At 74.6% G+C, this 55,882-nt stretch carries 51 protein-coding genes (2 of these 51 running past the window's edge); 34 read left to right on the top strand and 17 right to left on the bottom strand.

The window, feature by feature from the left end; translation table 11 throughout:
• Positions 1-656, bottom strand: partial view of a nucleotidyltransferase family protein gene (locus ACQY0Z_RS34655; RefSeq protein ID WP_189899804.1) — the 5' portion only. It extends 37 nt beyond the left edge of the window; the window shows 656 of its 693 coding nt (coding positions 1-656); it begins with the start codon at positions 654-656; its stop codon lies beyond the left edge, outside the window.
• Between the two features lie 364 nt (positions 657-1,020).
• Between ACQY0Z_RS34655 and ACQY0Z_RS34650 the strand changes: the two genes are divergently transcribed.
• From ACQY0Z_RS34650 to ACQY0Z_RS34620, 7 genes are all read left to right on the top strand, one after another.
• Positions 1,021-1,569: a hypothetical protein gene (locus ACQY0Z_RS34650; RefSeq protein WP_381726183.1), complete on the top strand. Its 549-nt coding sequence runs from the start codon at positions 1,021-1,023 to the stop codon at positions 1,567-1,569.
• 18 nt (positions 1,570-1,587) lie between these two features.
• Positions 1,588-5,922 carry an HAD-IC family P-type ATPase gene (locus tag ACQY0Z_RS34645; RefSeq protein ID WP_439813525.1) on the top strand — a complete coding sequence of 1,445 codons (4,335 nt, stop codon included), beginning with the start codon at positions 1,588-1,590 and terminating at the stop codon, positions 5,920-5,922.
• Between the two features lie 168 nt (positions 5,923-6,090).
• Positions 6,091-7,164, top strand: coding sequence for a zinc-dependent alcohol dehydrogenase family protein (locus ACQY0Z_RS34640; protein ID WP_347226504.1), 1,074 nt, complete (start codon positions 6,091-6,093; stop codon positions 7,162-7,164).
• A gap of 105 nt (positions 7,165-7,269) precedes the next feature.
• Complete coding sequence (locus ACQY0Z_RS34635) at positions 7,270-7,866, top strand: Rv1733c family protein (protein WP_439813524.1); 597 nt, start codon at positions 7,270-7,272, stop codon at positions 7,864-7,866.
• Between the two features lie 117 nt (positions 7,867-7,983).
• Positions 7,984-9,714, top strand: a complete 1,731-nt coding sequence (locus tag ACQY0Z_RS34630; protein WP_439813523.1) for a SulP family inorganic anion transporter — start codon at positions 7,984-7,986, stop codon at positions 9,712-9,714.
• A complete protein-coding gene (locus tag ACQY0Z_RS34625) occupies positions 9,711-10,139 on the top strand; it encodes an ATP-binding protein (protein WP_189899815.1) in 429 nt (142 codons plus the stop codon). The genes ACQY0Z_RS34630 and ACQY0Z_RS34625 overlap by 4 nt, the downstream gene beginning before the upstream one ends.
• A gap of 151 nt (positions 10,140-10,290) precedes the next feature.
• On the top strand, positions 10,291-10,641 hold the full coding sequence (locus ACQY0Z_RS34620) for an ArsR/SmtB family transcription factor (protein WP_189899816.1): 351 nt from the start codon (positions 10,291-10,293) through the stop codon (positions 10,639-10,641).
• A 19-nt stretch (positions 10,642-10,660) separates the two neighbouring features.
• Here the strand turns inward: ACQY0Z_RS34620 and ACQY0Z_RS34615 are convergent, their stop codons facing one another.
• Positions 10,661-11,299, bottom strand: a complete 639-nt coding sequence (locus ACQY0Z_RS34615) for a class I SAM-dependent methyltransferase (RefSeq protein WP_189899817.1) — start codon at positions 11,297-11,299, stop codon at positions 10,661-10,663.
• Between the two features lie 120 nt (positions 11,300-11,419).
• Between ACQY0Z_RS34615 and ACQY0Z_RS34610 the strand changes: the two genes are divergently transcribed.
• On the top strand, positions 11,420-11,872 hold the full coding sequence (locus ACQY0Z_RS34610; RefSeq protein WP_254586967.1) for a flavodoxin family protein: 453 nt from the start codon (positions 11,420-11,422) through the stop codon (positions 11,870-11,872).
• 40 nt (positions 11,873-11,912) lie between these two features.
• Here ACQY0Z_RS34610 and ACQY0Z_RS34605 read toward each other — a convergent pair whose 3' ends face one another.
• The gene (locus ACQY0Z_RS34605; RefSeq protein ID WP_189899818.1) at positions 11,913-12,995 is read right to left on the bottom strand and encodes a YhjD/YihY/BrkB family envelope integrity protein; all 1,083 of its coding nucleotides are present in this window, start codon (positions 12,993-12,995) and stop codon (positions 11,913-11,915) included.
• A 131-nt stretch (positions 12,996-13,126) separates the two neighbouring features.
• Between ACQY0Z_RS34605 and ACQY0Z_RS34600 the strand changes: the two genes are divergently transcribed.
• Entirely contained in the window at positions 13,127-13,762 is a 636-nt protein-coding gene (locus ACQY0Z_RS34600) for a GNAT family N-acetyltransferase (RefSeq protein ID WP_189899819.1), read from the top strand.
• 186 nt (positions 13,763-13,948) lie between these two features.
• The gene (locus ACQY0Z_RS34595; RefSeq protein WP_189899820.1) at positions 13,949-14,638 is read left to right on the top strand and encodes a lytic polysaccharide monooxygenase auxiliary activity family 9 protein; all 690 of its coding nucleotides are present in this window, start codon (positions 13,949-13,951) and stop codon (positions 14,636-14,638) included.
• 107 nt (positions 14,639-14,745) lie between these two features.
• On the opposite strand, the gene ACQY0Z_RS34590 is transcribed toward ACQY0Z_RS34595, so the two are convergent.
• On the bottom strand, positions 14,746-14,886 hold the full coding sequence (locus ACQY0Z_RS34590) for a hypothetical protein (protein WP_189899821.1): 141 nt from the start codon (positions 14,884-14,886) through the stop codon (positions 14,746-14,748).
• Positions 14,887-15,164: 278 nt separating this feature from the next.
• Between ACQY0Z_RS34590 and ACQY0Z_RS34585 the strand changes: the two genes are divergently transcribed.
• On the top strand, positions 15,165-17,198 hold the full coding sequence (locus ACQY0Z_RS34585) for a DUF1996 domain-containing protein (RefSeq protein ID WP_439813556.1): 2,034 nt from the start codon (positions 15,165-15,167) through the stop codon (positions 17,196-17,198).
• A 71-nt stretch (positions 17,199-17,269) separates the two neighbouring features.
• Here ACQY0Z_RS34585 and ACQY0Z_RS34580 read toward each other — a convergent pair whose 3' ends face one another.
• Positions 17,270-19,519 carry an MMPL family transporter gene (locus ACQY0Z_RS34580; RefSeq protein ID WP_439813522.1) on the bottom strand — a complete coding sequence of 750 codons (2,250 nt, stop codon included), beginning with the start codon at positions 19,517-19,519 and terminating at the stop codon, positions 17,270-17,272.
• 256 nt (positions 19,520-19,775) lie between these two features.
• On the opposite strand from ACQY0Z_RS34580, the gene ACQY0Z_RS34575 reads away from it, so the two are divergent.
• The gene (locus tag ACQY0Z_RS34575; protein ID WP_189899825.1) at positions 19,776-19,964 is read left to right on the top strand and encodes a hypothetical protein; all 189 of its coding nucleotides are present in this window, start codon (positions 19,776-19,778) and stop codon (positions 19,962-19,964) included.
• Positions 19,965-19,973: 9 nt separating this feature from the next.
• On the opposite strand, the gene ACQY0Z_RS34570 is transcribed toward ACQY0Z_RS34575, so the two are convergent.
• A complete protein-coding gene (locus ACQY0Z_RS34570; protein WP_439813521.1) occupies positions 19,974-22,550 on the bottom strand; it encodes a SpoIIE family protein phosphatase in 2,577 nt (858 codons plus the stop codon).
• A 160-nt stretch (positions 22,551-22,710) separates the two neighbouring features.
• Between ACQY0Z_RS34570 and ACQY0Z_RS34565 the strand changes: the two genes are divergently transcribed.
• On the top strand, positions 22,711-23,301 hold the full coding sequence (locus ACQY0Z_RS34565) for an AMIN-like domain-containing (lipo)protein (protein WP_439813520.1): 591 nt from the start codon (positions 22,711-22,713) through the stop codon (positions 23,299-23,301).
• Positions 23,302-23,328: 27 nt separating this feature from the next.
• Here the strand turns inward: ACQY0Z_RS34565 and ACQY0Z_RS34560 are convergent, their stop codons facing one another.
• Positions 23,329-24,021 carry a GAF and ANTAR domain-containing protein gene (locus ACQY0Z_RS34560; protein ID WP_189899828.1) on the bottom strand — a complete coding sequence of 231 codons (693 nt, stop codon included), beginning with the start codon at positions 24,019-24,021 and terminating at the stop codon, positions 23,329-23,331.
• Between the two features lie 189 nt (positions 24,022-24,210).
• Here ACQY0Z_RS34560 and ACQY0Z_RS34555 point away from each other — a divergent pair, with 189 nt between their 5' ends.
• The 7 genes from ACQY0Z_RS34555 (at position 24,211) to ACQY0Z_RS34525 (ending at position 29,964) form a co-directional block, all read left to right on the top strand.
• Entirely contained in the window at positions 24,211-24,990 is a 780-nt protein-coding gene (locus ACQY0Z_RS34555) for a restriction endonuclease (RefSeq protein ID WP_189899830.1), read from the top strand.
• Positions 24,991-25,068: 78 nt separating this feature from the next.
• Positions 25,069-25,335, top strand: a complete 267-nt coding sequence (locus ACQY0Z_RS34550) for a hypothetical protein (RefSeq protein ID WP_189899832.1) — start codon at positions 25,069-25,071, stop codon at positions 25,333-25,335.
• Positions 25,336-25,431: 96 nt separating this feature from the next.
• The gene (locus ACQY0Z_RS34545) at positions 25,432-26,301 is read left to right on the top strand and encodes an oxygenase MpaB family protein (RefSeq protein ID WP_189899833.1); all 870 of its coding nucleotides are present in this window, start codon (positions 25,432-25,434) and stop codon (positions 26,299-26,301) included.
• 86 nt (positions 26,302-26,387) lie between these two features.
• On the top strand, positions 26,388-26,891 hold the full coding sequence (locus ACQY0Z_RS34540) for an SRPBCC family protein (RefSeq protein ID WP_189899835.1): 504 nt from the start codon (positions 26,388-26,390) through the stop codon (positions 26,889-26,891).
• On the top strand, positions 26,884-28,545 hold the full coding sequence (locus tag ACQY0Z_RS34535) for a phytoene desaturase family protein (RefSeq protein ID WP_381730833.1): 1,662 nt from the start codon (positions 26,884-26,886) through the stop codon (positions 28,543-28,545). Before ACQY0Z_RS34540 ends, ACQY0Z_RS34535 begins: the two co-directional genes overlap by 8 nt.
• A gap of 58 nt (positions 28,546-28,603) precedes the next feature.
• Positions 28,604-29,089, top strand: a complete 486-nt coding sequence (locus ACQY0Z_RS34530) for a hypothetical protein (RefSeq protein ID WP_189899840.1) — start codon at positions 28,604-28,606, stop codon at positions 29,087-29,089.
• Entirely contained in the window at positions 29,086-29,964 is an 879-nt protein-coding gene (locus tag ACQY0Z_RS34525; protein WP_439813519.1) for an SDR family oxidoreductase, read from the top strand. The genes ACQY0Z_RS34530 and ACQY0Z_RS34525 overlap by 4 nt, the downstream gene beginning before the upstream one ends.
• A gap of 129 nt (positions 29,965-30,093) precedes the next feature.
• On the opposite strand, the gene ACQY0Z_RS34520 is transcribed toward ACQY0Z_RS34525, so the two are convergent.
• The 3 genes from ACQY0Z_RS34520 to ACQY0Z_RS34510 are packed head-to-tail and all read right to left on the bottom strand — an operon-like array spanning position 30,094 to position 33,642.
• The gene (locus tag ACQY0Z_RS34520) at positions 30,094-31,095 is read right to left on the bottom strand and encodes a DUF5914 domain-containing protein (RefSeq protein WP_189899847.1); all 1,002 of its coding nucleotides are present in this window, start codon (positions 31,093-31,095) and stop codon (positions 30,094-30,096) included.
• Positions 31,095-32,111 carry a phytoene/squalene synthase family protein gene (locus tag ACQY0Z_RS34515; RefSeq protein ID WP_439813518.1) on the bottom strand — a complete coding sequence of 339 codons (1,017 nt, stop codon included), beginning with the start codon at positions 32,109-32,111 and terminating at the stop codon, positions 31,095-31,097. Before ACQY0Z_RS34515 ends, ACQY0Z_RS34520 begins: the two co-directional genes overlap by 1 nt.
• Positions 32,098-33,642 (bottom strand): phytoene desaturase, encoded by a 1,545-nt coding sequence (locus ACQY0Z_RS34510; protein WP_439813517.1) that lies wholly within the window; start codon positions 33,640-33,642, stop codon positions 32,098-32,100. The genes ACQY0Z_RS34515 and ACQY0Z_RS34510 overlap by 14 nt, the downstream gene beginning before the upstream one ends.
• Before the next feature lie 319 nt (positions 33,643-33,961).
• On the opposite strand from ACQY0Z_RS34510, the gene ACQY0Z_RS34505 reads away from it, so the two are divergent.
• The 3 genes from ACQY0Z_RS34505 to ACQY0Z_RS34495 are packed head-to-tail and all read left to right on the top strand — an operon-like array spanning position 33,962 to position 37,488.
• Complete coding sequence (locus tag ACQY0Z_RS34505) at positions 33,962-35,155, top strand: lycopene cyclase family protein (protein WP_439813555.1); 1,194 nt, start codon at positions 33,962-33,964, stop codon at positions 35,153-35,155.
• Positions 35,156-35,197: 42 nt separating this feature from the next.
• Positions 35,198-35,926 carry a methyltransferase domain-containing protein gene (locus ACQY0Z_RS34500; RefSeq protein ID WP_189899853.1) on the top strand — a complete coding sequence of 243 codons (729 nt, stop codon included), beginning with the start codon at positions 35,198-35,200 and terminating at the stop codon, positions 35,924-35,926.
• Positions 35,923-37,488: an FAD-dependent oxidoreductase gene (locus tag ACQY0Z_RS34495; protein ID WP_439813516.1), complete on the top strand. Its 1,566-nt coding sequence runs from the start codon at positions 35,923-35,925 to the stop codon at positions 37,486-37,488. The genes ACQY0Z_RS34500 and ACQY0Z_RS34495 overlap by 4 nt, the downstream gene beginning before the upstream one ends.
• A 38-nt stretch (positions 37,489-37,526) precedes the next feature.
• On the opposite strand, the gene ACQY0Z_RS34490 is transcribed toward ACQY0Z_RS34495, so the two are convergent.
• The 5 genes from ACQY0Z_RS34490 to ACQY0Z_RS34470 form a co-directional block, all read right to left on the bottom strand.
• Positions 37,527-38,606 carry a cobalamin B12-binding domain-containing protein gene (locus ACQY0Z_RS34490; RefSeq protein WP_189899857.1) on the bottom strand — a complete coding sequence of 360 codons (1,080 nt, stop codon included), beginning with the start codon at positions 38,604-38,606 and terminating at the stop codon, positions 37,527-37,529.
• Positions 38,603-40,180, bottom strand: a complete 1,578-nt coding sequence (locus tag ACQY0Z_RS34485; protein ID WP_439813515.1) for a PP2C family protein-serine/threonine phosphatase — start codon at positions 40,178-40,180, stop codon at positions 38,603-38,605. Before ACQY0Z_RS34485 ends, ACQY0Z_RS34490 begins: the two co-directional genes overlap by 4 nt.
• A gap of 235 nt (positions 40,181-40,415) precedes the next feature.
• Complete coding sequence (locus tag ACQY0Z_RS34480) at positions 40,416-41,138, bottom strand: adenosylcobinamide amidohydrolase (RefSeq protein ID WP_439813514.1); 723 nt, start codon at positions 41,136-41,138, stop codon at positions 40,416-40,418.
• Between the two features lie 103 nt (positions 41,139-41,241).
• A complete protein-coding gene (locus tag ACQY0Z_RS34475) occupies positions 41,242-41,661 on the bottom strand; it encodes an ATP-binding protein (RefSeq protein ID WP_189899863.1) in 420 nt (139 codons plus the stop codon).
• Between the two features lie 66 nt (positions 41,662-41,727).
• A complete protein-coding gene (locus ACQY0Z_RS34470) occupies positions 41,728-41,877 on the bottom strand; it encodes a hypothetical protein (RefSeq protein ID WP_019525643.1) in 150 nt (49 codons plus the stop codon).
• A 203-nt stretch (positions 41,878-42,080) separates the two neighbouring features.
• Here ACQY0Z_RS34470 and ACQY0Z_RS34465 point away from each other — a divergent pair, with 203 nt between their 5' ends.
• Together ACQY0Z_RS34465 and pgm are read left to right on the top strand one after the other, a co-directional pair.
• On the top strand, positions 42,081-42,542 hold the full coding sequence (locus ACQY0Z_RS34465) for a hypothetical protein (protein WP_189899865.1): 462 nt from the start codon (positions 42,081-42,083) through the stop codon (positions 42,540-42,542).
• 107 nt (positions 42,543-42,649) lie between these two features.
• Complete coding sequence (gene pgm / locus ACQY0Z_RS34460; RefSeq protein ID WP_439813513.1) at positions 42,650-44,290, top strand: phosphoglucomutase (alpha-D-glucose-1,6-bisphosphate-dependent); 1,641 nt, start codon at positions 42,650-42,652, stop codon at positions 44,288-44,290.
• Positions 44,291-44,313: 23 nt separating this feature from the next.
• Here the strand turns inward: pgm and ACQY0Z_RS34455 are convergent, their stop codons facing one another.
• Positions 44,314-44,850, bottom strand: a complete 537-nt coding sequence (locus tag ACQY0Z_RS34455) for a hypothetical protein (RefSeq protein WP_189899868.1) — start codon at positions 44,848-44,850, stop codon at positions 44,314-44,316.
• Between the two features lie 345 nt (positions 44,851-45,195).
• Here ACQY0Z_RS34455 and ACQY0Z_RS34450 point away from each other — a divergent pair, with 345 nt between their 5' ends.
• The 8 genes from ACQY0Z_RS34450 (at position 45,196) to ACQY0Z_RS34415 (ending at position 54,191) form a co-directional block, all read left to right on the top strand.
• A complete protein-coding gene (locus tag ACQY0Z_RS34450) occupies positions 45,196-46,185 on the top strand; it encodes an alpha/beta fold hydrolase (protein WP_347226606.1) in 990 nt (329 codons plus the stop codon).
• 69 nt (positions 46,186-46,254) lie between these two features.
• Complete coding sequence (locus ACQY0Z_RS34445) at positions 46,255-46,665, top strand: AraC family ligand binding domain-containing protein (RefSeq protein ID WP_439813512.1); 411 nt, start codon at positions 46,255-46,257, stop codon at positions 46,663-46,665.
• A 102-nt stretch (positions 46,666-46,767) separates the two neighbouring features.
• Positions 46,768-47,853, top strand: coding sequence for a substrate-binding domain-containing protein (locus tag ACQY0Z_RS34440; RefSeq protein WP_254587105.1), 1,086 nt, complete (start codon positions 46,768-46,770; stop codon positions 47,851-47,853).
• Positions 47,854-48,029: 176 nt separating this feature from the next.
• Positions 48,030-49,379 carry an ABC transporter substrate-binding protein gene (locus ACQY0Z_RS34435; protein WP_439813511.1) on the top strand — a complete coding sequence of 450 codons (1,350 nt, stop codon included), beginning with the start codon at positions 48,030-48,032 and terminating at the stop codon, positions 49,377-49,379.
• Between the two features lie 28 nt (positions 49,380-49,407).
• A complete protein-coding gene (locus tag ACQY0Z_RS34430; RefSeq protein ID WP_381730841.1) occupies positions 49,408-50,382 on the top strand; it encodes a carbohydrate ABC transporter permease in 975 nt (324 codons plus the stop codon).
• Entirely contained in the window at positions 50,379-51,242 is an 864-nt protein-coding gene (locus tag ACQY0Z_RS34425) for a carbohydrate ABC transporter permease (RefSeq protein WP_189899880.1), read from the top strand. Before ACQY0Z_RS34430 ends, ACQY0Z_RS34425 begins: the two co-directional genes overlap by 4 nt.
• 28 nt (positions 51,243-51,270) lie before the next feature.
• On the top strand, positions 51,271-52,293 hold the full coding sequence (locus tag ACQY0Z_RS34420; protein ID WP_439813510.1) for a hydroxyacid dehydrogenase: 1,023 nt from the start codon (positions 51,271-51,273) through the stop codon (positions 52,291-52,293).
• Positions 52,290-54,191, top strand: a complete 1,902-nt coding sequence (locus tag ACQY0Z_RS34415) for a DUF2264 domain-containing protein (protein ID WP_439813509.1) — start codon at positions 52,290-52,292, stop codon at positions 54,189-54,191. The genes ACQY0Z_RS34420 and ACQY0Z_RS34415 overlap by 4 nt, the downstream gene beginning before the upstream one ends.
• Positions 54,192-54,207: 16 nt before the next feature.
• Here ACQY0Z_RS34415 and ACQY0Z_RS34410 read toward each other — a convergent pair whose 3' ends face one another.
• Positions 54,208-55,152: a hypothetical protein gene (locus tag ACQY0Z_RS34410; protein ID WP_439813508.1), complete on the bottom strand. Its 945-nt coding sequence runs from the start codon at positions 55,150-55,152 to the stop codon at positions 54,208-54,210.
• A 316-nt stretch (positions 55,153-55,468) separates the two neighbouring features.
• Here ACQY0Z_RS34410 and ACQY0Z_RS34405 point away from each other — a divergent pair, with 316 nt between their 5' ends.
• Positions 55,469-55,882: the start of a CARDB domain-containing protein gene (locus ACQY0Z_RS34405; RefSeq protein ID WP_439813507.1), read on the top strand. It continues 2,973 nt past the right edge of the window; 414 of the gene's 3,387 nt are visible here — the first part of the coding sequence; the start codon lies at positions 55,469-55,471; the stop codon falls past the right edge of the window.

Raw genomic sequence — 55,882 nt, 5'->3', positions numbered from 1 at the left:
GGGATGACGTTCAGCCGTTCCAGCAGGAAGAAGAAGGCGGCGGGCATGGGCGCGTCGCCGCAGTCGCGCCGTACCTGCTCCCAGTCGACCTTCTCGCGCAGGGCGCGGGCGATGGGCAGCACGGCGCCGAAGTCGCAGTGGTGCTCGGAGAAGGCGGCGATCAGACCGGTCAGCAGGTCGGTGGGCGCCAGGACCGGCATCCGCACCGACTCGACGGGGAGCTCCTCCGCGCGGCGCAGCATCTCCTCCGAGACGGGGCGGTGGGCCAGTTCGAAGATGACGTCGACGTCCTGCCCGAAGCAGGTCGCCTTGATCAGCCAGTCCTCGGGCGGGCTGTAGACGGTCAGCCCGGCGTCCCGCAGCGTGGCGGCGACGGGGCCCGCGTCCTCGGGCCGCACACAGAAGTCCACGTCGTGCTGGAGGTTCCCGCTGCCGCCGTGGGCGTGCACGGCGACGCTGCCCGCCAGCGCGAAGAGATGCCCGCCGCGCTTCAGCACGGCGCCCACCTGCTTGGCCGCCTCCAGGATGGCCTGGTTGCGGTCACGCGGCAGATCCGCCTCGTCGACGGCCCCGACGGGCGGCCCTTCCCCGGGCGCCTCGGAAGCCAGACGGAGCCCAGGCCGCGCCCGAGCGGCGTCTTCGCCGTTCTCCGCCATGCCGACTCCTTCCACCACACGGCGTCGTGCCCCTACCTGGTACCCCCCGCCCTCTTTCCGACACGGCCAAGGAGAACGCCCCCGAAGGGACGCGGGGAACTGCGCGCCCAGCCCCCACGGCGGGGCAGCCTGAAGGGGCGCGGGGAACTGCGCGCTCAGCCTCCACAGTCCGGCACGCGCCGACGAACCCCGACCCGGCACACGCCGACGCTGAAGGGGCGCGGGGAACTGCGCGACAACCCCCCACCCCGTACACGCCACCGCGTTCGGACGCACCCAAGCAGCGCTTCCCCCACTCACCCCCGACGATGAACCTGAACCCGTCCGTCCGAACGGACCCGCCCGCCCGGTGCTGGAGGTCGACATGGAGCAAAACACGACGCACGCGTCGGAACTCCCCCAACCCCTGCGAACCGTCGCCTCGCACCTCAGCCGCCTCCCGGGCGCCACCTACGTCGGCCGAGCCGCCGGCACGGCCCTGGACACCCTCGGCGCGCTCTCCCCCCGCGGCCGCCGCATCGCCGTCTACACCGGCGCGGGTGTCCTCGGCGTGGCCGGCCTCGTCGAGTGGCCGGTCGCCCTCACCGGCGCGGCGGTCGCCTGGCTGACCAAGCCGCGTCCCGAAGAGGAGACCGCCGAGGGACGACAGCGCACCGCCGAGGAGGAGGCCTGGGCCGCAGCGACCCGCGAGGGCGTGGTCCCGGCAAAGGGCGACTCCACCCCCGCCGACCGCCGCGATCCCCGCGACACCGGCCCCGGCGACCGCCTCACCCCTACCCGCCACCACCCCACCCCCCGCGTCCAGCCCGCCAAGGTGGGTGACGAGGACACCGCGTCCGCGCTGAAGAAGGTCGCCGCGGCGACCGGGCACGACGACCACGGCCGGCCGGGCGACGCCCGCCGCTCCCACTGAGCCGGGCACGGAACCCACATGCTCGCCCTGCTCGACGTAGCCCCCCTCGCCGGCGCCGTGGCGGGCGCCGCCGCCGGGATGGCCCGCGGCACCGTCCACGGCGTGACGTCCGTCCACGACACCACGCGCCGGCTGACGCATGTCGCCCGCAACGCCCTCGGCGCCGACCGCCACTGGCGGGCGGGCCACCGCGTGCACCTCGCGCTGCGCCACCCCGACGCGACCGCCGGCGCGCTCGCGCCCCTCGCCCGCAAGGCCGCCGCCGAGCTGCTGGAACACCCCGACGTGGTGGCCGCGTACTGGGACGAGGGCCTGGCCCGGCTCGTGGTGACGGCGGTGACCGACGCGGCCGGCGACCGCGTGGCCGAACGGGCGGTCACCGTCGCCGAGCGCCTGGGCCTCACCGAGGACGCCGGCCCCGAGCCGGAGGCCGAGACCACGCACCCCGGCGACCCGCGCGAGGTGCGCGTCGCCGCCGCCGCGCTCCTGCTGGACGCCGCCGGCGTGGCCGGCGCCCTCGCGGCCCGCTCGCTGCGTCTGCCGCGCAGCCCCAAGGCCGTCACGGCCCTCGTCACCCTGCTCCGGGAGAACCCCCGTTTCCGCGCCCGCCTGCGCGACCGGTTCGGCGGCAGCACCATGGAGCTGCTGCTCGCCGCCGCCAACGCCGCCGCGCACGGCGCCGCCCAGTCCCCGGTGTCGCTGCTGCTCGACGGGCTGCTGCGCGCCGGGCAGCTCACCGAGGCGACGGCCCGCGCGGCCGCCTTCGAGTCGCTCCACGACGACGTGTGCCGCGCGCGGCGCACCAGCGTCCCGCCCTCGCCGGGCGTCCGCCCGCCGCTGCGGGTGACCCCGGCGCAGGCGTACGCGGCGAACGCGGGCACCGGCAGCGTCGCCGGGGCCGTCGCCACCCTCCTCGTCACCCATGACACCGGCGAGGCCGCCGAGGCTGTACTGGCGGGTTCGCCGAAGGCCGCGCGCTACGGCCCCGCCGCCTTCAACTCGGTCCTGGGCGCCGAACTGGCCCGTACCGGCGTGCTGGTGCGCGGCGGTGACCGGCTGCGCCAGCTGGAGATCGCCGACTCGCTCGTCCTGCACGCCGACGCGCTGCGCAACCTGCCCCCGGCCGAGGACGAGGAGCCCGAGCCGTACCACGACCCCGTGCATCCGTGGGCGGAGGCGGTGCTCGACGCGGCCCGCCGGGCCGGGCTGCACGTCGTCGTCACGGCCGGCTCCGAGCTGAAGGACATCACCCGCCTCGCCGACGAGGTCGCCCCCGCCGACCTGCCGTTCGGTGACGCCGTCCGTGCCCTGCAACAGGACGGGCACATCGTCGTCAGCGTGGCCCGGGTGCCACCCGGCGGGGACCCGGACGTCGCGGACGGGCTGCCCGCGGGGGACGTGGCGATCGCCCTGACCGACGGCCGCTCGGCGGTCCCGTGGGGCGCCGACGCCCTCGCCCCCGCCGGCCTCGCGGACGTGTGGCGGCTCCTCACCGCCATCCCGGCGGCCCGCCGCGTCGGCCGCCGCTCGCAGACCCTGGCCCGCGCGGGCGCCGCCCTGTCCGGGCTGCTGGTGGCCCGTGGCGGCACCCCCGGCGGCCGTGTGTGGCAGCGGCTCACCCGCCACGCCCCGGTGAACGTCGCCGCGGCCGGCGCCCTCCTCGGCGGCTGGACCGAGGCCGTCCGCGTGGCCCGCGCCGCCCCGCCCGAACCCCGGCTGCACGTGCCCTGGCACGCCCTCGAACCGCACGAGGCGCACACCCTGCTGCGGCACGCCCGCACCGAGGCCGAACCGGCCGGGCTCGCCCTGCTCGGCGCCCGCGTGCGGCAGCGGGCCGCGCGGCTGGCCGGGACACGTCCCGCCGCGCCCGCCCGCTGGACCTGGGAGGCGGCCGGCGCGGTCCGCCGCGAACTGGACGACCCGCTCACCCCGGTCCTGGCCACCGGCGCGGTCGCCTCGGCGCTGCTCGGCTCGCTGGTGGACGCGCTGCTCGTGGTCGGCGCGATGGACCTCAACGCGGTCGCGGGCGGCCTCCAGCGGCTGCGCGCCGAACGGGCCCTCGCCCGGCTCGCCGCCCGTCAGCAGCCCCGAGCGCGCCGGCATCTCACCGACCGCCGCTCGGTCACCGTCGACGCCACGCGGCTGCGGCCGGGCGACCGTATCGACCTCGTCGCCGGCGACGTCGTACCGGCGGACGCGCGGCTGGTGAGTGCCGAAGGTCTCGAGGTCGACGAGTCGTCGCTCACCGGGGAGTCGCTGCCCGTGGCCAAGGACGTCGCCGCGACGCCGGGCGCGCCGGTGGCGCGGCGGACCTGCATGGTCTTCGAGGGCACCACCGTGGTGGCCGGGCGGGCGGAGGCGCTGGTGGTGGACACCGGCGACCACACCGAGGCGGGCCGCGCCGTCGCCCTCGCCTCCCGCACCCCGCCGCCCGCCGGAGTGCAGGCCCGGCTGCAGGAGCTGACCCGCAAGGCGCTGCCCGTCACCCTCACCGGCGGCGCGCTGGTGACCGGCCTGTCCCTGCTGCGCGGCAGCCCGCTGCGGCGCGCCGTCAGCGGCGGGGTCGCCGTGGCCGTCGCCGCCGTGCCCGAGGGGCTGCCGCTGGTCGCGACCGTCGCGCAGATGGCCGCCGCCCGCCGCCTGTCCCGCCGGGGCGTGCTGGTGCGCACCCCGCGCACCCTGGAGGCGCTCGGCCGGGTCGACACGGTGTGCTTCGACAAGACCGGCACCCTCACCGAGAACCGCCTCCGCCTGGTGCGGGCCGCCACCGCCGACGGCGCCGTCCTCGCCCCGGACGACGAACGGGCCGTCCCGGTCGTACGGATGGCCGCGCGCGCCTGCCCGCAGGAGGAGACCGCCGAGGGCCGCAAGGTCGCGCACGCCACCGACGAGGCCGTGCTGGACGCCGCGCCGCCCGACGAGGACTGGACCCCGGCCGGCGAACTGGCCTTCGAGGCGAGCCGCGGTTACGCGGCGGCCGTCGGCCGGGACGGCGACGACGGCGCGTACCTCGTCGTCAAGGGCGCCCCCGAGACGGTGCTGCCCGCCTGCGCGGACCTGCCCGAGGACGCGGCCGGCGCCGCCCACACCCTCGCCGGTCAGGGACTGCGCGTCCTCGCCGTCGCCCGGCGCCGGTACGAGGGATCCGACCCGGAGACCGAGGTGCAGACCGGCCTCTCCGGACTGGAGCTCGTCGGGTTCGTCGCCCTCGCCGACGTGCCCCGCGAAACCTCGCAGGAACTCCTCACCGCGCTGCGGGCGTCCGGCATCCTGCCCGTCATGCTCACCGGCGACCACCCGGAGACCGCCCGCGCCATCGCCCTGCAATTGGGCTGGCCCGAGGAGACCCAGGTGGTCACCGGCGACGACCTGGTCGCCATGGGCCGCGCCGAACGCGTCCGCGCCCTGCACGGCGCCGGCGTCGTCGCCCGTGTCGCGCCCGAGCAGAAGCTGCACGTCGTGGAGGCCCTCCAGCAGGCCGGGCGGGTGGTCGCGATGGCCGGCGACGGCGCCAACGACGCCGCCGCCATCCGCGCCGCCGACGTGGGCGTCGGCATCGAGGCCCGCGGCTCCGCCGCCGCCCGCAACGCCGCCGACATCGTCCTCACCGGCGGCGACCTCTCCGTCCTGGTCGACGCCTTCGCCGAGGGCCGGGCGCTGTGGCGCAGCGTGGCCGACGCGGTGAGCATCCTTATCGGCGGCAACGCCGGCGAGGTCGGCTTCAGCGTGCTCGGCACCCTCCTCGCCGGCTCCTCGCCGCTCTCCACCCGCCAGCTGCTGCTGGTCAACCTGCTCACCGACATGTTCCCGGCCATGGCCGTGGCGGTGACGCCGAGCAGCGACCCGTCCACCGCGGCGCACGCCGCGACCGGCCCGATGGGCCTCGACGTCCTCGGCACGCCGCTGCTGCGCTCCATCCGGCGGCGCGGCGTCACCACCTGCCTGGGCGCGGTCACCGCGTACCTGATCGGCCGGTTCACCCCCGGCACCGAGCGCCGCTCCACCACCATGGCGCTGTGCGGGGTGGTCGGCGCGCAGCTGGTGCAGACCCTCTCCGGCCGCCGCCACAGCACCCTGGTGTGGGTGACCGCGCTGGGCTCCGCCGCGGTCCTCGCCGCGCTGGTGCAGACGCCCGGCGTCAGCCACTTCTTCGGCTGCGTCCCCCTGGGCCCGGTCGCCTGGGCGGGCGTCGCCCTCGCCATCACCCTGTCCGCCCTGGCCCCCCGCCTGGAACGCCTGGCCGTGGTACGCCGGCTCTACGCCCTGGCCACCCGCCTCACCCGGCGCCTGCTGGACTCGGCCCGCCACACCCGCCACATCCTGCACACGGGCATCGCGCGCCCCGTCGCCTGACCCGGCCCCGGGCGTCCCGCCGGGATGGCGCCCGTGTCGGCAGAACGGGCGAATCACGCACACACTGGAAGGGCAGGGCGGTTCCGGACACCCCGGCTCCGCCGACGCAGGCGGGTGCGTGCGCCAGGCGCCGAGGCCCGTCGCTCAGCGAGAAGGGTGAGGATCGGCATGAAGGGTTACGTCTTCCACGGCCCCGGGCAGTCCGCCTGGGAGGAGGTTCCCGATCCGGAGATCCGGGAGCCCGGCGACGTCATCGTCCGCGTCGACGCCGTCACCATCTGCGGGACTGACCTGCACATCCTCAAGGGCGACGTGCCCGAGGTGCGTCCCGGTACCGTCCTCGGACACGAGGCGGTCGGCGAGGTCGTCGAGACCGGCGCCGACGTCCGCACCGTACGGCCCGGCGACCGGGTCCTGGTCTCCTGCATCACCGCGTGCGGCCGCTGCCGCTTCTGCCGCGAGGGCATGTACGGGCAGTGCCGGGGCGGCGGTGGCTGGATCCTCGGGCACCTCGTCGACGGCACCCAGGCCGAGTACGTCCGCGTGCCGTTCGCCGACCTGTCGGTGTACCCGCTGCCCGGCGCCCTCGCCAACGAGGACGCGGTGCTGCTGGCGGACATCTTCCCCACCGCCTACGAGGTCGGCGTGCTCAACGGGCGCGTGCGGCCCGGGGACACGGTCGTCGTGGTCGGCGCCGGACCGGTCGGTCTGGCCGCGATCGCCACGGCCCGGCTGTTCGGCCCCGAGCGTGTGGTCGCGGTGGACCTGGCGGCGTCCCGGCTCCAGGCCGCGAAGGAGTTCGGCGCCGACGCGGTGGCCGACGCGAGCGAGGGTCCCGAGCAGCTGGTCGAGGACCTCACCGGGGAGCTCGGCGCGGACGTGGTGATCGAGGCGGTCGGCGTCCCGGAGACCTTCGAACTGTGCACCCGCGTGGTGCGCCCCGGCGGGCACGTCGCCAACGTCGGCGTGCACGGCACGCCCGCCACGCTGCACCTCGAGGACCTCTGGATCAAGAACGTCACCATCACCACCGGCCTCGTCGACACGCACTCCACGCCCACCCTGCTGCGGATGGCCGCGGCAGGTCGGCTGCCCACCCGCCGTCTGGTCTCCCACACCTTCCCCCTGGACCAGATGCAGGAGGCGTACGAGGTGTTCGCCAACGCCGCCGAGACGGGCGCGCTCAAGGTGGTCCTCGGCGTGCCGCAGCACGAGGTCGTCCCGGTGCACCCGACGGTCTGACCGGAGCAGGGGCGAAAAGGGCCCGTTCCGCCCGTGCGGGCCGGGGGAGAACGGGCCACCCTGGAGGTGGTGACGCGCGGCACCCGCGCGAGGAGGTGACCTCCCATGGCGACGACGCATGGCGCGAGGCCCACAGTGCCGTGGTGGCGATGGCGGGACAACCCGCTGTGCCGCCGCAGCGACGTCGCCGAGGCCTGGCTGATGATCGCCACGGTCGTCCTCGCCCTCGTCCTGTCCGGGTTCGCCGGCATCACGGCGGCCGGGGCGGTCGACGCCTCCCTCGACGACCGCCGCGAACACACCCGCCCGGTCCCGGCCGTGCTGGTCGAGAACGCGCGCGACGCCGCCCCCGCGCCCGTGTCCGAGAGCGGCGACGGCGGCGTCTGGGCCGGGGTGCGCTGGACCGCCCCCGACGGCACCCGTCACACCGGACGCGCCGAGGTGCCCGCGGACGGCGAGAAGGGCGACAAGGTCACCGTCCACACCGACGCGAACGGCCGCCTCGTGTCCGCGCCGCCCGAGGGCGCCGAGGCGGGCTTCCAGATCGCCATGGCCGGCATCACCGTGGCCTTCGTCACGGCGGGCATGGTGCTGCTCGTCGGATGGATCGCGCGGGCCCGGCTGCGGCTGCGCCGCCTCGACCTCTGGGAGGCCGAATGGCGCCAGGTCGAGCCGACGTGGCGCAAGCGCATGACCGGCTGAGCCTCCCCGCGCACCACACAGGGTCGCCATGCGACTTCGTGATCTGCTGAATTGCAAATTTTCGCAAGTGACTACATGCTGGGCCCGTCATACCGTCGCGAGCGAAGCTGAGGGGCCGTGTCCGTACCGCTGTCACCGGCCGGGTTCCGGTCCCGGATCACCTCCCTGCTCCCCACCCGCGCCGACCTCGCCCAGGCCCGCCGCCATCCCCGCCGTGACCTGCTGGCCGGGCTGACCGTCGCGGTCGTCGCCCTGCCCCTCGCGCTCGGCTTCGGCGTCTCCTCCGGACTCGGCGCGGAGGCCGGACTGGCCACCGCCGTGGTCGCCGGCGCCCTCGCGGCCGTGTTCGGCGGCTCCAGCCTGCAGGTCTCCGGACCCACCGGCGCGATGACCGTGGTCCTGGTGCCGATCGTCGCCGACCACGGACCCTCCGGCGTCCTCACCGTCGGACTGATGGCCGGCGTCATCCTCGTCGGCCTGGCCCTGCTGCGGGCCGGCGGCTCCATGCGCTACGTGCCCGCGCCCGTCGTGGAGGGCTTCACCCTCGGCATCGCCTGCGTGATCGGGCTCCAGCAGATACCCAACGCCCTCGGCGTGGCCCAGCCGGACGGCGAACGCGTCCTGGAGGTCGCCTGGCACGCGGCCGAGGACTTCGCCCGCGACCCGCACGGGACCGCCCCCGCACTGGCCGCCGCCGTCGCCGCCGTGATGCTCGTCGGCGCCCGCTGGAAGCCGACCGTCCCCTTCTCCGTCCTCGCGGTGATCGCCGCCACGGTCGTCGTCGGGACCGCGGGACTCGACGGCGTACGGCCCATCGGCGACCTGCCGGCCGGGCTGCCCGCGCCGTCCCTGTCGTTCCTGGACCTCGGCGCCCTGGGTGGTCTGCTCGCCCCCGCCCTCGCGGTCGCGGCGCTCGCCGCGCTGGAGTCGCTGCTCTCCGCCTCCGTCGCCGACGGCATGACCGTGGGACAGCGGCACGATCCCGACCGGGAGCTGTTCGGCCAGGGCCTCGCCAACATCGCCGCCCCGATGTTCGGCGGTGTCCCCGCCACCGGCGCGATCGCCCGCACCGCCGTCAACGTCCGCACGGGCGCCACCTCGCGGGCCGCGGCCCTCACCCACGCCGCCGTTCTCGCCGTGATCGTCTTCGCCGCCGCCCCGCTCGTGTCGCGGATTCCGCTGGCCGCCCTCGCCGGGGTGCTGCTCGCGACCGCCGTGCGCATGGTGGAGGTCGGCTCGCTGCGGGCGATGACCCGGGCCACCCGCTCCGACGCGGTGATCCTCGTCCTCACCGCCGTCGCCACGCTCGTCCTCGACCTCGTCCAGGCGGTGATCATCGGCCTGGTCGTCGCCGGCGTGCTCGCCCTGCGCGCGGTCGCCCGGCAGGCCCGGCTCGCCCCGCTGCCGCTCGACCGAGGCGACCACACCGACGAGGAGTACGAGCTGCTCGCGCAGCACATCGTGGCCTACCGCATCGACGGCCCGCTGTTCTTCGCCGCCGCCCACCGCTTCCTGCTGGAACTGACCGAGCCGGCCGAGGTCCGCGTGGTCGTCCTGCGCATGTCCCACGTCAGCGTCGTCGACGCCACCGGCGCGCTGGTCCTCAAGGACGCGGTGACCAAGCTGCGGCGACGCGGCATCGTCGTCATGGTCTCCGGCGTACGCCCCGGCCACCGCCGCGCCCTAGACTCCGTCGGCGTCCTCGACCTGCTGCGCCACGAGGGGCGGGAGTACGCCACCACTCCCGAGGCGATCGAGGCGGCCCGCGCCCACCTGGAGCGCGACGGGGTGCTGCGCACGGCCGACACCCCGGCCGCGGCCCCTGTGCCCACCGGTGACGCGTCATGAGGCCCGCGACCGCGCCCGCCGCGCTGCCGCACCGGCATGTGCTCACCGTGCCCGCCGGACCCGGCGCCGTGCGCGTCGCCCGTGAGACCGCCGAGCAGGCCCTGGCGGAGTGGGGGATCGACGCACGGCACCCGGCGGTCGGACCGGCCCTGCTGATCCTCGGCGAACTCGTCGCCAACACCGTCCGGCACGCCGCCGGCCTCTCCCCGCAGACCACGGTGTTCTACGCGGCCGGCCCCGACTGCCTGGTGCTCGCCGTGCACGACCGCCACCCCCACCGCCCCGACCTCACCGGACCGTACGCGGCCGGCCCCGGCGGGCTGGCCACCGTCCTGGAGCTCACCCACGCCCTGGGCGGCACCGCGGTCGTCCGCGGCGACGCCGACGGCCCGGGGAAGAGCGTCTGGATCACGCTCCCGCTGTGAACGGGCCCGGGACGGCCGGGGAGGGGCGGACACCTGACGAGTTGCTAATGTCGGAAACTGTCGAGGCCGATGGCGGCGAGCGGACGAGGCGAGGGACCGAGAACCGGGTGAACGGGCCGTACCGCTGCCGCGCCGGAAAGGGGACGGCACGATGAGCACGCCGCTGTACCAGCTGAAGGCCGAGTTCTTCAAGACGCTGGGCCATCCCGCCCGCATCCGGGTGCTGGAGCTGCTCAGCGAACGCGAGCACTCGGTGGGGGAGATGCTTCCGCACGTGGGCATCGAGCCCGCGCACCTCTCCCAGCAGCTGGCGGTGCTGCGCCGGGCGAACCTGGTCGTCGGCCGCAAAGAGGGCTCGACGGTCTACTACTCGCTGACCGACCCCCATGTGGCGGAGCTGCTGCGGGTCGCCCGCACCATCCTCTCCGGCGTCCTCTCAGGACAGGCCGAACTCCTCGCCGACCTCCAGGCCACCCAGGGGGAGACCCGGCCCGTGTCCTAGCTCAGAGGGCGGCCGGACCTCAGGCGCCGTCGCGTCGGCAGTGCAGGAACAGCTGCGGCTCCGGAACGGCCTCCGGATGGTTCGGGGAGAACATCGTGCTCTCCTCCCGCTCCACCGTCAGCCCCGCCTCCCGCACCAGCGCGAGCACGTCCTGCGCCGCGAAGCTGGTGACCCGCACCGGCTGCCCCATGAACGCACCGTCGAACTCCTCCACGTCCAGCGGCACCGTGGCCAGCACCAGCAGACCGCCCGGCTTCAGCGCGGCCGCCAGCCGGCGCACCAGCTCCCGCTGCTCCGCCCGGTTCATCTGCAGCAGCGAGAAGTACACGCAGACCGCGTCGTACGACCCCTCCGGCAGCGGCATCCGCCGGATGTCGTCGCAGCGGAACTCCGCCTCGGGCACCTGCCGGGAGGCGATCTCCACCATCACGGGGGACACGTCGACGCCCAGCACCTGGTGCCCCGCGCCGGCCAGCGTGGCGGCCGTGGGCCGTCCGGTGCCGCTGCCGACGTCCAGCACGGTGCTGCCGGGGGAGAGCCGTTCGAGCAGCCAGGCCAGCGACGCCCGGTGTGCCGCGGAGGACGCGAACGCCTTCTCGTACTCGCTGCCCAGCGCGTCGAACACCGCCGCCGGGGATTCGTGCGCCTCGTCGCCCACGACACCACCTCGCTTCCCTCGCCGATGCCGGGCATCGTGCCACCCGTACGCCGCCGTCACAACGGCACCCGGCCGGGCCCGGCTTGCGGACGCGGCGCCCGGCACGGCAGGGTCGTGGACGTGCCGACCCTGCTGATCGTCCACCACACGCCCTCGCCGAACTGCCAGGCGATGTTCGAAGCCGTCGTCTCCGGCGCCGCCGCCCCCGAGATCGAGGGCGTCCGGGTGGTGCGCCGCGCCGCGCTGTCCGCGACCGCCGCCGACGTCCTGGACGCCGACGGTTACCTCCTCGGCACCCCCGCCAACCTCGGCTACATGTCGGGCGCCCTCAAGCATTTCTTCGACCAGGTCTACTACCCCTGCCTGGACACCACGAAGGGCCGCCCCTTCGGCTACTACGTGCACGGCGGGAACGACGTCACCGGCGCCGTGCGCGGCATCGAGTCGGTCACCACCGGCCTGGGCTGGCGGCGGGCCGCCGAGGCGGTGACCGTCACGGGCGAGCCCGACAAGGCGGCCCTGGAGCGCTGCTGGGAGCTGGGCGCCACGGTCGCGGCGGGGCTGGCGGACTGACGCCCGCCGGGCCCCGCCGGACCACCGCACCCCGGCGGGGTCAGGCGCCGTCCATCTTCTCCCGGTCGTGCTCGTCCCAGGCGCGGGTGTCACGCGGCTGCGTGTACGGCTCCTCCTCCGGCGGGTGACCGCCGGCGATGGCCCGCTGCCGGGCGATCTCCGCGTCGAACTCCAGGCCCAGCAGGATCGCCAGATTGGTGATCCACAGCCAGATCAGGAAGATGATGACACCGGCCATCGTGCCGTACGTCTTGTTGTACGAGCCGAAGTTGGCGACGTAGAGCGCGAACCCGGCGGAGGCGGCCAGCCAGATCAGCAGCGCAAGGAAACTGCCCGGCGTGACCCAGCGGAACCCCTTCACCTTGGCGTTCGGGGCGGCCCAGTACAGCAGCGCGATCATGATGGTCACCAGCAGGACCAGCACCGGCCACTTGGCGATGGACCACACGGTGATGGCCGTGTCGCCCAGCCCCAGCAGATCGCCCGCCTGACGGGCGAGCCCGCCGGTGAAGACCACGATCAGCGCGCTGACCGCCGCCATGACCAGCAGCGCGACCGTCACGCCCACCCGGACCGGCAGCACCTTCCACACCGGTCGGCCCTCGGGCATGTCGTACACCGCGTTCGCCGAGCGCATGAACGCCGCCACGTAGCCGGAGGCCGACCAGATGGCGAGCAGCAGGGCGACGATCGCCACCAGCGACCCGACGCCCGCGTTGCCCTGCAGTTGCTCGATCGCCTGCGTGATGATGTCCCGCGCGGCGCCGGGGGCGGTGAGCTCCTGGACGTTCTCCAGCACCTTGTCCGTCGTGGACTTGCCGGTGAGGCCGAGGATCGACACCAGGGCCAGCAGCGCCGGGAACAGCGCCAGCACCCCGTAGTACGTCAGGGCGGCGGCGCGGTCGGTGAGCTCGTCGTCCTTGAACTCGCGCACGCTGCCCTTCAGCGCCGCCTTCCACGCTCCTTTGGGCAGCTTGGCCGGAGTGTCCGGCGCCGCCTCCTCCACCGCGTCGCTCGGGCCCGGCTCCTCAGCCGGCTGCCCGGCCTTCCGCGTGGATGCGGACTCGTCCGGCGCGTCCTGGTGTGCCGGCCGGTCGTTCCGGCCCGGGATATGCAGCTTCATGGCCACCGGGTGCCCCCGGTGCGCCATGTCACGCCCGGGCGGCCGGGTGACGCGGGGGAGCGCGGCGCCGGTCGGGGAGCCGGTCGCAAACCCCTTGTGGGAGCGCTCCCATATCATGCAGGATGCCCGCCATGACCGAGTCTCCCGCCGTCCGCCCGTACCGCCCAGAGGACCACGACGCCCTCGACGACATCTGCGTCCGCACCGCGCACAACGGCCAGGACAGCCGCCCCCATTACGCCGACCCCGCCGTCCTCACCGCCGCCTTCGCCGCCCCGTACGCCCATCTGGAGCCGGAGCTGGCCTTCGTGCTGGATGACGGGCGGGGGGACGCCGTCGGCTACGTCGTCGGCGCCGCCGACACCGTCCGGTTCGCCGAGCGGTTCCGCACCGAGTGGCTCCCGCTGGTCGCCGGGCGCCACCCCGCACCGTCCGGCCCGCCGGCCACCCCGGACGAGGCGATCGCCTGGCTGCTGCACCACCCCGAGCGGATGGTCGTGCCGGAGCTCGCCGCCTGGCCCGCCCATCTGCACATCGACCTGCTGCCTGAGTGGCAGGGCCGGGGGTACGGACGGAAGCTGATGGGCACGCTGCTCGCGGCCCTGGCGGAACACGGGGTCCCGGCCGTGCACCTGGTGATGACGGTCGCCAACAAGCCCGCCCGCGCCTTCTACGACCGGATGGGCTTCGAGGAGATCGAGGGCGTGCCGATGGACGACTCGGTCGTCTGCCTCGGCCGTACGACGGGGGATCTCGACCGCCTCTGACGGCAGGCGTCGCGGGCTTGGCCGTCGAAAGTGTCGAACACGCCACCGGGTGGCGGAAGTGGCGAGAACGAAGGGTTGCCCCTTCGGCCGCCCGGGCGCAGATTGACTCTGGGAGCGCTCCCATCGCGCGTGCGGCGGGTTGCGCGCCCGCACTCCACGACCCCCCACGGCGGAAGAGGAAAACCCATGAGCTGGCATGTGCATGAGCTATTCTCGCGTGATCTGGGGCGGAGCCGGTCCCGGCTCGCGCTCGTCCTGAGCACCGTCGTCGCCGCGCTGCTCTGTCTGGTCCCCTGGAGCGGCACCGCCCACGCCCACGGCTCGGTGGTGGACCCGGCGTCCCGCAACTACGGCTGCTGGCTGCGGTGGGGGAGCGACTTCCAGAACCCGGCGATGGCCGAGCAGGACCCGATGTGCTGGCAGGCCTGGCAGGACGACACCAACGCCATGTGGAACTGGAACGGCCTCTACCGTGACGGCTCGGGCGGCAACTTCCGCGCGGTCGTCCCCGACGGCACGCTGTGCAGCGGCGGCAACACCGAGAACGGCCGCTACCGCTCCATGGACACGCCCGGCGCCTGGAAGACCACGAACGTCGGCAGCGGCTTCACCGTCAACCTGTACGACCAGGCGAGCCACGGCGCGGACTACTTCCTCGTCTACGTCACCAAGCAGGGCTTCGACCCGAAGACGCAGCGTCTGCGCTGGGACGACCTCCAGTTGCTGACCCGCACCGGCTCCTACGCCCCGGCCAACAACTACGCGATCCCGGTGACCACCTCGGGCCTGAGCGGCCACCACGTCGTCTACACGATCTGGCAGGCCTCGCACTCGGACCAGACGTACTTCCTGTGCAGCGACGTGAACTTCGGCTGACCCCGCGGGACATGACGTCCCGACCTTCTCGGCCCCCGCCGGACGCACCCTGTCCGGTGGGGGCCGCGCGACGGCGGGCCAGGTCCCGGTCGCGGGGCTCACCCGCGTCAGGCGGTGACACCGCCGTCGACGACGAGGTCGTGGCCGACGGCGAAGCCCGCTCGCCGGACGGAGTCACCGCTCTGCTGGGAGCGGACTGGCAGCATCCCGAAGGGGCTCTCGAGATCCAGCTCGCGCTGAGGCCGCATCGCCCCCGGCGGACCCTGCGGGGCGGCAGGGCGTGCGCCTGTCGTCACCCTCAGGGGCTTCTGAGCCGCCACCGCGCGGGCGTGACTGCTGAGATTTCCCGAAGAAATTGTGAGCCGGTTGAACACGATGCGGTTCCGCTGCGTATGGGGCGTGGGAATCGAATGCCCGCCCCCCGCGACAGAAGCGTAGGAGTACTGCCTTGGCACGCAACACACGCAGACGCCCCAAACAGCGCGCGACGCTCGCCGCTTTCGCCTTGATCCTCGGCGGCGGCGGCATGATGGCGGCCAACGTCTACGCTTCCGCGACGGACGGCGGGACGTCCGACGCGCAGGTGCTGTCGGGTGCCGCGACCATCGACTGCCCCGACGTGGCCACCCAGCTGACCGAGGTGCCCGACCAGGCCCGGGCGGAGGTGGACAAGGAACTCGCCAACCTGGACGCCCAGATCGCCGAGGCCTACAAGCGGCTCGGCGAGTCGGGTGACGCGATCCGCCAGGACCCCGGCTTCGCCGAGAACGCCATCGCCGGACCGCTGAAGGACAAGCGCGCCGCCGTGCTGGCCCGGATCGGGGCCGCCATCGAGAAGGCCGGCGCCGAACGGCCGCAGGGCCTCGACGACCTCGCCGCCTGCGCGGTGCGCGACTCCGGCAACGCCCCCGCCCCCGAGGAGGGCGGCGACGGAGGTGAGCAGGCCGGCGACGGACAGGACCAGCAGAACGGCGACGGTCAGCAGGACGGCGGCGAGCAGCAGGGCGGCGACCAGCAGGACGGCCAGGACCAGGACCAGGGTGGCCAGGACGGCGGCCAGGAGCAGGGCGGCAACGGCGGTCAGGCCGGCAACGGGCCGGTCGCGGGCGACTATGTCTCCATCGAGAGCGTCCAGCCGAACGTCGACAAGCCGCAGGCGTCGGGCGACGCCTCCACCGGCACCTTCACCAGCGAGTGCGGCGTCAACGCGAACGGCGTGTTCAACTCGGACAACGTCATCGCCGCGCCCGGCGTGAGCAACGGCGCCCACCACTTCCACGACTACATCGGCAACCAGGCCACCAACGCCTTCGTCAGCGACGACGAGCTGACGCGGGCCGAGACGAGCTGCGAGGACCAGCGCGACAAGTCCTCCTACTACTGGCCGGTGCTGCGCCTGCAGAACGGCACCGAGGAGCAGGACGCCCAGTCCCCGGGCGGCGGCATCGAGGGCAACGCCGGTGAGATCGTCACCCCGAAGGACGTCACGCTGACCTTCGTCGGCAACCCGAAGGCCAAGGTCACGGCCATGCCGCGGCTGCTGCGCATCATCACCGGCGACGCCAAGTCCTTCGTCAACGGCCCGGCCAACGCCAACGCCTCCTGGAGCTGCACCGGGTTCGAGGACCGGCAGCTGAAGGACAAGTACCCGCTGTGCCCCGAGGACAGCGACGTGGTCCGCTCGTTCGCCTTCCAGAGCTGCTGGGACGGCCGCAACATCGACAGCGCCAACCACCGTACGCACATGGCGTTCACGGACGCCGAGGGCAACTGCCCGGCCGGCTTCCAGCCGATTCCGCAGCTCGTCCAGCGCATCGTCTACGACGTCGACGCGCCGAGCCTGGAGGACGGCGGCAAGACGGTCCCGCTGTTCGCGGTGGACTCCTTCCCCGAGCAGCTGCACAAGCCGATCACCGACCACGGCGACTTCATCAACGTCTTCGAGGAAGACCTGATGAACGAGATGGTCGACTGCATCAACGAGGGCCGCACCTGCGGCGCCGGCGCCGGCGGCGGTGACAACGGCAATGGCGGCGGCGACGACGGCAACGGTGACGACGGCAACGGCAACGGCAACGGCGGCGGCGACAACGGAGCCGAGCAGCCCACCGCCACGCCCGACGAGCCGGGCCAGGGCGACGACGGCGGCCAGGACGACGGCAACCAGGGCGGCGGTCAGAACGACGGCGACCAGGGCGGCGACCAGGGCAACCAGGACGGCGGTCAGGAGCCGCCCGCGGCGACCGAGGAGCCCGCGGACAACGGCGACAAGGCCACGGCCCAGCCGGACGTGAAGGTCTCCGAGCCGGCCGACGCCGGCGGTCAGGACGACGCCCAGGGCGGCGCGGACAACGGCGACGGCGGCAACGACGGCGGCGGCCAGGAGGCCCAGGCCGCCCAGGTGCCCGGCAGCCTCCCCGAGCTCGAGGACGACACCCAGGCCCAGGGCGCAGGCGGCAGCCTCGCCGAGACCGGCGCCCAGCTGTGGCCGGCCGCCATCGGCGGAGTGCTGGTGATCTTCGGCTTCTTCGTGCTGCGGAGCGTGCGGCGCAACGCCTGACGGTCACACGACACGCACAACGGGCGGCAGGACCCCTTGGGGCCCTGCCGCCCACGCGTGTCAGGAGCCGCTCAGCGACTCGCCGCCGCCGTGCTCGTGCCCTCGCCCTCCGCGTCGATGTGCGGCAGCAGACGGTCCAGCCAGTGCGGCGTCCACCAGGCGTGCCGGCCGAGCAGCGTCATCACCGCCGGCACCAGCAGCAGCCGCACCACCGTCGCGTCGACGAGGACGCTGACCGCCAGGCCCAGGCCCAGCATCTTCACCACCACGTTGTCGCTGACCACGAACGCCGCGAACACACTCACCATGATCAGCGCGGCGCAGGTGATGACCCGGGCTGTGATCTCCAGGGCGTGCGCCACCGAGGCGCGCGCGTCCTGGGTGCGCCGCCACGCCTCGTGGACACGGGACAGCAGGAAGATCTCGTAGTCCATGCTGAGGCCGAAGACGATGGCGAACATCATCATCGGCACGTAGCTCTCGATCGGCACCGTCCCCGACACCCCCAGCGCCGGACCGCCCCAGCCCCACTGGAACACCGCGACGACCACGCCGTACGAGGCCGTGATGGACAGGACGTTGAGCACGGCCGCCTTCACGGCGACGAGCAGGCCGCGGAAGACCGCGAGGATGATCAGGAACGCCAGGGCGACGACCACGGCGATGATCCAGGGCAGCCGCTCGGCGACCAGGTCGCGGAAGTCGACCTGCGCGGCCGTCGTCCCGGTGACGTATGTCGAGGCGTCCGTGCCGCGCACCGCCTCCGGCAGCGTGTCGTCCACCAGCCGGTTGGCCAGGTCGGTGGTGGTGGCGCTCTGCGGGCTCGCCGTCGAGTACACCGTGCCCACCAGCACGTCGCCGTCCTGTGTGGGCGTCAGCGGCGTCACCACCGCCGCGCCCTCGACGCCGTCCAGCGTCTTCTGCGCCCGCGAGGCGAGCGAGGAGCGCTGCGACTGCGGTACGGACGACTGGTCGACGACCACGGTCAGCGGGCCGTTGGAGCCCGGCCCGAACGCGTCGGTCATCAGGTCGTAGGCGCGCCGGTCGGTGAACGACGTGGGGTCGGCGCCGTCGCCGATGTGGCCGAGCTGGATGGAGAACACCGGGATCGCCAGCACCGCGATCACGGCGACGCCCGACACCAGGAACGTCCACGGCCGGCGCGCCACCCGCTGTGCGTAACGGTGCCAGGTGCCGTGCGGTTCGGCCCCGGGCTCGGTCTCCGCCACGGTCCGGCGCACCCGCCAGCGGTCGATCCGGCCGCCGGCCAGCCCCAGCAGCGCGGGCACCAGGGTGAGCGCGCCGAGTACGGCGGAGACCACCGTGACGGCGGCGGCCACTCCCAGTTTGGCGATGAACGAGACCCCGGACGCGGAAAGCCCGGCCAGGGCGACGATCACCGTGCAGCCGGAGACCAGCACCGCCCGCCCGCTGGTGGACGTGGCGTGCCCGGCGGCGCGCACCGGGTCCATGCCGTTCATCAGGTCCTGCCGATGACGCGTGATCAGGAACAGCGCGTAGTCGATGCCGACGCCCAGACCGATCATCGTGGCGAGCGTGGGAGAGACGGTGGCGAAGGTGGTGGCCGCGGCCAGCAGCCCGAGCACGGCCAGCCCGGCGACCACCGCGATCAGCGCCGTCAGCAGCGGCATCACGGCCGCGATCACGCTGCCGAACCCGATGAGCAGCACCACGACGGCGACGCCGAAGCCGATCAGCTCGCTGATGCGGTCGTCGGGCGCGGGCCGGGCCAGCTCGCCCAGCGGCCCCCCGTACTCGACCTGCGCGCCCGCCTCCCGCAGCGGCCGCACGGCGTCGTCGACGCCGCTCAGATAGCCGTCGCCGAGGGTGGAGGGCTGCACGTCGAACCGCACCGTGATGTACGCGGTCCTCTTGTCGGACGAGAGCGGTCCGACGTCCGGCTGCGAGGAGCCGGAGGACGACGAACCTTGGGCGGTCAGCGGGTTCTGCGCGGACAGGACGTGCGGCAGCTTCTCCAGGCTCGAGACCGTGGAGGACATCTGCGAACCGAGGGCGGTCAGCTCCTGCCGGTCGTCGTGGAGGACGATCTGGCTGCTGTAGCCGCCGGCCTGCGGGTCGTGCCGCTGGAGGACCTCGATGCCCTTCTGCGACTGCGAGTCGGAGAGCGTGAAGTTGTCCGAGTAGGTTCCGCCCACGGCCCGGCTGACGACCTGCAGCACCACCAGGGCGACCAGCCAGGCGACGATCACCACCACGAAGTGGTGCGCGCACCACTCGCCCAGCCGACGCAGCACACCCGCCCGGGGTCCGGCGCCCGCCCCACCGCGTGTCGACGGCATCGACGTGCTCTCCTCCGCCCGGCCGGGCGGATCCCGGCGCCTGCTGCCCATTAGAGGGCGCGCCGATCACCCCGGCATCCCCGCGCGGGTGCGCGGGGGAGAGAGCTCACCTGCTCGGCGGTCGCGGACGCCCGCACACCGGTCCCCGGCCCGCGCACGGCCCGGTGCATGGGGCCGTCCGTGTGTGACACTTGACCGCACGAGGCCGCGGCGCCCGTCCGAGGGGGGAGCGCGGCCGCCGGAGAGGGGAAGCGCCATGAGCCGGGACACCGTACGCGCGCACGAGGACGACGACGTGGCCGCCCAGGCCCGCCAGGCCCGTTTCGGGAGCCTGCCGGAGCCGGTCCGGGTGGAGGACCTGGTCGAGGAGAAGCCGGCCGTCGCACCCGACCCCGCCCGCTTCGCCTACGACCCCGACGAGTGGCTGGTCCGTTACTGCGCCTGAGCGCGGGCGTCAGGTCGCCTCGGCCGGGTCGTACGCCGTGAGCAGCAGCGCCACGTCGTCCGGCCGGTCCTCCGCGCGCCGGGCCGCGCCGAGCATCCGGTCGGCCAGCTCCTCCATGGAGTCGGTCCTGCTGACGGCCAGACACGAGAGGACCGTCTCGATGCCGGCCGAGATGTCGCTGCCGGGCACCTCGACCAGCCCGTCCGTGTAGAGCGCCAGCACGCTGCCCGGTTCCAGGGTGAACTCGGTGACCGGATAGTCGGCGTCCGGCTGCACCCCCAGCAGCACGCCGCCCGGCAGCTCCAGGGGCTCCGCGCTCCCGTCCGGGTGCCGCAGCAGCGGCGGCGGATGGCCCGCCCGCACGGCACGGGCACGCCCGGTCGCCGGGTCCAGTTCGATGTAGCAGCAGGTGGCGAAGACGTCCGTCTCCAGCTCCACCAGCAGCTGGTTGGTGTGCGTGATGACCTTCTGCGGCGGCCGCCCGCTCGCGGCGAACGCGTGCACCGCGCTGCGCAGCTGCCCCATGACGGCCGCCGCGCCCACGCTGTGCCCCTCCACGTCCCCGATGACCAGCGCCACCCCGTACCCCGTCCGGATCACGTCGTACCAGTCGCCGCCGATGTCCATGCCCTTGGTGCCGGGCAGATAGCGGGCGGTGACGCGCAGCCGGTCGATGGCGGGCAGCCGGTGCGGCAGCAGCCCCTCCTGCAGCCCGCGCGCCACGGCCGACTCGGCGTCGTACAGCCGCGCCCGCTCCATCGCCTGCGCGGCCAGACCGGCCAGCGCGGTCAGCGCGCTGCGCTCCTCGGTGGTGAACCGGTGCGGGATGTTCCAGCCGAGGATGCAGGAGCCGATGGAGTGCCCCGAGGCGATCAGCGGCAGGAACGCCCAGGACGTCATCGGGTCGAGCGCCAGCCTCGGGTACGCGCCGACCAGTTCCTCCGGCGACTCGAAGAACAGCGGCAGACGCGCGGTCAGCGCGTGCACTCCGGGCAGGTCCGCGTCCAGCGGCACCCCCTCGAACGGGTCGAGGAAGTGCTGAGGGTAGCCGCTCTCCCACAGCAGGTACATCCGTCCGTCCCGCACCGTGTACAGGGCGACCTCCTGCGCCCCGAACGCCGGCAGCAGCTGCTCCGACACGGCCCGGCACACGTCCCGCACGGTGACGGACTCGGTGAGCACGCTGGCCATCTGCACCACGTGGTAAAGCGCCCCCGCGCGGGCGGTGGCGACCAGCCCGGTCGGCGGGGCCGCGGGCTCCGCGGACGGAGTGAGCGGCCGCCCCGGCTCCGCGCCCGCCGGGGCGGCGGTGCGGAACACCCGCCCCGTGAGCCCGTGCACGCCCGGGTAGAGCACGAAGCCCAGCCATACGCCGTCCGGGTCGTGCACCAGGTACGACACCGGCTGCTGCGTCAGCATCGCCGCCCGGTAGCGGTCCTCGTACGCCGGGTCGCGCAGCCAGGTCAGCACCCGCCACGGGTGGTGGCCGAGCAGCCGCTCCAGGTCGCAGCCGAACAGGTCCTGGCAGCGGCGGTTGGCGTAGATGACCCGGCCGTCCTGGTCCAGGGAGAACAGCCCGTCCGGCAGCCGTTCGGCCGCCTCCGCCGCGGTGACGCCGCCCGCCACGTCGACCAGGGCGCCCACCAGCAGCCGGCCGCTGCCGCCCGCGCGGACCACATGGCCCCACAGCTCCACCGGCCGGTAGTGGACCTCCTCGCTGTCGTCCTGCGTCCCCTCCAGCACCCGGAAGTGGCGGCCCCGGATCTGCCCCGTCTCCTCCGCGTCCCGGCGGGCCGCCCGCAGCTCGTACAGGTCGTCCGGCGACACGCGCTGCTCGACCGCGGTCATGGTGCCGTCGAACTCCTCGCGGGACACGCCCAGCAGCTCCAGCGCGTCGTCGTCCCCGGACCACTGGTCGTTCTCCAGGTCCCACTCGAGCATCCCGACCGCGACCGCCTGCGCGCGTGGCGCCGGCAGCCGCACGCTGACCGGCTGGTCGTCGTACTCGATGCCGTACGCCACCGCGTCCCCGTCCGTACGGCCCGGCAGCCGGCGGGCGTACTCGGTGAGGCGCTCCTCCATCTCCCGCCCGGCCAGGCGCAGCGCCTCCCGCACCTCCTCCTCGGCGACCGGATCACGGGACGAGGAGCGCAGCACCGCGAGGACGCCCACCGTCTCGCCGCCCACCCGCACCGGCTGGTAGGCGTGCGCGAACGAATACGGCAGGGCCGCCGTGAACTGCGGGAAACGCAGCATCGTCGCGCGGTCGTCGGGCAGGTACTGCGTCTCGCCGCTGCGGAACGCCTCGCACATCGGCAGCGCGCCGCTCACCGGGATCCGCCACCACGGCTTCAGCAGCGAGCGGGGCACGCCGGACATCACGCACAGCACCAGCGACCTGCGGTCCCGCGACCGCAGGTAGACCGCCCCGCCGTACCCTCCGGTGTCCCGCACGGCCGCCACCACGGCGTCGGCGAGCGCGTCCTCGATACGGGCCTCGCCACGCGCGGTCCGGCTCCTCCCCGCATCGGGTACGGGCAGGCCCGCCGGCCGCTTCCCGCGCGGTGCGGCGGCTGCACCACCCATGTGACGCCCTCCCGGTGCACACGGAACGGGACGTTCGTCCGCTCCCCACCAGCATGTGCCATGCGCGCCGGTACGGCGACCGGCCGAACGGACCGCAACCATCGGGTCATCCCGGTCGTCTCACCCGATACCAGAACGTTGTCGTCCCAGGGGGCCGAAAATGCTTCAACCAAGAACAATCTGCGCGACCGCGGTGCTCCTCGGCGCCACGCTGGTGACGGCGGCGGTCCCGGCTGTGGCCGCCCCCCAGGCGGCGCCCGCCGCGGCCACGGTCTGCCCCACCGGCTGGGGCGCCACCGACAAGGCGGTCACCGCCGCCACGTCAGAGTCCGTGCGGAACGTCCGCACCGGCCGGCACGACTGCTACGACCGCATGGTCGTCGACGTGCCCGGCGCCGCCCGCGGCGACCTCGGCTACTCCGTCCGGTACGTCGACCGGCTCCACCAGGACGGCTCGGGACGGCACATCCCGGTCTCCGGCGGCGCGATCCTCGAGGTCCGCGTCACCGCCCCCACCTACGACCCCGAGACGGGCGCGGCCACCTACCCCGCGCGCGCCGGACGCGCCCTCCCGGGCGTCGACCTCACCGGCTACCGCACCTTCCGCGACGCGCGGTTCGCCGGCAGCTTCGAGGGCGACACCCAGCTCGGCCTCGGGGTGCGCGGACGGCTGCCGTTCCGCGTGCAGCAGCTCGACGGGCGTCTCGTGATCGACGTCGCCCACAACTGGACCGGCGCCGCCGCCCGCTGAGCGCGCGCCGTACGACGAGCCGGGCGGTCAGCGCTCCGGGCCGCCCGACTCGCAGATCTCCCGCGCCACGTCCCGCAGCTTGGTGTTGGTGCGCTGCGACCGGGTGCGCAGCAGATCGAACGCCTGGTCCTCCGTGACGTGGTGCCGGCCCATCAGGATGCCCATCGCCTCGCCGATCAGATGGCGCGTGGTGATGGCTTCCTGCATCTGCTCGTCCGTACGGGCGGTGGCGAACGCGACCGCCGCGTGCGACGCCAGCAGCCAGCCCGCCGTCTCGCTGTCCTCGGTGAACATCCCCGGCTTGCGCGAATACATGTTGAGGGCGCCCAGCTCCTCCTCCCGCGTGTACAGCAGGAAGCCCATCATGCTGCCCACCCCGAGCTCCCGTGCCCGGGGCACGAAGCGCGGCCAGCGGTCCGGGGGCGCCGTCAGGTCGGGGATGCGGAAGAGCCGCTCCGGCCTGTCGGGCCGCGCCGCGTCGAAGCACGGCCCCTCGCGCAGCTCCCCCTGAAGCATGTCGCTCTCGGTCACGAACGGATCCGTCGGCGCGAGCGAACGCACCCGGCCCTCGCTCAGGACGAGGATCCCGGAGGCGTCGCAGCCGTCCACGAGCTCCACCGCCGAGCGTGAGATCTGCTCCAGCGTCGCGTCGAGCGTGTGCTCCGCGAGCAGATCCCGGGCCATCGACGCCATGCGCTGGGCAAAAAGCTGCCAGTCCATGTCCGTCTCCTTCTCCGTCCGGCCGTGCTCCCGACCATCGTGGCATCTCTTCACGGGTCGCTTCTTTCCCGCCGGACGCGGAAACAGGCCGCCCGCCCCGTATTTGGTGGGCGCGTGTTCGGTGAGCGCGCGGATCGGGGGCAGACGGCGTTCGTGATCTTCGGCCGTCCCGAGAGAGGAGTCACCACGGTGACCATGCCCGAGCGTCGTACCCGTGCGCCGCGCCCCGGCCGGCGCTTCGACCTGCGCTCCACCGCCATGTTCTTCGGTCTGCTCGCCGCGGCGCTGGTCGTCGGGGGTATGGCCGTACGCGCGCTGGCCGGGGTGCTGGAGCGGCGCCCGGTGTGGGCGGTCGTGCTGCTGTGCCTGGTCGTCGCGGTCGCCGTGGCCCGGGGACGCCGCAGGCGGCGGCTGTCGGCGGCGGGGATCGCCCGGGAGACCGGGCGGGCTTTCGCCCGGGGGACGTCCACGGCGCTCGATGAGCTGGACGCGCCGGCGCCGGTTGTCATTCCTGCCCAGGCGGGGGCGGTCGACGAGGTGACCTCGCCGCTGCCCGTGGCGCAGGGAATCGACCACGAGGCGCTCACACCGGACGAGTTCGAGGCCGCCACGGCCGAGCTGTGCGCGCGGGACGGGTGCACGGAGGTGCGGGTGGTGGGCGGTGCGGGGGATCTCGGTGCGGATGTGCTCGCTCTGACGCCGGACGGGCGTCGGCTCGTGGTGCAGTGCAAGCGGTACGGGGAGGACAACAAGGTCGGGTCGCAGGATCTGCAGCGGTTCGGGGGGACGTGTTGGTCGGTGCACGAGGCCGACGTGGCTGTGGTGGTCACCACCGGCGAGTTCACCGTGCCGGCGCTGGAGTACGCGGAGCAGTGCGGGATCGTGTGTGTGGACGGGGACGGGCTGCTGGCGTGGAGCCAGGGGCGGGCGGTGGCGCCGTGGACGGTTTCGCGGGAGGAGCCGGCCTGAGGTTTCGTCGTGGTTGCTCGCGCAGTCCGCCGCGCCCTGCGGGGCGCCGTTGTCAGTGGCGGGTGTCAAGCTCCCCGTATGGACGAGACGGAGTTCATGCGTGGGCGGGTGTACGGGGCGGATCACGACGATCCGGGGCCGCGTGAGGGACGGGTGTACGCCGAGCTGTCCGGCGGACCGCTGGACGGGCTGCTGCTGGACGTCACCGACCACGGCCCGGCGGAGCAGCGGCACGGTGTGGGCCTGCCCACCGAGATAGGCCGCTACGGCCCGGGCGGCCGCGCGGTCTACGCGCCCCGCACGGCCGGCGACCGGGTGTACGAGTGGCGGGGCGACGTCCCCTGACCGAGGCGCCCCGCGCGGGTAGGGGCGCGGCGGCCGGGGCAGACGTAGGCGTAGGACGCCCTACGGACGCCACCGCCGAGGGAGGTGCGGCGCACCATGAAACCGTTCGCCGAACCCGCCTCCGCGCTGCGCGGCCGCATAGGCCAGGCCATCTTCACGCGGGTGGCCGGACCCGACGGTCCTGACAACCGTGCCCGCATCCACGGCACACCGGGCCCCCGCTGGTTCGCCCCCGACAGTCCGGTCCGCCGCGTGCACGGGGACGCGTCGATGTTCATCGGCGGCCTGTCCGCCCTGCTGCTCCAGTCGCTGCACCCGCTCGCCATGGCCGCCGTCGCCGCCCACTCCGGCTTCCGCGGCGACCCCTGGGGCCGGCTCCAGCGGACCAGCACCTTCCTCGCCGTCACCACGTACGGCACCGCCGACAGCGCCCAGCGGGCCGTCGAGCGGGTGCGGGCCGTGCACGACACGGTCCGCGGCACCGCGCCCGACGGCCGGGAGTACCGTGCCTCCGACCCGCGCCTGCTGTGCTGGGTGCACGTCGCCGAGATCGACATGTTCCTGCGCGCCCACCAGCGCTACGGCGCCCGCCCGCTGGACGACGCCGGCTGCGACGGGTACGTCGCGGACATGGCGCGCATCGCCACCGCCCTCGGCGTCCCCGACCCGCCCGTGGACCGGGCGCAGCTCGCCGAGCGGCTGGCCGCCTACCGCGACGAGCTGCACGCCACCCCGGACGCCCTGGCCACCGCGCGGTTCCTGCTGCTCGACCCGCCCGTCCCGCTGCTCGCCCGGCTGCCGTACGGCGTCCTCGCCGCGAACGCCGTGTCCCTGCTGCCGCCCTGGGCCTCCCGCGAGCTGCGGGTGCCCCGCCTGCCCGCCGAGGGCCTGTGCGTCCGCCCGCTCGGCACCGCCGTCACCGCCGGCATCCGCTGGGCGCTGGCCCCCACCCGCCCCGCCGCCTGACCCGTCCGGCCCCGCCACCTGGTTGACGGCGGTCAGACGGGGCACTCAGAGCTGACCGGTGGCGCTCAGGGACACAGGAGGCAACAGTGGCGGTTCGTCATCACTTGATCCGCACCGACCCGCGGTCCGTGTGGGCCGTACTGGAGGACGGCACCCGCTACGCGGACTGGGTGGTGGGCACGTCCGAGTCCAAGCCGGTGCGCGGCCACTGGCCGCAGCTCGGCTCCGCGATCGGCTACGAGGTGCGCCTCGGGCCGCTGAAGCTGCACAACGAGTCCGTCGTCCGGCACGTCGTGCCCGGCGAGCTGCTCGAACTCGAGGCCAAGGCCGGGCCGCTGGGCACCGCCCGCATCGCCATCGAGCTGCGGCCCTGGGGCGACCAGTGCCTCGTCAAGGTCGACGAGCACCCCCTGCGCGGCGCGGGCGGCCTGGTGCACAACGTCGCCGTCGAGGCGCTCATCCAGATCCGGCACCGCGCCATGCTCGCCCGGCTCGCCCACCTCGTGGAGTCGCAGGCCGCCGAGGCGGAGGAACGCCGGCCGCTCGGCCAGGTCGTGCCGGAGCCCGACGCGGGAGGCGCCCGTGGCTGACGCCGTCGTCGTCGGCGCCGGGCCCAACGGCCTGGTCGCCGCGAACCTGCTCGCCGACGCCGGCTGGAGCGTGACCGTCCTGGAGGAACAGCCCGAACCCGGCGGCGCCGTGCGCCACGACCACGGCGTCCACCCCGACTACGCCAGCGACCTGTTCAGCTCCTTCTACCCGCTCGCCGCCGCCTCCCCGGTCGTCTCCGGACTCGGCCTGGAGGAGCACGGGCTGCGCTGGAGCCACGCCCCGCACGTCGTCGCCCACCCGCTGAGCGACGGCCGCTGCGCCGTCCTGGACCGCGACGTCGACGTCACCGCCGCCTCCCTCGACGCCTTCGCGCCCGGGGACGGCGACGCCTGGCGCCGCCTCCACTCCCTGTGGGACAGGCTCCGCCCCGACCTGCTCGACGCCCTGTTCACGCCGTTCCCGCCGGTCCGGCCCGGGCTGCGGCTCGCCGTACGGCTGCGCGGCACCGGCGGGCTGCGCATGGCGCGCACCCTCGTGCTGCCGGTGCGGCGCATGGCCGAGGAGGAGTTCCGCGGCGAGGGCGGCGGGCTGCTGCTCGCGGGCAACGCCCTGCACGCCGACCTCGCCCCCGAGGCCGCAGGCAGCGGCGGCTTCGGCTGGCTGATGTCCATGCTCGGACAGACGTACGGCTTCCCCGTGCCGGTCGGCGGCGCGGGCGCGCTCACCGACGCCCTCGTACGGCGCCTCGAGTCACGCGGGGGAGTGGTGCGGTGCGGGAAGCGCGTCGAGCGCGTCGTCGTCCGCGACGGGCGCGCGGTCGCCGTACGCCTCGCCGACGGGGAGACCGTCCCCGCCCGGCGCGCCGTCCTCGCCGACGTGTCCGTCCCCGCCCTCTACGGCGAGCTCGTCGCCCCCGAGGACCTGCCCCGGCAGCTGCTGTCCGACCTGGAGCGCTTCCAGTGGGACTTCGCCACCTTCAAGGTCGACTGGGCACTGGACGGGCCCGTGCCGTGGAAGTGCGAGCAGGCCGCCGGCGCCGGGACCGTGCATCTCGCCGACGGGCTCGACGAACTCACCCGCTTCGCCGCCCAGCTCGCCATGGGACGCGTGCCCGACCGCCCGTTCTCCCTGTTCGGGCAGATGACCACCTCCGACCCGACCCGCTCCCCGGAGGGCACCGAGTCCGCCTGGGCCTACACCCACGTCCCTCACCGGGTCGTCGGGGACGCGGGCGACGACGGGCTCACCGGCTCCTGGGACAAGGACGAGCAGGAGCGCATGGCCGACCGCGTCGAGGCCCACGTGGAGCGTTTCGCGCCCGGCTTCCGCGACCGGATCCGGGCCCGGCGGATCCTCGCCCCGCCCACGCTGCAGTCCCTCGACCGGAACCTGCACGGCGGCGCCATCAACGGCGGCACCACCGCCATGCACCAGCAGCTGTTCTTCCGGCCCGCCCCCGGCACCGGACGGCCCGAGACGCCCGTCAAGGGGCTCTACCTGGCCTCCGCCGGCGCCCACCCGGGCGGCGGCGTGCACGGCGCGCCCGGCGCCAACGCCGCCCGGGCCGCGCTGCGTCCGTCGTTCGCGCCCGGACTGGCCGCCGCCCAGCGGCTGCTGGCCCACCGCGACCGCACGGGAAGCCGCCAGCCGGACCGGGGCGGGCGGCCGGACCGGGGCGGGCGGCGCGCATGAGACCCGTCCGGCCGGCCACCGGCCCGACGGACGACCGACCACAGAAGGAGGCGGGACGATGAGCGGACAGAGCGGACAGCCCGACGATGGCCCCGACCACCGGCACCGGCGGCCCGAGGGCGTCAGCGACGAGACGGTCGAGGCGCTGGGGTCCCTGTCGAAGGCACTGGAGACCACCGAGCGGGCCCGCGGCCACCTCTACAGCTTCCACCAGCTCACCGGCACCGCCGACCTGGAGCTCGACCGGGCCGTGGAACTGCTGCACAAGGCCGGACACCCCGACTGGGCGGAGGCCGTGCGCACCCAGGTGCTGGGCCGCAACGTCATCCCCGGCCACTGGACGTTCCAGATCGTCGAGGCGTACGACGACACGTACTACCGGCCGTTCCGGGAGCTGGAGCAGGCCGCGGTGGAGGAGCTGGCCGAGGGCCGCGACCACCTCTACGAGGCGGAGATGAAGGAGGCCCGCAGGACCGCCGGCCATCCGCACCACACCGCCCGCCCGGACGTGGACCCGCAGATCACCGGCGGGGACGGCGGATGAGTGGCGGCCCGTTGGGCGGACGCACCGCGGTGGTGACCGGGGCCGCGCGCGGCATCGGCGCCGCCCTCGCCCGGGAGCTCGCCGGGCGCGGTATGCGGCTGGCGTTGCTCGGCCACGAGGGCGACCGGCTGCGCCGGCTCGCCGACGAACTGCCCGTCCCCGCCCTCGCGCACGAGGTCGACGTCACGGACGACGCGGCGCTGGAGCAGGCGGCGGACGCGGTCCGCACGGGGCTCGGCACGACGTCCGTCGTCGTCGCCAACGCGGCCGTGGCGGACGCCGGGCTGTTCGCCGACTCCGACCCGGCACGGTGGCGGCGCATCGTCGACGTCAACCTCACCGGCAGCGCGAACACCGCGCGCACGTTCCTGCCCGACCTCACGGCGACCAAGGGCTACCACCTCCAGGTCGCCTCCCTCGCCGCGATCGGGGCGGCTCCGCTGATGAGCGCGTACTGCGCCTCCAAGGCGGGCGTCGAGGCCTTCGCCCACTCCCTGCGCGCGGAGGTCGCCCACCTCGGCGTGACCGTCGGCCTCGGCTACCTCACCTGGATCGGCACGGACCTGATCGAGGACGCCGACCGCCACGCGGTGATGCAGGAGCTGCGCGGGCACATGCCCTGGCCGGTACGGGACGTGTACCCGCCGGACCGCGCGGCGGCCCGCCTCGCCCGGGCGGTCGAACGCCGCAGCACCGCGGCGTACTACCCCCAGTGGCTCCGCCTGGCCCAGCCGGTACGGGCCGCCTTGCCGGCGGTGGTCACCAGGGCGACCCGCCACTACCTTCCGCGCATACAGGCGCGCTCACCCCTGCGCCACACGGACCTCCTGGGCGGAGGCGGCACGGCGGACGCGAAGGCGGCGGGGCTGAGCTGAAGGGTCCGGGTGCGGCGCGCGTGCCCCGTCGACAGGGGCCGCGCGCGCCGCACTGCGGACGCCCTGGGCGCGGGGTGGGTCGTCGGCGGCCCGTGGGTCCACCGGGCGGGCCGACGTCGGACGGGACTGCTACGCCCCCGGGAACCGCCCCGTCGAGCGGAGCTCCCAGCGGCGTTCCGCGTAGGCGAGGTCGTCGCGCCAGAGGCGGCCCGAGGCCGCGCGGACCAGGGGACGGAGGAGGGGCGCTGCCGCTCGGGCGAGGGCGAAGCCCCGGCGGTCCGAGGCGGCGACCACCGCCTCGATCACCGCCGTGCGCGGTCGGCCCGACGCGTCCGGGCCCAGGGGAGTCGCGTGGGTCTCGACCACGGAGCCGACCCCCTCGCCCTCGGTGATGTGCATGACGACCGTGCGCGGCTCGGGAGCCGTGAACACCGCCCGGACCGGCACCACCAGACGGCCCGCCACCTTGAACGACACGTCCACGGCGAACGAGTCGCCGCCCGCGCTCTCCGGTGTGTCCGCCACCGTGAGGTCGACGAACGAGTACGGGTGGAACCAGGCCCCGTGCCAGGGGTCGAGCCGGTTCGCCACGACGTCCTCCGGCTCGCAGACGCCGGCCCCCGCGTACACCGCCGTCAGGGCGCGCGCCGGGACCGGGCGGCGCGGCACCACCGGCGCGTCGAGCGGTTCCTCGCCGCCCACCGCGTCCAGCCGTACCCACACCAGCACCCCGTCGTCGTATGCGGGGAACGGCTTCCAGCCGGCGAACGGGCCGCCGTTCAGGGACAGTCCGTGCCAGTGGCAGACGAGCGTCCCGCAGCGCACCGGGCTGTCCCGCAGGGGCGCGCCCAGGTGCGGGCAGACGCCCGGCCCGGCGACGACCCGGCCGCCCGTGTCGCGCCAGACCACCACTTCCCGTCCCGCGACCGTCCGGCCCAGCGGGCGGTCGCCGCCGACGTCTCGGGAGGCGCCCACGACGTACCAGTTGCCCGAGGGGCGTGCCTGCGCACGCTTCAGCGCGCCGGCGATCAGGGCGGGCTTGGCGTCCCGCCAGGTGGGGCGCTGCCGTTCCCACGCCACCGCGTTGCGGCGCAGGGAGAGCGGCAGCCGCCCACGTCCGCGACCTGCCATCACGCGACCTCCTCGACCATCCGGGGCCCCACCGGCCCCGCACCCGTCAGCGGGACGCCGTCCGGTCGGCGGGCGGCGGCCGACCTGGCGCGCAGCCGGGCCGCCGCCACCCGGGCCAGCCCGTCCGCGGCGACCACGGCGCGCCGCCTGCGCGGCACCACCGACCGCCGGTGCAGCACCGCGTACCCGTCCTCGGCGACCGCGTCCAGGATCCCGCCGTACAGCACGAACGCGGTGCGGATGCAGGGGCGGGACACCGGTTCGAGCATCGCGAGACCGGGGGCGGCCTGCCGGTACACGCCCCGCGTCAGCCGTTCGAACGCGCGCAGCGCCGAGGTGATGCGCGGGTCGCGGCGGCCGGTGTCCCGGCTCCACCGCAGGCGCTCCCGGTCGACGCCGTGCGCGGCGAGCAGGTCCGCCGGCAGGTACACCCGCCCGCGGTCCAGGTCCTCGCCCACGTCCCGCAGGAAGTTGGTCAGCTGGAAGGCGACGCCGAGGGCCGCCGCGTGCGGGGCGGCCGTCCCGCGGTCGGTGACGGTGCCGAGGACCGGCAGCATCTGCAGTCCGATCACCGCGGCCGAGCCGTGCATGTACCGGCGCAGGGCCGCGTAGTCGGCGTAGTCGGTGACCACCAGGTCGGACCGCATGGCGGTCATGAAGTCGGCGAAGTGGGCGTGGTCGATGCGGTAGCGCCGCGCCGTGTCGGCCAGGGCCCGCACCACCGGCTCGGCGCTCTCCCCGTCACGGAGCCCCTTGGCCAGCTCCCGTTCCAGCGCCGCCAGTTCGGCGTCCCGGCGGGCGGTGTCCGCGCCGGTGCCGAGCGCGTCGACGATGTCGTCCGCCCAGCGGGCGAAGCCGTACAGGGCGTGCACGGCGGGCCGCCGCTGCACGGGCAGCAGCCGGGTGGCGAGGAAGTACGTCCGGCCGTGCCGGGCGTTGAGCGCGCGGCAGTGGCGGTACGCCTCGCGCAGCGCCGGGTCGGTGATGCCCGCCGCGTCCAGTTCACGCTCGGTCATGCGGGGCCTCCTGGGCGGAGTACGAGGTGGACGCGCGTCCGGCGGGGCCGCGAGCACCGGTGATGCGCCGTGCGGCCAGCTTCCCGGACAGCAGCACGGTCGGCACGCCGACGCCGGGGGTGGTGCCGCAGCCGGCCAGCACCGCGTTCTCGGCGGAGCGCACCAGGTTGCGGGGGCGGAACGGGCCCGTCTGGGCGAAGGTGTGGGCGGTGGCGAACGGTGTGCCGGCCGCGTGCCCCCGCGCGGTCCAGTCGGCGGGCGTGACCACGCACTCCGCCTCGATCGAGGAGGCCAGCCCGGTCAGGCCGCGCCCCTCCAGGGTCCGCAGCACGGAGTCCCGGTAGCGCGGCGCCAGGTCGGTCCACGCGGCGGCGCCCGGCCCGATGTCGGTGTTGGGGCAGGGCGCGAGGACGTAGTGCAGATGGCGTCCCGGCGGCGCGAGCGACGGGTCGGTGGCGGTGGGCCGGGTGATCAGCAGCGACGGGTCGCTCATCGGCCGCCCGGCCCGGGTCAGCTCGTCGAAGGTGCCGCGCCACGCCTCGCCGAAGGAAAGGGTGTGGTGGGCGAGTTCGGGCCAGGTCCGGTCGGTGCCCAGATGCAGCACCACCGCCGACGGCGAGTGCCGCAGCCGCACCGGGCGCCGGGGCGCCCCTCCCAGCAGCCCGTAGGCGACGGGCAGGTCGGGGGTGAGGACGACCGCGTCGCAGGGGATCCGCTCGTCGCCCGCGACCACCGCCGTCACCCGCCCGCCGGAACGCTCCAGCCGGGTGACCTCCCGCCCGAACCGCAGGTCCGCGCCCGTGTCGGCGGCGGCGTCCGCCATGGCCTGCGGCAGGGCGTGCATGCCGCCGCGCGGAAAGTACACCCCGGCGACGGTGTCCATGTACGCGATCACCGCGTACGCCGCCAGCGCCCGCGCCGGCGGGACGCCCGCGTACAGCGCCTGGAAGGAGAACACCCGGCGCAGCCGCTCGTCCTTCAGGAAGCTCCCGATCCGCGCGTCCAGCCGACCGAAACCGCCCAGCGCCGCCAGCCGCGCCAGGTCCGGGTGGAGCAGCCCGAGCGGCGAGTCGAAGTTCGCGTCGATGAACCGGCCCATCTGCGCCCGGTACAGCCGCTCCAGCCAGTCGCGCATCCGCAGGTAGCCCGCCGCCTCCCGCGCCCCGGCGAACCGTTCCACCTCGGCGGCCATCGCCTCGGCCCGGGTGTGCACGTCGAGGCTGCTGCCGTCGGCGAACCGCGCCCGGTAGGCGGGGTGCAGCTCCACCAGCTCCACCCGCTTGCGCAGGCTGTCCCCGACGGCGGCGAACGGCTCGTCCGCCAGGTCGGGCATGGTCAGCACGGTGGGCCCGGTGTCGATCCGGTACCCGTCCAGCTCCTTGCGTCCCGCGCGTCCGCCGGGCAGCTCGTCGCGCTCGACGACGGTCACCCGCCGCCCCGCGCCCAGCAGGTGCAGCGCCGCCGACAGACCGGCGAGCCCGGCCCCCACGACGACGACATGGTCCGTGCGCCCCGGAACGGTCCGGCTCACCGCCCGGCCCTCGCGCCGTACAGCGGTTGCGCCGTCACGCGGACGGACGGCACCCGGACGGTGGGTCCGGGCGGACGGGCCGGGCGCGGCGCGCGCGACCGCATCGCCGCGCGGTGTCTCTTGGCCCCAGTCGGGAGCATCCGGTGTCTTCCTCTCGTCGGCACGCGCATCGTTCCGGTACGCCGGACGACCGGCGCATGCCTTCCCGGTCGCGCCCGTCGTCTCACGTCCGAGTGACCCGGATCCGCGCGGGCACACGGACGGAAACAACCGGCCGTGCGGAGGCGCGGGAACCGTGACCGAGGAGGGTGGTGCCGGCGTGCTGGAGGCGGACGTCGCGATCGTCGGGGCGGGAGCGGCCGGGCTGTCCCTCGCCCACCGGCTGGCCGGTCCCGGCAGCGGGCAACGGCCGCCGTCCGTCGCCCTGGTGGACGCCCCGCCCGGACCGCTGCGGCCGCCGCGCCGCACCTGGTGCTTCTGGGAGGCGGGCCCCGGCCGCTTCGACGCCGCCGTCACCGCGTCCTGGCGGAGCCTGCGGGTCCGCGACCGGGGAGGCCGCCCCATCCACGGCGACATCGCCCCGCTGCGCTACAAGATGATCCGCTCCGACGACTTCGAGACCCTCGTCTCCCGCGACCTCGCGGACCGCGACGCCGTACGCCGCGTCGAGGGCACCGTCGACACCGTGGAGGACGTGTCCGGGGGAGCGCTGGTGCGGCTGCGCGACCGTGACGGCAACCCCCGCGCCGTACGCGCCCGCTGGGTGTTCGACTCACGCCCGCCCGGCAGCCTGCCCGCCGCCCGCACCACGCTGCTCCAGCACTTCCACGGCTGGTTCGTGCGCACCACCCGGCCCGCCTTCGCCCCCGGCACCGCCGAACTCATGGACTTCCGCACCCCGCAGCCCGCCGAAGGACTGTCCTTCGGCTACGTCCTGCCCCTCGGCCGCCACGACGCCCTGGTGGAGTACACCGAGTTCTCCCCCCGCCCCCTCACCCCCGACGCCTACGAGACCGCCGTACGCCACTACACCGGCGACGTGCTCCGGCTGGGCGACCTTGAGGTGCTGTCCACCGAGACGGGCGTCATCCCGATGACCGACGCGGTGATGCCCCGCCGCACCGGGCAGTCCGTGTTCCGCATCGGCGCGGCGGGCGGCGCCACCCGCCCCTCCACCGGCTACACCTTCGCCGGCCTCCAGCGCCAGACCCGCGCCGTCGCGGCCGCCCTACGCGAGGGCCGCCGCCCCGTGCCGCCGCCCGCCCACTCGGCCCGCTCCCGCGCCATGGACGCCGTGCTGCTGCGCGCCCTGGCCGGCGGGCGCGCCGACGGACCCGCCCTGTTCTGCCGCCTGTTCGAGCGCGTCCCCATGCGGCGGCTGCTGCGGTTCCTCGACGGCGACACCCGCCTCCACGAGGACCTCGCCGTCGGCCTGCACGCCCCGGTCGGCCCGATGCTCCGCTCCGCGCTGGAACTGCCCGGCCTGCCCCGCCGCCCGTACGAAGTCCCCTAGACCCGCGTTGACGTCCTTCGTCCCTGCCACCCCGGAGACCCCATGACCCTCCTGCGCGACGAGCACCTCGCCGCCGCCTTCGACCACGCCGCCCGCAGCTACGACACCCTCGTCGCCGCCAACCCCGGCTACCACGCCCATCTGCGCCGCTCCGCGCGCCGTCTCGGCCTGCCCCGCGGCGGCGAGGGGCTGCGCGTGCTCGACCTCGGCTGCGGCACCGGCGCCTCCACCGGCGCGCTCGCCGAGGTGCTGCCGAGCGCCGAGATCACCGCCGTGGACGCCTCCGCCGGCATGCTGGAGCGGGCCTCCGCCAAGACCTGGCCGCCGAACGTCACGTTCGTGCACGCGCCCGCCGAACGGCTCGCCGAGGCCGGGGTGACCGGACCGTTCGACGCGGTGTTCGCCGCCTACCTGTTCCGCAACGTCACCGACCCCGACGCCGTGCTGCGCACCGTGCACGGCCTGCTCGCGCCCGGCGGACGCCTCGCCGTGCACGAGTACACCCTCGGCGGCCGCCGCACCGACCGCGCCGTGTGGACGCTGGTCTGCCGGGGGGTCGTGCAGCCCGTCGCGACCCTGCTCGGGGACGGCGGCCTGTACCGCCATCTGTGGCGCAGCGTCGTCGAGTTCGACACCGCCGACCGGTTCGCGCACCGGCTGGAGGCGAACGGCTTCGACCGTGTGCGCCGCCTGCCGCTGCCCGGCTGGCAGACCGGCATCACCCACACCTTCACCGGGCGCCGCCCCACCACGAAGGAGACCGCGCGATGACCCGACCGCCCCGCCCGGCCGCCGCCCGCCGCGGCCGTGACCGCCGCGCCCGCGTCATCATGCCCGCGCCCGGCGCGCCCCGCGTCGACGGCGACCGCAGGCCCAGCACCGCCGTCGTCGGCGGCGGCATCGCCGGACTGGCCGCCGCCACCGCCCTCGCCGAACGCGGCGTCGACGTCACCCTCTACGAGGCCCGCCCCTACCTCGGCGGACGCGTCGGCGGCCGGCCCGTCGACCTGAAGGACGGCACGCCCGCGACGATGAGCCGCGGCTTCCACGCCTTCTTCCGGCAGTACTACAACCTGCGCGGCCTGCTTCGCCGTACCGACCCCGCCCTGGAGCGCCTCACCCCCCTGCCCGACTACCCGCTGCGGCACAGCGACGGCATGAGGGACAGCTTCCGGCACGTGCCCCGCACCCCGCCGTGGAGCGCGCTCGGCTTCGCCGCGCTCAGCCCGTCGTTCCCGCTGCGCGACCTGCCCCGGATGAACGCGGCCGCCGCGCTGCCCCTCCTCGACGTCCGCGTGCCCGAGGTGTACGAACGCCTCGACGCGGTCAGCGCGCACGACTTCCTCGACGCGGTCCGCTTCCCGGAGAGCGCCCGGCATCTGGCGTTCGAGGTGTTCTCCCGCAGCTTCTTCGCCGACCCCCGGCTGCTGTCGGCGGCCGAGATGGCGCTGATGTTCCACATCTACTTCCTCGGCTCCTCCGAGGGCCTGCTGTTCGACGTGCCCACCGCGCCCTTCCCCACGGCCCTGTGGGAGCCGCTCGCCGCCCTGCTCGAACGGCACGGCGCCGCCCTGCGCACCTCCACCCCCGTCGAGCACGTCGAACCCCTGGACGACGGCGGGTACGAGGTCGCCACCGACCGGGACGAACGGCGCCACGACACCGTGGTGCTCGCCCTGGACGCCGTCGGACTGCGCGCCCTCGTCGACCGCTCCCTCCGGCTGGGTGACACCCCCTGGCGGGAGCGGATCGCCCGGCTGCGCAACGCCCCGCCGTTCCTGGTCTCCCGCCTCTGGCTGGACCGCCCGGTGGCCCCCGACCGTCCCGGCTTCCTCGGCACCAGCGGCTACGGCACCCTCGACAACGTCAGCGTCCTCGAACGGTACGAGGACGAGGCCGCCCGCTGGGCCGCCCGCACCGGCGGCTCCGTCGTCGAACTGCACGCCTACGCGCTGCCCCCGGAGGCGTCCCCGGAGGTCGAACAGAAGCGGCTGCTCGACCAGTTGCACCGGATCTACCCGGAGACCCGGAGGGCGGGGGTCGTCGACGCCCGCCACGAGTGGGGCACGGACTGCCCGCTCTTCCCGGTGGGCGGCTACGAGGACCGCCCCTCGGTCCGCACACCGGAGCCGGGCCTGATGGTGGCGGGCGACCTGGTGCGTACGTCCCTGCCGGTGGCCCTGATGGAACGCGCGGCGACCACCGGCTTCCTCGCCGCGAACGCCCTGCTGGAGCGCTGGGGCGTACGGGGCCAGCCGCTCTGGACGGTCCCGGACCGGGGCCGCAGCGCGGTGCTGCGCGGTCTCGCGGGGGCGGTGGGGCGCCGGAGATGACGTGAAGCGGGGGAGCGTGTCGGCGTGCTCCCCTCCTGTCAGACCACCGTGTCCGTGACCGCCGGGCCGGTCCTGCCCGTGAGATGGGCGGCGCCGGCGCGGACCGTGGACAGGGCACGCGGGAAGTCGTGCAGCCGGTCCGCGAGGATGTCAAGGCCGGTCACCAGGGAGTGCGGCGGGACGTTGCGCGCGGACAGCACGTCCGCCGTCCAGCCCAGGAACTCGGTGAACACCTCGACGGCGTCGACGTAGAGGGCGGTCGCCAGGAAGTCCACGACGTGCGCCAGGTCCTCGGCCGTGCGCTCGCGCTGCGCGTCGCTGTACTCCCGCAGCGGCGGGAAGCGCCGCTCCAGCTCCGTCAGCGTCTCCTTCACCAGCCGGGCGCGCGACTGGGTGACCATGCTGTACTCCTGGTCGGCCAGGTGCGGCAGGTCGTCGATCGCCTGCCGGACCCTCGTGGGTCTCTCCGGACCGGCCTCCAGCACGGCAGCGGCGCCCCGCGCGTCCGGGGCCCACGCGTCGGCGCCCAGGGCGCGCGCGTACCGCCCGTCCACGCCGAACGCCCGGCCGCCCGCCACCACCGGCACGCCCACGGACCGGCAGGCGGTGATCGCGGTGTGCGCCCGCGGCAGGTGCGTGGGGATGGACCCGGACAGCAGCACCGCGTCGGAGTTGGTGTGGTGCTGGTGCGCCACCAGGTGCGGGGTGGGCGTCTGGGCCCCGAGGTAGTCGACCTGCCAGCCGCGCAGCCGCAGGGTCTCGGCGACCAGCCGCGCGGGGAACGCGTGCCACTCGCCGTCGACGCAGCTCACCGTGACCCGGCCCCGCACGGCGTCGGGACGCGCGCCGCCGGAGCCGTGGTGCACCAGCGCGGTGATGACCCGTTCGTTGATCGCGGTCGCAGCGTGCTCCTGGGCGACGCTGATCCGGTCGGCGGCCCATTCGACGCCGATCCGCGCCTGCACCGCCGCGACCACGTCGAGCAGCAGGTCCTCCTCCTGCCAGCCGTCCGCCAGAGCGCCGCGGACGACGTCGACGGCGTCGTACTCGTCGCCGTCGGTCACCGCCTTCCACAGCGCCTCGCCGAGTTCGCCGGCCGAGGCCCTGGGTCCGCTCATGGTGTCCTCCGCGCTCGTCCGCCGTCACCGGCCGGGGCGCGGCCGCCCGCCGGGCTGCCGCCGCGCGGCGCGCCGATGGCCACGACGGCCATGTCGTCGTGGCGGCTCCCCGGCTCCAGCCACTGCGCGGCCAGCATCTGTACGTGTTCCACCATCGCCTCGCCCGGCATGCCGCCGCATCCCTCCAGGGCCTGCCGCAGCCGCTCCTCGCCGAACATCTCGTCGCCGAGCGGGCCGCCGCGGGCCTCGGTGATGCCGTCGGTGTAGAGCAGGCAGGTGTCGCCCGGGGCGAGTTCCGTCTCCACGGTGCGCGCGGTCACCTTGGGCAGCGCGCCCACGAGGGTGCCCTGCGTGGGCGTCTCCTCCACCCGGCCGTCCGCGCGCACCACCAGCGGCGGCAGATGCCCGGCGCTGGTGAGCCGCAGCCGTACCGCGCCGTCGTCCTGACGCTTCACGGACGCCAGCACCAGGGTCGCGAACCGCGCGTGGTGGGAGGTCAGCAGGGCGCCGTTGAGCATGCGCAGCACCCGGAGGTGGTCGGAGGCGAGCGGCAGCAGCGCGTGCAGCGTGTTGCGGATCTTCCCGGTGAGGACCGCCGCGTCCAGTCCCTTGCCGGCCACGTCGCCCAGCGCGACGAACGTCTCGGCGGACTCGTCGGGGCCGGGGTGGACGTCGTAGAAGTCGCCGCCGACCCGCTCGTGGTCCATGGCGGTGCGGTAGCGGCCCGCGTAGTCGACGCCGTGCACCCGGCTCAGCGGCGGCGGCAGCAGTTCCCGCATCAGGGTGCCGGTGATGGCCGTCTGCTCGCTGTACAGGCGCGCCGCCGACAGGGCGGTGCCCGCACGGGACGCGAACAGCCGGGCGAACACCTCCTCCTCCGGCGAGAACCCCTTCTCGGTGTCCGAGCGCAGCAGGATGAGCGCGCCCGCGGGCACCCCGTGCCCGGGCAGCGGCGTCACCAGCACGGAACCGACCGGCCCTGAGAAGCCCTCGGGGATCGCCCAGTCCGGGATGGCGTCCGGGTTGATCCAGCGGGCCGGCACGGGCGGGAAGCCGCGCAGGGCCTCGTCGAGCCCGGGGACGGTGAGCGGGTCGATCTGCCGCGTCTCCTGCACCACCCTGCGGCCGCGCAGTGCGTGGGTGACGGCGTACCGGTGGCCGGCGGGCGGGGTGATCAGCACGGCGGCCTCGGCGAGGTGGTCGGTGGCCATCCGGGCGGCGACCTCCGCGCAGCGCGGCACGTTCAGGGACGACAGCAGGGTGCTGAAGACGTCGGAGGTGGCGTCGGCGCGCTCCCGGGTCTCCCGCACGGTCTCATGGGCCGCGACGAGGTCGGTGCGGTCCAACAGCCACCAGGCCACACGGCCGTCCCCGGTGGGGGAGGGCCGGGCCTCGAAGGAGCGGCTGCCGAACAGCCCGGCCGGCGTGCCCGCCGTCGGGTCGGAGGTTCCGGCGACATGACGCCGGTGCGCCTCGGCCAGCCACGAGGGCGGAACGTCGGACGCGGCGGAGGACGCGGTGAGGCGGCGGGCGGCACGGTTGCGGCCGGCGATCCGGCCGCGTGAGTCCAGCACCAGAACGGGGCACGGAGCGTCGTCCCACGTGGGGACGGATCCGTCGCGCGCGTCGCACGGATCGGCGCTGGAACCGGGGGAAGAAATCACGAACGAGGTGCGCGCCGCGCACCCACCCCCTCTCTCGTCGGCATCAGCAGGTACGGCGGCAACGGTCCCCCATCCGTGCCCGCGAAGCAACCTGCCTGGTCGGCGAGGAAGTCCATGACGGGCCCAGTACCCCCCAGCAGGTGTTTCATGTCTCACGGCGGACGGCGGGAGCGTCCCCGCCGCCCTCGGTCACGGCGTCCCGCACGGCCCGGTGCACGGCACGCGCCAGCCGCGCCCCCCACAGCGACCGGGGCCCGGCGAACGCGTGCGCCTCCCGGTGCGGGGCCGGGGCGTCGGCGACGACGCACACCGCGTCGGTCGGGGTGCCGGAACAGTCGTACCCGCTCTCCACGAGCGCCTGGACCTTCGCCTCCGTCGCGGTGGCCACCGCGTTCACCAGCGCCGCGTCGGTCAACGCGGCCGGCACGGCCACCACCACGTTGATCGTGCCCGGCTCCGGAACGCCCTCCGCGCCCTCCGCGCCCTCACCGGGCCGCGCCGCCCAGCCGCGCACGTCCACGCCCGCCGTGACGAACGCCTCCACACCCGCGTCGCGCGCGTGCGCGTACGCCGACACGTCCGCCGCCGTCATCAGACCCACCCCGTGCCCGCTCAGGCCCGCGTCCGCGGCGAGGGAGGCGAGGTGCCGCTCCGGATCGGTACGCCGGTAGCCGTGCGCCACCTGTGCGTTGAGGATCCACGCCCGCTCACCGATGCCGCCGCCCAGCACCGCGCTGCTGATCGCCCGGCGCCCGGGACCCGCCGCCCACACCAGCGCGTGCAGCCGTTCACCGTCCTCGGCCCGGGTCAGCCGGCGCGGGGCCGGCAGGGCGGGCGTGGCGGGGTGCGGGGGCAGGACGGCGGTCACCGTGCGGGCTCCTGGCGGGCGGCGGCCCCCACGAGGCGGGCCTGACGTGGGTCGGCCCGACCGATCGTAGGCCAGGCCGGGGCCGCGTCCGCCGCCGGGGTGATCACACCGCGGCGGCCTCCTCCGGCGCGCGGAAGCAGGCGGTGACCGTCTTGCCGTGCGGGCAGGGCCGCGCCTCCCAGGTGTCCGCCAGGACGTCGACCAGCAGCATGCCGCGCCCGCCGACCCGCTCCTCGCTCGGCTCGCGCGGCGTGGGCAGGGAGGCGGACCCGTCGTGCACGGAGATGTGCAGGCAGCGGGTGTCCCACGACATCACCAGCTGCGCGTCGGTGCCGGCGTGCACATGCGCGTTGGTGACCAGCTCCGACACCGTGAGCAGCACGGAGTGGACCGTCTCGGGCGCTGTCTCGTCCCAGCCCAGGGAGGCGAGGTGCTCCTGCGCCCAGTCACGGGCCGCCTTGACCCCCTGGCCCATCGGCAGGGAGCGGGCCCAGCCCACGGTGCGGACCGACGATTCGTTCATGGAGTCCTTTCGGTGATCGGCCCGCGGCCCGCGCGGTCGCGCGGCGCCGTCAGGCCCGGGATCGGCTCAGCGCCGGCCACCGCGCAGCCGTCCCAGCAGCCGCTGGGCCTGCGCCCGCCGCCGGGGGTCGGCCGCGGCCCTGCGTACCTGTTCGGCCGTGCGGCGCCCCTGCGGACTCCGGGCGAACTGCTTGATGCGCTCCACCATGCCGGGCATGGCGACTCCTCTCGGTAGGCGACGGCGTGTGCGTGCCGCTGTCCTTCTACCCCCGGAGGGCCGGTACAGCCCGGCGCGGCCGGGGATTCTCCGAACCTCCGCACGCCCCTGCGCGGTTGACGGTGGTCCGCTTACCGCTGACGGTGAGCGGCGCCTCGTCACGGGATGTGTTTGCCGACCGGCCCTGCGGCAAACCGGTGTCCATGACCGAACAGAACAAGAATGCGAACCGGAAGACCTCGACCGCCGGGTCCACGGCGTCCAAGGCCGCCTCGACCGCCGACAAGACCGCCGGCAAGGCGACCGAGACGGCGAACGGCGCGGCCTCCAAGGCGGCCGACGCCGCCAACGGCGTGGCCTCGAAGGCGTCTGACGCCACGTCGGCCCTCGCGTCCGGCACCGAGCGTGCCGCGCGCGTGGCGAACGGCGCCGCCCAGTCCGCCGTCAAGGGCGCGGAGGCCGGCCGCCGCGCCGTCGTCACCGCCTCCGGGCAGGTGGCCGCCGGCGCCAAGACCGCCTGGACCGTCATCGCCAACCGCAGGCTGGTCGCCGCCGGCGCGGCCGCCGGACTGACCGCGCTGACCGCCGCCTCCTACGCGGTGGGCCGCCGCGCGGAACGCCACGCCCACGGGCCCCTGACCCGGATGACCGGCGGACGTATCTGACGTCCTCCGGGGCCGGAGCGGACCGAGCCCACTCGCGCGGCGACGCCCCGGCGGGGAAAGATGTCTCCGCAAGCGTGACAACCGACCTTTTGCGGAGGAGTGGGCACATGCAGCACGAGCGAGCGGGCGGTCCGGCCGGTCCCGAGGATCTCGTCGACGTCGCTCGGCTGGTCACGGCGTACTACGCGTTCCACCCCGACCTGGACGACCCGGGGCAGCGCGTGGCGTTCGGCACCTCGGGGCACCGCGGCTCGTCACTGGCCGCCGCGTTCAACGAGGACCACATCGCCGCGACCAGCCAGGCCATCGTCGAGTACCGCGCCGCGCAGGGCATCGACGGACCGCTCTTCCTCGGCGCGGACACCCACGCCCTCTCCGAACCGGCGCGGGTCACCGCCCTGGAGGTGTTCGCCGCCAACGGTGTGACGGTGCTGATCGACAGCGCCGACGGCTACACGCCCACCCCGGCCGTCTCGCACGCCGTGCTCACCCACAACCGGGGCCGCGGCACGGGACTCGCCGACGGCGTCGTCGTCACCCCGTCCCACAACCCGCCCGCCGACGGCGGGTTCAAGTACAACCCGCCCAGCGGCGGCCCCGCCGGCTCGGACGCCACCGGCTGGATCCAGGAACGTGCCAACGAGATCATCCGCGGCGGCCTGAAGGACGTCCGCCGCATCCCGTACGCGCGCGCCCTGGCCGCGTCGAACACCGGCCGCTACGACTTCCTCGGCACGTACGTCGCCGACCTGCCCAGCGTGCTCGACCTCGACGCGATCCGCGCCGCCGGCGTCCGTATCGGCGCCGACCCGCTGGGCGGGGCGTCCGTCGCCTACTGGGGCCGGATCGCCGAGGAACACCGCCTGGACCTCACGGTGGTGAACCCGCTGACCGACCCCACCTGGCGGTTCATGACGCTCGACTGGGACGGCAAGATCCGCATGGACTGCTCGTCGCCGTACGCGATGGCGTCCCTCATCGGACAGCGCGACCGCTTCGACATCGCGACGGGCAACGACGCCGACGCCGACCGGCACGGCATCGTCACCCCGGACGCCGGCCTGATGAACCCCAACCACTATCTCGCCGTCGCGATCGGCTACCTGTACGCGCACCGCGAGCAGTGGCCGTCGGGGGCGGGCGTCGGCAAGACCCTCGTCTCGTCGGCGATGATCGACCGGGTCGCCGCCGACCTGAAGCGCGAACTGGTCGAAGTGCCGGTCGGCTTCAAGTGGTTCGTGGACGGACTGGTCGACGGCAGCCTCGGCTTCGGCGGCGAGGAGTCGGCCGGGGCGTCCTTCCTGCGCCGCGACGGCTCGGTGTGGACCACCGACAAGGACGGCGTCATCCTGGCGCTGCTCGCCTCCGAGATCACCGCGGTCACCGGGAAGACGCCGTCCCGGCACTACGCCGAACTGACCGCGCGCTTCGGCGAACCCGCCTACGAGCGCATCGACGCCCCCGCGACCCGCGAGGAGAAGGCACGCCTGGCGAAGCTGTCCCCGGCGCAGGTCACCGCGGACACCCTGGCGGGGGAGCCGGTCACCGCCGTGCTCACGGAGGCGCCCGGCAACGGCGCGTCCATCGGCGGCATCAAGGTGACCACGGAGAGCGCCTGGTTCGCGGCCCGCCCGTCGGGCACGGAGGACGTGTACAAGATCTACGCCGAGTCGTTCCAGGGTCCGGAGCATCTGCGCCGGGTCCAGGAGGAGGCGAAGGGGGTCGTGCTGGCGGCGCTGGGCGGCTGAAGCTCGGCTTGTCTGCCGGCCCGTCAGCCGGTCCGGATCTCCGTGGCGGACGGGGTGGTGAGCCCGGCCGGCACGGAGGCCCCCGGCGGCAGCGTCACCGGGGCTTCCTCGGACTGCTGGAGCACGGTGTCGCCGGGCCCCTCGGCCGGGGCGCCGGCGCCCGTGGACAACTGCGACCAGGCGCCGAGGGCCAGGGCGATGGCGGCGGCGGTCCCCACGACACGCCCGATGCGGCGGAGCCGGGCGCGGGCGTCGAGGTCCCGCCAGGCGGGCCCCTCCCAGGGGTCGTCGGGCTGCCAGAGGTCGCCGACGGGGTCGGGGGTGTCGTGACGGGGCGGGGGCGAGGGCCGCTGTGCGGGTTCGGGGGCTCGGGGCGGCTGTGGAGGCTGCGGGGAGCGTCCCGCCGCCCGCTGCACCGCGGAGGGCTCCCAGGGGGCGGACGTACGGATGGCCTGCTCGCTGTCCATGAGGAACCGCTGCCAGACGTCGTCGGGCAGGGACGGCACCCCGTCCTCCCGATCCCGCGGCGTTCCGCCGTCGTCCGGTCCCTGCACGGTCACGTCCGTCCATTCCCTTTCACGTCCGGGAGCCCGCCAGGATCATCGCACAGCGCCGGAACGGGGAAACGGGGGACCGGCACGAGGTGATCTGCGGGCCGGTGGGGCTTGTCGGGCAGTTCCCCGCACCCCTAGGGGCCCAGGGGCGCGGGGAACTGCGCGAACAGCCCCCCTTCGGCCCGCACCGGCGACGAGACGGGAACGACCGTAGACGCCCCCACCGACACCGTTTGCCGGCCCCCACCGACACCGTTTGCCGAACCGGCAACATCACTCGCCCCGCCCCCGCACAACCCCGCATGCTCGGCGTACGCCCCAAAAGCCATCCGAGCGACTCAGGAGCCCCTCGTGCCGGTACCGACCTCGCCCCCCGTCCACCGACTCGTCCCCGCACCCGAGGGCCGCGTGCACCTGGTGGAGCAGGGCAGCGGTCCGCTCGTGCTGCTCGTGCACGGGTTCCCCGAGGGCTGGTACTCCTGGCGCCACCAGCTGCCCGCCCTCGCCGCGGCCGGCTACCGGGCCGTGGCCGTGGACGTGCGCGGCCACGGCCGTTCCTCCCGGCCCGCCGACCCTGACGCGTACCGCGTACGGGAACTCGTGGACGACGCCGTCGCGGTGGTCGAGGCCCTCGGGGAGCGGACCGCCGTCGTCGTCGGCCACGACTGGGGCTCGTCCGTCGCCTCGAACGCCGCCCTGCTCCGGCCGGACGTCTTCCGCGCGGTGGCGATGCTCAGCGTCCCCTACGCCCCGCGCGGCGGCCCGCGCCCCAGCACGGTCTTCGCGTCGATGGGCGGCGACGAGGAGTTCTACGTGTCGTACTTCCAGGAGCCGGGCCGTGCCGAGGCGGAGATCGAGCCGGACGTACGCGGCTGGCTCGCCGGGTTCTACGCGGCCCTGTCCGCCGACACCATGCCGGGACCGGCCGCGCCCTCCCCGTACTTCACCGGGCCGGGCGGAACCCTCCGTGAACGGTTCCCCGCGGACCGGCGCCCCGCGTGGCTCACCGACGCCGAACTCGACGTGTACGCCGGCGAGTTCGAGCGCACCGGGATGAGCGGCGCGCTGGCCCGCTACCGCGCCATGGACCGGGACTGGGAGGACCTCGCCGCGTACGACGGGGCGCCGGTCACCCAGCCGTCCCTGTTCATCGGAGGCGAACTCGACGCGTCCACCACGTGGATGGCCGACGCGATCGACGCCTTCCCGGTCACCCTGCCGGGACTGGTGTCCTCGCACATCCTGAAGGGCTGCGGGCACTGGGTGCAGCAGGAACGCCCCGAGGACGTCAACCGCCTCCTCACGGACTGGCTCGCCGCCCTGCCCGCGGCCCCGTGCTAGGTTCCCGCACGACAGCGAGCGCACGACACCCGGCGCGGCCGGGTTCTCGGGGACGGACGGCGGCGAACCATGACGTCGGAGCACACCGGAAGACCGGACGGTGACGGCGAGGCACCTCTGCCTCGGATCCTCTGCGACACGGCCGCACTGGCGGCCGCCGCCGCCGCCGGCGACGGGACCGCCGGCGCGCTGTGGCGGCTCGCCGAGTCCGGGCGGCAGCTCGACGCCAACGTCGTCCGTCTGCCGCCCGGCCACCGCGTGGACACCCACCGCGAGCCCGATCTCGACGTCCTGCTGCTGGTCCTCGCCGGCGACGGCGCCCTCACCGCCCCGGACGGCGAACACCCCCTCCCCGCAGGCACCCTCACCTGGCTCCCGCACGGCTCCACCCGCTCCCTGGCAGCGGGCCCCGACGGCCTCACGTACCTCACCGTCCACCGCCGCCGCCCGGGTATGACCATCGGCACCCGCCCGTCCTGACCCGCGCCGCGTGAGCCGGACCGCTTCCGCGGGCGCCCGCCGGAGCGATCGTTATGATGCCCGCATCGTTCAAACGAACATTCCGTCGCGGGGAGGGGCCTCATGCGCGAGCCGGTCGAGGTCAGGAGGCAGCGGATCCTCGCTGCCGTGGAGTCCCGGGGATCCGCGCGGGTGAGTGATCTCGCCGCCGAGCTGGAGGTGTCCGTGGTGACCGTGCGGCGGGACGTGGAGGAGCTGGCCCAGGAGGGCAGGCTGCGCCGCGGGCACGGCGTCGTGCGCTCCACCCTCGCCGCCCGCGACATCCCCGCGCCGCGCCCGCCGGACGGCGACACCGTGGCCGTCGTCGTGCCCGAGCGTCACCACTACCTGTACGAGTCCCTGCACGGCGCCCGCTCCGTGCTGGAAGCGTCCGGCAAGCGCATCGCGCTGCACATCGCACCCCAGGTCGCGGGCGCCGAACGCCCCCTGGTCGAGCGGGCGTTGGAGGACGGCGCCGCCGGTCTGCTGCTCGCCCCGCGCTGGCGCACCCTCGCCGACGAGGAGGCCGACCACGCCTGGCTCGCCGCGCTGGAGGTGCCCGCCGTGCTGATGGAGCGGCGCCCGGGGACGGGCACCGCGCTGCACGCCATGGACTCCGTCTGCTCCGACCACGTCTACGGCGCCCACCTGGCCGTCGAGCACCTGGTGGGCCTCGGGCATCGGCGGATCGTGTTCGCCACCCGCGACGACAGTCCCACCGCGCGCACCCTGCGGTCGGCGTGCGCCCGGATCGCCGAGGCGCACCCGCTCGTCGAGGCGTGGGCGTGGACGCTGAGCGCGCCCGAGGCCGGCCAGGAGGGCCCGTACGCGCCGGAGGAGACCGCCGGACTGCACGAGGTGCTGCGGAGGACGGGCGCCACGGCGGCGGTGCTGCATGGTGACGTCGACGCGCTGATGCTGGTGCAGCGGCTCGCGGACCACGGGGTGCGCGTCCCGGAGGACTGCTCCGTCGTCGCCTACGACGACGTGGTCGCCGGCCTCGGCACGACCCCGCTGACCGCCGTCGCCCCGCCGAAGGCGGACGTCGGCCGGGCGGCCGCCGAACTCCTCCTGGAACGCCTGGACTCGGAGGCCGCGGGCCCCACCCCCGTACGCCGGGTGGAACTCCTGCCCTCCCTCTCCGTCCGCGGCTCCACACGCGCCCTCTGAACGACCACCCCCTTCCGCCCGCACCGGCCGCCACAGAGACCGCGCCCACCCACGTGAGCGTTTGAACGTTTCATTTTCTTCTGATCGATCTATTGACCGTTTACCGGTCGAGCCCCCACGATTCCCGTGTCCCGAACAGCCGTGTCCCAGACACGCCAGGAGCCGCGGGAGGCGCCATGCCCGGTCGACACCGCCGTCGGTCCGTGCTCGCCGCGATGGCCGCCGCGCCGCTTGCAGGAGCCCTCGGCGCCTGCAGCGGGGGCGCGGACGACGCCCCATCAGGCAGCAGCGGAACCGGTACCGGAAAGAAGCCCGTTCGCGTCACCTTCTGGTCCGCCCTGCGCGGCAGCCAGGAAGTGGTCGACGCCTTCAACCGCACCCACGACCGCATCCAGGTCGACTTCCAGCAGATTCCCTCAGGAGGCCAGGGCGGTTACGCGAAACTCAGCAACGCCGCCCGCGCGGGCAACGCCCCCGACGTCGCCACGATCGAGTACCCGCAGGTGCCGGGGTTCGCCATCGACGGCGTCGCCCGCGACATCACCGACCTCGTCGACGACCGGCTGCGGGCGGAACTGCTGCCGCAGGCGTTCGGCCTGACCACCTTCCAGGGGCGGGTGTTCAGCGTCCCCCTCGACGTCGAGCCGATGGTGATGCACTACCGCGCCGACCTGTTCGACCGGTACGGCCTCCAAGTGCCGCGCACCTGGGACGAGTTCGCCGACCTCGCCCGCGTCGTCCGGCGCAAGGCGCCCGAGCGGCGGCTGGTGCTGTTCCCCACCGACGGCGCCACGCAGTTCGCCGCCTACTCCTGGCAGGCGGGCGCCCAGTGGTTCGACACCCGCGACGGCGCCTGGAACGTCTCCCTCGCCGATGCCCCCACCCGCCGTGTCGCCGCGTACTGGCAGGACCTGATCGACCGCGACGACGTCTTCATGAACGCCGTCGAGAGCCGGCAGTCCGACGCCCAGATCGGCAACGGGCTCGTCCTGACGCGGCTCAGCGGCGCCTGGGACGCCGGCGCGCAGATGAACGCACGCCCCGGCCAGAAGGGCCAGTGGCGCATCGCCCCGCTGCCCCGGTGGGACACCGCCCGCCCCGCCGTCGGCACCCACGGCGGCTCCACCTTCGCCGTCACCAAGGACAGCAGGAACCCCGAGGCCGCGATGGAGTTCATCGCCTGGCAGGTCTCCCACCCCGACGCCCTGCGCGCCCGCCTGTCCAGCGGCACCAGCAGCCAGTACCCGGCGGCCTCCGCCCTCGTCGCCGTCGGCCGGGACGCCTTCGACCGCTCCTACTACGGCGGCCAGGACATCTACACCCTCTTCGAGCAGGAGGCGGCCAAGATTCGCGACGGCTGGGTCTGGGGCCCGCGGATGACCGCCACCGGCCGGGTCATGCAGGACTCCTTCGCCCGGGTCTCCGCGGGCCGCGGGACGATCGTCGGCTCGATGCGCGCCGCCCAGGACGGCACGATGCCCGACCTCAAGGCCCTCGGCCTGTCGACCACCCAGCACAGCACCTGAGCCGCCCGAAAGGCAGGTGACACCCCTCATGACCGCGACGACCGAGCACACCGTGCGGGTCCCCGCCCCGCGCACCGCCGCCCCCTCCGCCCGCACCCGCCGCACCGCCCGGCGCCGCGGACTGGGCGCCGCCGGCGTGCTGATGGCCCCCTTCTTCCTGCTGCTGACCACCGTCTTCCTGATCCCCGTCGGCACCGCCGCCTACCTCAGCTTCTCCAGCGACGACCAGCCCGGCCTCGGTTTCGGCCCCGAACGCACCGTCTTCGTCGGCCTGCGCAGCTACGCCGCCGTCCTCACCGACCCGACCTTCCTCGGCGGCCTCGGCACCGTCGCCGCGTACTGCCTGATCTACATCCCGCTCATGGTCGTCGGCGCGCTGCTGCTGGCCCTGCTGCTCGACTCCGGCGTCGTACGCCTGCGCGCCTTCGCACAGCTCGGGCTGTTCCTGCCGCACGCCGTGCCCGGCATCATCGCCGCGCTGATCTGGCTGTACCTCTACACCCCCGGCATCAGCCCGGTCATCGACCTGTTCGCCCGCGCCGACATCACCGTCGACTTCCTGGGCGTGCATACCGTCCTGCCGTCCATCGTGAACATCGCCCTGTGGAGCAACCTCGGCTACAACATGGTGGTCTTCTACGCCGCCCTCCAGGCCGTGCCCCGCGAGGTGATCGAGGCCGCCGTCGTCGACGGGGCAGGCCCTGTGCGCACCGCGCTCCAGGTGAAGACCCCGCTGGTGCGGGCGTCCATCGTGATGGTCGCCATGTTCACCCTCATCTGGGCGCTGCAGCTGTTCACCGAGCCGATGCTGCTCAGCCAGTCCTCCCAGATGATCAACTCCCGTTTCTCGCCCAGCATGTACATCTACGACGCGGCCTTCACCCGCAACAACTACAGCCTCGCCGCGGCCGCCTCGGTGGTCCTGCTGCTGTGCACCGTCGCCCTGTCCTACGGCGTCACCCGCCTCACCAGCCGCGACTCCACCGCCGAGGAGGCCCGATGAGCGCCACCGGCACCACCGCGCTGCGCCCCCGCCTGCTGGGCCGGGCCACCGTCAACGCCGTCGTCGCGATCTCCGTGCTCTACACCCTGCTGCCCGTGCTGTGGCTGGTGCTCGCCGCCGCCAAGAACCGCGACGCCCTCTTCGGCAGCGACCTGCTCTCCCTGAGCGGCTTCTCCTTCGGGCAGAACCTCACCGACCTGTTCGCCATGGACGGCGGCCTGTACGGACGCTGGTACGTCAACAGCCTGCTGTACGCGGTGCTCGGCGCCGCCGTCGGCGCGCTGGTGAGCGTCGCCTGCGGCTACGCCTTCGACAAGTACCGCTTCCGGCACAAGGAGAAGCTGTTCGGCCTGGTCCTCGCCGCCGTCATGGTGCCGCAGACGGTGCTCGCCCTGCCGCTGTACCTGATGGCCTCCGGGGCCGGGCTGGTCAACACCTTCTGGGCGGTGTTCATCCCCGTCCTCTTCAACCCGTTCGGCGTCTACCTCGGCCGCATCTTCAGCCAGGGCTACGTCCCCGACGAGGTGCTGGAGGCCGCCCGCATCGACGGCGCCGGCGAACTCACCATGTACGCGCGGGTCGCGCTGCGGATGCTGGGACCCGGACTGGTCACCGTGTTCCTGTTCCAGCTCACCGCCATCTGGAACAACTTCTTCCTGCCCATGGTGATGCTCTCCGACCAGGACCTGTACCCGGTCAGCCTCGGCCTGTACGCGTGGAACAGCTCCGCGTCCGTCTCACCCGAGTACTACCCCGTGGTCATCATGGGTTCGCTGCTCGCCGTGGTGCCGTTGATCCTCGCCTTCGTCCTGCTCCAGCGCTTCTGGCGCAGCGGTCTGACCGCCGGCGCCGTGAAGTGAACGCCCACGCAAGGAGTCACCGCACCACATGACCGAGCCCACGCCCGGCCCCCGTCCCCGCGTCGCCCTCGCCATGTCCGCGGGCGCCGCCTCCGCCGTCCTCGGCCCCGAGTCGCGCGCCGCCCTCGACGCCCTGTGCGGCCTCGCCCCCACGGTGCTGGAGGACTTCACCATCCCCGCCGCCCGTGCCGTGCTCGCCGACGTCGAACTGCTCGTCACCGGCTGGGGCTGTCCGCCCCTGGACGACGACGTGCTGCGGGCGGCGCCCCGGCTGCGGGCGGTCGTGCACACCGCCGGCAGTGTCCGCGGCCATGTCACCGACGCCTGCTGGGACCGCGGCGTCGAGGTGTCCTCCGCCGCCGCGGCCAACGCCGTCCCCGTCGCCGAGTACACGCTCGCGATGATCCTCCTCACCGGCAAACGGGTCCTGGAGAGCGCCCGCGAGTACCGCGCCTCCCGCACCCGCGCCGACTGGCTGCACACCCCCCGCACGGTCGGCAACCACCGCCGTACCGTCGGCATCCTCTCCGCTTCCCTCATCGGCCGCCGCGTGATCGACCTGCTCCGCCCGCACGACGTCGACGTACTGCTCCACGACCCGTACGTCGACGAGGCCGAGGCCGCCCGGCTCGGCGTGCGCGGCGTCGGACTCGCCGAGCTGTTCCGGCTGAGCGACACCGTCAGCGTCCACACCCCGCTGCTGCCCCAGACCCGCGGCCTGGTCTCCCGGGAGCTGATCGGCTCCATGCGGCCCGGCGCCGTGCTCATCAACACCGCACGCGGCGCGGTCCTCGACCAGGACGCGCTCACCGACGCCGCCCTCGCCGGCCGCATCCGCGCCGTGCTCGACGTGACCGAACCCGAAGTCCTCCCGCCCGACCACCCGTTGTGGGACTGCGACCACGTCCTCATCACCCCGCACCTCGCCGGCTCGCAGGGCAACGAGTGGCGCCGACTCGCCGACACCGCCGTCTCCGAGGTCGCCCGCTGGGCAGCCGGAGAGGGCTTCCTGCACCCCGTCCGACGCGAAAGGCTGGGCTTCCTCGCATGAGCATCCCGTTCGAACTGCCCGCCGACGACCACGACATCAGTCCCCGCACCGGATACACCCGGGCCCACTGGGAGGCGGTGGCGGACGGGCTGCTCACGGCCGCCTGGCGCTGGGCCACCCCGGCCGGCGCCTTGCTGCACCTGCCCGGCCGCCCCTCCCGCTCGGGCGTGCGCTCCGACGGCCTCGAAGGGTACGCCCGGACGTTCCTCGCCGCCGCCTTCCGCGTCGCGGGCGCCGACGGTGACGACCCGCGGAACCTGCTGGAGCGGTACGCGGCAGGTCTGGCCGCCGGCACCCGCACCCCCGGCCGTGACGACACCGAGTCCTGGCCCGAGATCCTCGACTTCGACGTCCAGGGCCAGCCCATGGTGGAGTCCGCGTCCGTCGCCCTCGGCCTGAGGCTCACCGCGCCCTGGCTGTGGGACAAGATCGACTCCGGTGTGCAGGACCGCGCCGAGGAGTGGCTGCGCGGCGCGCTGCGGCACACCCCCGCGCCCAACAACTGGTACCTCTTCCCGTACACCGTGGCCGGCTTCCTGGAGTCCGTCGGCCGGGGCGACGCCGAGACCGCCGCCGCCCGGGAGCGGGCACTGGGCCTGCTGGAGAGCTGGTACCGCGGCGACGGCTGGTACGCCGACGGCGACGGACGCGCCTTCGACCACTACAACGGCTGGGCCCTGCACCTCTACCCGGTCCTCGACGCCCACCTCGCGGGGGATGCCGACGCCCTCGCCCACCACGGCGGACGCCTCCGCGCCCACCTCGACGGCTTCTCCCTGATGTTCGGCGCGGACGGCGCCCCGCTCCACTACGGCCGCTCGCTCACATACCGCTTCGCCGCCGCCTCCGCCGTGTCACTGGGTGCGGTCACCGGGCACACCCCGCTGACGCCGGGTGCCTCCCGCCGCATCGTGAGCGGCAGCCTGCGCCACTTCCTCGACCGCGGCGCGCTCACCCCCGACGGGCTGCTGTCCCTCGGCTGGTACGGCCCGCACGAGGCGAGCCTCCAGGAGTACTCCGGTCCAGCGTCGCCGTACTGGGCGTCGAAGGCGTTCGTGACGCTGCTCGCCCCCGCGGACCACCCCCTGTGGACGGACACCGAGGAGCCCGCCCCGGTGGAGGAGACCGACCGGGTGCTGTCCCTGCCCGGACCCGGCCTGCTCCTGCAGTCCACCCGCGCCGACGGCACCGTACGGCTGCACAACCACGGCAGCGACCATGTGCGGCCGCACGAGGGGGAGTCGGCGGCCGACGACGACCCGCACTACGGCCGCCTGGCGTACTCCACCCGCACCGGACCCACCGCCCCGGCGAACGTCGCCGACAACCATCTGTCGGTGGAGGTGGCCGGGCGGCCCAGTGTGCGCCGCCGCGTCCACCCCCTGGGCGCGGGACACGGCGACGGCTGGGGCTGGGCCGCCTCCTGGCACCGGCCGGTGTTCGCCGCGGGCCCGCCGATGGTGCCGGGCCTGACGGTCGAGAGCGTCACCGTCGCGCACGGCGGTCTGGAGTTGCGCGCACATCGCGTGGTGGGGGCGCCGCCCGGATCACGGGTCACCCTCACCGGCTGGGCCACCGGCCCGGAGGAGCCGACGGTCTCCGCCCTGCACGGCCTGTACGGCTGGGACACCCCGGCCCCGGAGACGCTCCCGGCGCCCCAGGGCACCGCCTGGACCCCCTGGGCGCACGTGCCCCGCCTCACCGGCGGCTGCGGCGGCACCACCGTGCACCTCGCCCTGGCGTCCCTGACCACCGGCCCCGACGCGCCGTCTCCGGAGGACGCGGTGACCGATGTGCGGGTGGAGGACGGGACCGTGGAGGTGACGTGGGCGGCGGACGGCTCCCGCACCCGCGTCTCGTTCGGGCGGCCGTTGGAGGTGCGCCACACGCGCCCGTAGCCGCGGCCGGCCGGCCTCAGGACTGTGCGTCCGCCGCACGCTCCGGGGCCGGCATGCCGTTGTCGGGCGCGGTGTAGAACACCGAGGTGCCCTGCTTGCCGCGCTGGGCCTGGTTGCGCGCGACCAGGCCCTCCAGGGTGGAGCGGATCACCGTCACCTTGATGGTGCGTTCGGGATGCGCCTGGCCCAGCGCCGTGGCGACCTCCGCCGCCGAACGGGGCTCCTTCTGCTCGTCCAGATGACGGCGCACCAGGTCCACCAGCTTCGGCGTGTCGCCCTGGGCGGACTCCGCGGCCTTGGCCGGCGCCTTCACCGCGGACGCCTTCCCGGCGGGCTTGGGGGTGGCGGGCTTGCGCGCCGACCTGGCGCCGGTGGCCTTCGCCGAGCCGGCGGGCTTCGACCCGCCGTTGGCCTTCGCCGTGCTGCCGGCCTTGGCGGCACCGGCGGTCTTGGCGGCACCCACGGCCTTCGTCGAGCCGCCCTCCTTCGTGGCACCACCCGACTTCGCGGACGCGGCGCTCTGGCCCGCACCGCCCGCCGACACCTTCTTCCGCTTCGGCTTCTCCGCCTCCGACTTGACCGCGCCGCGGCCGCGCGGCGCGGGCACGGTCGCGCGTCCGGACCCGGCGGTCTCCTCCGCCGGCTCGGCGGACTCGTCCTCCGAGGGCTCGCTGACCGAAGCGGACTCAGCGACCGCGCTGTCCCCGACGGCCTCCGCCGAGGAAGCGCCCTCCGCGGCGGAAACGGCGTCAGCCGGGGGCCCCGCCGCCAGATCCAGCGCCTGCTGCATCTTCACCAGCAACGCATGGTCCCGCCGAAGCGCCTCCAACTGCTGCTGCAGCTCGGCGATCTCGGCGCCGACCCGCTCCTGCTCCTTGGCGTTGCGCTCGAGGTCGTTCGCGACCTGGGCGACGTACTGCGACGTGAGATCGGTGGTGGCGACGGTCGAGTGGTCGGACATGAGGGCGTCCTTTCGTCGTGTGGTCTGCCGGTGGCCAGTCATGGTACGGCCGGGCGGGGTTGACCGTTTCTCCTCCGCGGCCTCCCGCAGGGACGCCCGGTTGACGCCCGTGAGGCGCGAGGTGCCGCCGTTTCCTTCCGGACGCTGTGTCCACGCCATTGACAAGTGATGCGCGAGCCGGAAACTTCAAAGCGAGAGCCGCAAGAAATGAACGACGTCCCGCAAATATCGAATCGGGCGTCGGCAATCCTCGGCAGGTCACCGGGCTGCCCGGGTGGCCGCGCGCCCTCAGCACCCGCCGTGGAACGAGGACTACATGAGACGACGCACGCGTTTCGGCCTGCGTACGATCACCGGCCTGCTCCTGGCCGGCCTGGTCGCCGCCGGTCTCCCACCCGCTACGGCCGGCGCGGCCGCCGAGGCCGTCCGCGGACCCGACCTGGCGCTCGGCAGAAGCGCCACGGCCACCGGGTCCCATCCCGAACACCCCGCCACCAACATCACCGACGGCAGTCAACTCACCTACTGGGAAGGCCCCTTGGGTGACTTCCCGCAGTCCGTGCGCCTCGACCTGGGCGCCACGGTCGGCGTCGACGAGGTCGTGCTGAAGCTGCCGGCCTCCTGGGAGGCGCGCACCCAGACCCTCGCCGTGGAGGGCAGCACGGACGGCTCGTCGTTCACCGCGCTGTCCGCCTCGGCCGCCCACCGCTTCGACCCCGACCGGGCCAAC

This window comes from Streptomyces sp. P9-2, from assembly GCF_051903975.1.
Lineage (GTDB): Bacteria > Actinomycetota > Actinomycetes > Streptomycetales > Streptomycetaceae > Streptomyces > Streptomyces cellulosae.
This window is presented reverse-complemented; position numbering and strand designations above follow the sequence as displayed.

Bases quoted from the DNA above. Each gene is read 5' to 3' on its own strand.
- ACQY0Z_RS34495 (WP_439813516.1), top strand. From the start codon at position 35,923: ATGACCCGACCGCCCCGCCCGGCCGCCGCCCGCCGCGGCCGTGACCGC.
- ACQY0Z_RS34580 (WP_439813522.1), bottom strand. From the start codon at position 19,519: ATGCCGTCGACACGCGGTGGGGCGGGCGCCGGACCCCGGGCGGGTGTG.
- ACQY0Z_RS34550 (WP_189899832.1), top strand. From the start codon at position 25,069: ATGGACGAGACGGAGTTCATGCGTGGGCGGGTGTACGGGGCGGATCAC.
- ACQY0Z_RS34600 (WP_189899819.1), top strand. From the start codon at position 13,127: ATGACCGAGTCTCCCGCCGTCCGCCCGTACCGCCCAGAGGACCACGAC.
- ACQY0Z_RS34420 (WP_439813510.1), top strand. From the start codon at position 51,271: ATGACCGAGCCCACGCCCGGCCCCCGTCCCCGCGTCGCCCTCGCCATG.
- ACQY0Z_RS34585 (WP_439813556.1), top strand. From the start codon at position 15,165: ATGATGGCGGCCAACGTCTACGCTTCCGCGACGGACGGCGGGACGTCC.
- ACQY0Z_RS34575 (WP_189899825.1), top strand. From the start codon at position 19,776: ATGAGCCGGGACACCGTACGCGCGCACGAGGACGACGACGTGGCCGCC.
- ACQY0Z_RS34590 (WP_189899821.1), bottom strand. From the start codon at position 14,886: ATGCGGCCTCAGCGCGAGCTGGATCTCGAGAGCCCCTTCGGGATGCTG.
- ACQY0Z_RS34620 (WP_189899816.1), top strand. From the start codon at position 10,291: ATGAGCACGCCGCTGTACCAGCTGAAGGCCGAGTTCTTCAAGACGCTG.
- ACQY0Z_RS34520 (WP_189899847.1), bottom strand. From the start codon at position 31,095: ATGGCAGGTCGCGGACGTGGGCGGCTGCCGCTCTCCCTGCGCCGCAAC.
- ACQY0Z_RS34410 (WP_439813508.1), bottom strand. From the start codon at position 55,152: ATGTCCGACCACTCGACCGTCGCCACCACCGATCTCACGTCGCAGTAC.
- ACQY0Z_RS34570 (WP_439813521.1), bottom strand. From the start codon at position 22,550: ATGGGTGGTGCAGCCGCCGCACCGCGCGGGAAGCGGCCGGCGGGCCTG.
- ACQY0Z_RS34470 (WP_019525643.1), bottom strand. From the start codon at position 41,877: ATGCCCGGCATGGTGGAGCGCATCAAGCAGTTCGCCCGGAGTCCGCAG.
- ACQY0Z_RS34415 (WP_439813509.1), top strand. From the start codon at position 52,290: ATGAGCATCCCGTTCGAACTGCCCGCCGACGACCACGACATCAGTCCC.
- ACQY0Z_RS34645 (WP_439813525.1), top strand. From the start codon at position 1,588: ATGCTCGCCCTGCTCGACGTAGCCCCCCTCGCCGGCGCCGTGGCGGGC.
- ACQY0Z_RS34430 (WP_381730841.1), top strand. From the start codon at position 49,408: ATGACCGCGACGACCGAGCACACCGTGCGGGTCCCCGCCCCGCGCACC.
- ACQY0Z_RS34500 (WP_189899853.1), top strand. From the start codon at position 35,198: ATGACCCTCCTGCGCGACGAGCACCTCGCCGCCGCCTTCGACCACGCC.
- pgm (WP_439813513.1), top strand. From the start codon at position 42,650: ATGCAGCACGAGCGAGCGGGCGGTCCGGCCGGTCCCGAGGATCTCGTC.
- ACQY0Z_RS34565 (WP_439813520.1), top strand. From the start codon at position 22,711: ATGCTTCAACCAAGAACAATCTGCGCGACCGCGGTGCTCCTCGGCGCC.
- ACQY0Z_RS34605 (WP_189899818.1), bottom strand. From the start codon at position 12,995: ATGAAGCTGCATATCCCGGGCCGGAACGACCGGCCGGCACACCAGGAC.
- ACQY0Z_RS34525 (WP_439813519.1), top strand. From the start codon at position 29,086: ATGAGTGGCGGCCCGTTGGGCGGACGCACCGCGGTGGTGACCGGGGCC.
- ACQY0Z_RS34425 (WP_189899880.1), top strand. From the start codon at position 50,379: ATGAGCGCCACCGGCACCACCGCGCTGCGCCCCCGCCTGCTGGGCCGG.
- ACQY0Z_RS34440 (WP_254587105.1), top strand. From the start codon at position 46,768: ATGCGCGAGCCGGTCGAGGTCAGGAGGCAGCGGATCCTCGCTGCCGTG.
- ACQY0Z_RS34625 (WP_189899815.1), top strand. From the start codon at position 9,711: ATGAGGCCCGCGACCGCGCCCGCCGCGCTGCCGCACCGGCATGTGCTC.
- ACQY0Z_RS34475 (WP_189899863.1), bottom strand. From the start codon at position 41,661: ATGAACGAATCGTCGGTCCGCACCGTGGGCTGGGCCCGCTCCCTGCCG.
- ACQY0Z_RS34560 (WP_189899828.1), bottom strand. From the start codon at position 24,021: ATGGACTGGCAGCTTTTTGCCCAGCGCATGGCGTCGATGGCCCGGGAT.
- ACQY0Z_RS34445 (WP_439813512.1), top strand. From the start codon at position 46,255: ATGACGTCGGAGCACACCGGAAGACCGGACGGTGACGGCGAGGCACCT.
- ACQY0Z_RS34490 (WP_189899857.1), bottom strand. From the start codon at position 38,606: ATGAGCGGACCCAGGGCCTCGGCCGGCGAACTCGGCGAGGCGCTGTGG.
- ACQY0Z_RS34650 (WP_381726183.1), top strand. From the start codon at position 1,021: ATGGAGCAAAACACGACGCACGCGTCGGAACTCCCCCAACCCCTGCGA.
- ACQY0Z_RS34640 (WP_347226504.1), top strand. From the start codon at position 6,091: ATGAAGGGTTACGTCTTCCACGGCCCCGGGCAGTCCGCCTGGGAGGAG.
- ACQY0Z_RS34465 (WP_189899865.1), top strand. From the start codon at position 42,081: ATGACCGAACAGAACAAGAATGCGAACCGGAAGACCTCGACCGCCGGG.
- ACQY0Z_RS34595 (WP_189899820.1), top strand. From the start codon at position 13,949: ATGAGCTGGCATGTGCATGAGCTATTCTCGCGTGATCTGGGGCGGAGC.
- ACQY0Z_RS34545 (WP_189899833.1), top strand. From the start codon at position 25,432: ATGAAACCGTTCGCCGAACCCGCCTCCGCGCTGCGCGGCCGCATAGGC.
- ACQY0Z_RS34530 (WP_189899840.1), top strand. From the start codon at position 28,604: ATGAGCGGACAGAGCGGACAGCCCGACGATGGCCCCGACCACCGGCAC.
- ACQY0Z_RS34635 (WP_439813524.1), top strand. From the start codon at position 7,270: ATGGCGACGACGCATGGCGCGAGGCCCACAGTGCCGTGGTGGCGATGG.
- ACQY0Z_RS34515 (WP_439813518.1), bottom strand. From the start codon at position 32,111: ATGACCGAGCGTGAACTGGACGCGGCGGGCATCACCGACCCGGCGCTG.
- ACQY0Z_RS34435 (WP_439813511.1), top strand. From the start codon at position 48,030: ATGCCCGGTCGACACCGCCGTCGGTCCGTGCTCGCCGCGATGGCCGCC.